This window comes from Stenotrophomonas sp. YJH_SMC_48-3 (assembly GCF_059369375.1).
Genome location: NZ_JCAFSQ010000007.1, coordinates 1 through 57,466 on the forward strand (window position 1 = coordinate 1; position 57,466 = coordinate 57,466).

Below are 57,466 nucleotides of genomic sequence, written 5' to 3' on the forward strand. Positions count from 1 at the left end.
ATGGGCTCGGCTCTACAACCGACCGCCCCGCCCGTGTAGAGCCGAGCCTACGCTCGGCTCACGCGCGCAGCGCGGCTTTATCGCAACCCGACCGAAGAGCAGCCGAGCATGGGCTCGGCTCTACAACCGACCGCCCCGCCCTTGTAGAGCCGAGCCTACGCTCGGCTCTACTCTTCCTCTTCCGGCACATCCTGCGGGTTCAGTGTCTTGCTCTCCCGCTTCGGCGCGGTGAACGGCGTCGGCGTCGGCACGCCTTGGCCGGCGTTGCCAAACACCATCTTGGCGCCGGCATTCAGACCACCACCAGCAATTTCCAACTCGAAACGCTCGGCATCGCGGCGGCGGATCTGCTCGGCAATCTCCACCGCGTCATCCTCATCCGCACCCAGTTCCACCAGCGCGGCCTGGCCGAACAGCACCGCCGATTCAAACGTCTCGCGGATCTGGAAATCGACACCGGCATGGATCAGCCGCAGCGAATGCTCGCGGTCGAACGAGCGCACCATCAGCTTGGCCTGCGGGAACTCGTGCGACACCAGCTCAACAATGCGATCAGCCGCCTCGGCCTTGTCCACGCACACCGCAATCGCACGTGCGGTGGCCGCGCCGGAAGCATGCAGCACATCCAACCGCGTGCCGTCGCCGTAGTAGATCTTGAAACCGAACCGCGCCGCGCTCTGGATCATCTCCACATCGTTGTCGATGATGGTCACGTCCACGTCGCGCGCCAGCAGCGACTGGCTGGCGACCTGGCCGAAGCGGCCGAAGCCGATCAGCAGCACACTGCCGGACAGGCCCTCGGCCTCGTCCACGCCGTCCATGTTCACCGTCGGCTTCGGTGCGATGCGCTTGTAGAGCAGCACCACCAGCGGGGTCAGCGCCATCGACAGCACCACCACGGCGGTGAAGTTGGCATTGATCTCCAGGTTGATCACACCGGCCGATGCCGCGGCGGAGAACAGCACGAAGGCGAACTCGCCGCCCTGTGCCATCAGCACGCCACGGTCCAGCGCCTGCGCGTGGTCGCTGCCCATGATGCGTGCGACCACGTAGATGCACAGCGCCTTGGCCGCCATCAACGCCAGCACCAGGCCAAGGATCAGCTGCCAGTTGCCGGCCACCACGCCCAGGTCCAGCGCCATGCCCACGCTGAGGAAGAACAGGCCGAGCAGGATGCCGCGGAACGGTTCGATGTCCGCTTCGATCTGATGGCGGAAGGTCGACTCGCTCAGGAGCACGCCGGCCAGGAACGCGCCCATCGCCATCGACAGGCCGGACAACTGCATCAGCAGCGCCGCACCCAGCACCACCAGCAGCGCGGCGGCGGTCATCACCTCGCGCGCCTTCGACTCGGCCAGCACGCGGAACAACGGGTTGAGCAGGAAGCGGCCGACCAGCACCAGGCCGACGATGGCACCCACACCGATCGCCACCGACAACCAGCGCGAACCCTCGCCGTCGGCACTGCCCGCACTGGGGCCCATCCAGGCTACCAGCGCCAGCAACGGCACGATCAGCAGGTCTTCGAACAACAGGATGGAGACGATCTTCTGCCCCGACGGCAGCGCGATGTCACCGCGCTCGGCCAGCAGCTGCATCACCACTGCGGTGGAGGTGAGCACGAAGCCGGTGGCACCGATGAAGGCCACCTGCCACGGCAGGCCGAACAGCTTGGCGATGCTGGTCAGCACCAGCGCACAGGTGACGATCTGCAGCGTGCCCAGCCCGAAGATCTCCTTGCGCAGGCTCCACAGGTGCGAGGGCCGCATTTCCAGGCCGATCACGAACAGGAACATCACCACGCCGAGTTCGGCGGTATGCAGGATCGCCTGCGGGTCGGAGAACCAGCCCAGCCCGAACGGTCCGATCGCCAGGCCGGCAGCGAAGTAGCCCAGCACCGAGCCCAAGCCGGCCCGGCGGAACAAAGGCACCATCACCACCGCCGCGCCCAACAGGGCCACGACCTTGACCAGCTCGCTGGTCGCTGCTTCTACCGCCATGCGGTGTGTTCCCCGAGATCCAGAATCGAGTTCAACAATAGAGCAATGCCGATGACGGCAATAGCACGCATGTTGCGCCGGATTGTCTTGGAGGTGGAACGATGATGGGCGCCCGCCCCGGCATCATCCCGAAACCGTTGCAAGTCGCTGTAGAGCCGAGCCCACGCTCGGCTGCTCTTCGTGCCGAGGCCAGAAGCAGCCGAGCATGGGCTTGGCTCTACAGTAGATCCACGCCATGCGTGGATGACGCACAGCCGCCGCGCCCCGGTAGATCCACGCCATGCGTGGATGAATCCCCGGCCAGCCTCACCCACCCCGGCAGAACGCGGCGTAATCGATATACCCCGGGAACGGCACGCCCGGCGCGCACACCGGGCAGTGCGGGTCCGGCCGGATGCCGGTCTCGCGGAAGCGCATGCCCAGCGCATCGAAGCGCAGCAGCCGACCCACCAGCGGTTCGCCGATGCCCAGCAGCAGCTTCAACACCTCGGTGGCCTGCAGGACGCCGGCCAACCCGGGCAGCACGCCCAGCACCCCGGCCTCGGAACAGTTCGGCGCGAACTCCGGCGGCGGCGGTTCCGGGAACAGGCAGCGGTAGCACGGCGCCACGCCACGCTGGCGACCGGCGTCAAACACGCTGACCTGGCCGTCGAAGCGCTCGATGGCGGCATACACCAGCGGCTTGGCGTGCTTGATGCAGGCGTCGTTGAGCAGGTAGCGCAGCGGGAAGTTGTCCGACCCATCCAGCACCACGTCCACGCCCTCCAGCAGCGCATCCACGTTCTCGGACGTGACCCGCTCGGGAACGGCCTCGACGTCGATCGACGGGTTCAACGCCAGCAGCCGCTCGCGCGCCGAATCGACCTTGAGCTGGCCCACGCTGGCTTCGGTATGCACGATCTGCCGGTGCAGGTTGCTGCGTTCCACCCGGTCATGGTCGGCGAAACGCAGGTGCCCTACCCCAGCTGCGGCCAGGTAGAACCCAGCCGGTGCGCCCAGCCCACCCGCGCCCAGCACCAGCACGCGCGACTGCTGCAGCCGGCGCTGGCCGGCCTCGCCCACCTGTGGCAGCAGCAGGTGGCGCGAATAGCGATCAAAGAAGTCGCGGTCGGCGGCGCTGGCCAGCGGCTGCACCAGCGGCAGCGACTGCTCGCGCCAGGCCACGGTACCGCCGGTCACGGAAGCGACGTGGGTGTAGCCGGCCTGCAGCAGGAACTGCGCAGCATCGGCCGAGCGCTTGCCGCTCTGGCAGATCAGCAGGATCTCCTGGTCGCGCTGCGGCAGATGCGCGGCCGGGTCGGCCTGCAGTTCGCCCTTGGCCACGCCACGCGCGCCCACGGCCATGCCGCCGGCCCGTTCGTGCGCCTCGCGCACATCGATCAGCACCGCGCCATGGGCCAGGCGCTCGCGTGCCTGTGCGGGGGAAAACTCTTGGATGCTCATGGCCGCATTATCGCGCACGTGGCGGCAGGCCGCGTTGACCAGAATCTGTAGAGGCGAGCCCATGCTCGGCTGGCGCGCGTAGCGCGCCTGCGGCAATGCGCGAAAAGCAGCCGAGCGCAGGCTCGGCTCTACAGGTCCACCGCAAGCCTACGGTAGCGCCAGCCCCGCGCCCGGGATCAGATCCCATTTCCCAACAACGAAAAAGGCGGCCCTGCGGCCGCCTTTCTCTGAATCACTTGCCCTTGACGTGCTTCATCAAGCGCCGCTTGGACTTGATCTGCCGCTCGGTGAGGACGTTCTTCTTGCCCTCGTACGGGTTGGTACCCTCGCGGAAGATGAAGCTCACTGGCGTGCCGATCAGCTTGAAGCGCTTGCGGAAGAAGTTCTCCAGGTAGCGCTTGTACGACTCCTGCAGCTCCTTCAGGCGGGTGCCGTGCACAATGAAGGTCGGCGGGTTGGAACCGGCCGGGTGCACGTAGCGCAGCTTGGAGACGTGGCCGCGGATGGTCGGCGGCGGGTTGGTCTCGTAGGCCACTTCCAAGGCCTTGTTCACTTCGCTGGTGGTGAAAGTCTTGTTGGCCGACTCGTGCGCACGGTGCACCGCACGGAACAGCTCGCGCAGGCCCGAGCCGTGCTTGGCCGAAATGCGCACCGATTCGGCCCACGGCACGAAGCCCAGCTTCAGCGACAGCATGGTCTCGGCCTGCTCGCGCTGGTACTCGGTCAGGCCATCCCACTTGTTGATGGCGATCACCAACGCGCGGCCGGCGTCGAGCACGGCACCGAGCACGGTGGCGTCCTGGTCGGTCACGCCTTCGGTGGCGTCGAGCATCAGCACGGCCACCTGGCACTGCTCGATCGACTGCATGGTCTTGACCACCGAGAACTTCTCGACGACCTCGTCCACGCGCGAGCGACGGCGCAGGCCGGCGGTATCGATCAGGCGGTACTCGCGACCGTCGCGCTCCAAGTCCACTGCGATCGAGTCGCGGGTGGTGCCCGGCACGTCGGAGGCGATCATGCGCTCCTCGCCGAGGATGCGGTTGACCAGGGTCGACTTGCCCACGTTCGGGCGGCCGACGAAGGCGATGCGGATGCGGTTCGGATCGTTGTCCAGCTCTTCGCCGCTACCTTCTTCCGGCAGGCGCTGGATCACTTCGTCCAGCAGGTCGTCCAGGCCCTGGCGATGCGCGGCCGAGACGGTCAGCATTTCGCCGAAACCGTAGCGGGCGAACTCGGAGCGGACGCTGTCCTCGTCGGTGCCGTCGATCTTGTTGATCAGCAGCAACGTCGGGCGCGACAGCTTGCGCAGCCACGCCAGGATCTCGTCGTCCAGCGCCGAGGTGCCCTCGCGGGCATCGACGACGAACAGGATCAGGTCCGCTTCGGCAGCCGCCGCACGCGCCTGGCGGGTGGTGGCACCGGCCAGGCCTTCGTCCTCACCGGCAATACCGCCGGTATCCACGACGAGGAAATGATTGTCCTCGTCGAGGCGGCAGACGCCGTAGTTGCGATCACGGGTGACGCCGGGCTGGTCATGGACCAGGGCGTCACGGGTGCGGGTCAACGCATTGAAAATGGTCGACTTGCCGACATTCGGCCGTCCAACCAGGGCGACCAAAGGCAGCATCGCGAGTACTCCGTATTAATTTGCCAACCGGAAGGCGGTCAGCTTGCCATCCACGTTCTGCACCAGCAGCACCCCGTCTGCGACGACCGGCTGGGCCAGCAGGGCGTCACCGCCACTCTTTGCCCGTGCCGCCATCGCACCATCGGAGGCCTGCAACCAGTGCACGTATCCCTTGTAGTCGCCGACCACGACGTAGTCGCCATGCAGCGCCGGGCCGGTCAGCGAGCGACGGGCCAGTGCCGTCTGCGACCACATGGCTGCGCCGCTGGCCTTGTCCAGGCCGAACACGCCGCCCTTGTTGTCGGTCACGAACACATTGCCCGACGACACCGCCACGCCACCCGCACCGCCGTGGTCGCGCGCCCACAGCGGGCGACCGGTCGGGCCTTCGATGGCCATGGTCTGGTTCTTGAAGCTGCTCACGAACAGGGTGTTGCCATCCAGCACCGGCGCGCCGTCCACATCGGCCATGCGCTCCAGCTCGGTACGGCCTTCACCGTTGCCCACGTTCTGTTCCCACAGGGTGCGGCCATCCTGCTGGGCCAGGGCGGCAACCGCGCCCTCGTCCTTGCCGATGAACAGCACGCCCGGGCCGGTCACCACCGGTGCGTTGCCACGCACGGTCAGCGCCGGCAGCTCGCTCGGGTTGAACCACTTCTGGGTGCCGTTGCCGGCATCGAACGCAGTGATACGGCCGTCGTTGCTGCGCACGTAGACCGCGCCCTGGGCGATGGCCGGCGCGGCGATGACTTCACCCGGAACACGGGCGCGCCACTTTTCGCTGCCGTCGTTGATGTCCAGCGCGATGACCTGGCCATCGAGCGTGCCGATCACGACCAGGTTCTCACCGACACCCGGGCCACCGGACAGGCGCAGCTTGGCCTTCTTCTTTTCCTTCTGCGGCTCCCAGGTCCAGACCTTCTTGCCGGTCTGCAGGTCGATGGCGTGCACGCCACCGGTGATCGCCGCAGCGAACACGTGGCCGTTGGCCACGGCCGGGCCCTGGCGCACGCCGATGCGGCGCTCGCCCTTGCCGAGGTTGACCGACCAGGCCTTGTTGACCTTCAGGGTCGGCTCGAACTTGACCAGCTCAGCCGGTTCCTGTGCCTTCTTCGCGGCCGCGTCCTTGCCGGCGAACCAGCCCTTCATGGTGCTGCAGCCGGTCAGGGCCATGCCCATCAGGAGCACGGTGGCGACGCGGGTGATCATGACCTTCTGACTCATCAAACCGACTCCGCAGGGGCGGCGACGGTGCCGCCGGCGTCCATAACCTTGGTTTCCAGCAGGCGCCGCTGCGGCGCTGCCACGTCCAGCGTCTTCAGCGCCTTCTCGTACTGTGCGCGGGCCTCATCGCGCTTGCCCTGCGCCATCAGCGCATCGCCATGGATTTCCAGGCTGCTGCTGTCGGTGGCGCTGCCCAGCAGCTTGATCGCCTCGTCGCTCTTGCCGGTGGCCACCAGCAGGCGGGCCACGCGCTGGTCGACCACGCGCTGCAGGTCACCTTCAACCTTCACGCCGCGCAGGGTAGCCAGGGCTTCTTCGTTCTTGCCGGCGTCGACCTGGGCCTTGGCCAGCTGCAGCGCCGCCAGGTCGCCGTAGATGCTGGACGGGCCGGCTTCGAGCGCCTTGACCGCCTTGGCGGCGTCGTCGAGCTTGTTCTGCTGCAGGCCAACGAGCGCCTTCTGGTACTCGACATTGGCCGAGGCCAGCTTGCCGCCCTGATCCTTCTGGTACCACTGCCAGCCGGCAATGGCACCGATGGCGATGACCACGCCACCGAGGATGCTGGCGCCATTCTTCCGCAGCCAGCTGCGGACGCGTTCACTTTGTTCGTGCTCGTCGAGCAGATCGTCGATCGCCATGCGTACTCTCGCCCCGCCCATCGGGAGGGACCATTGGAATTAATCGAAGGTGGTGAAACCGCGCCTCAGTGCGAAACCGGGACTACGGAGCCTTCAGAGGATACCTGAAAGCGTGCCACGTTGGCTCGCTGGTAGGGGGTCAGATCGACGATAGCGCCGTTCTGCTGAACCTGGACCGCCGAGGCGTTGCCCAGGGTCACCCGGGTCACCTGGCCCGGCGTGAAGCTGCGGCTCTCGCCGGATTTGATCAGCGCCTTCTCGACAGTGCTGCCGTCCGGGCCGCCGATATCGACCCAGCTGTCGCCGCTGAACTGCATGTCCAGCGTGTTGGCGGCAGCCGCTGGCGCGGGGGCTGGACGCGGCACCGGGGCCAGCGAGGCCACGTACGGGGTGGCGGCCGGCTTGCTGGCCGGGGCGCTCGCCACTTCAGCCGGCGCCGAGGGCTCGACACCCGCAGCGGACGGGGTTACCGGCACGGCGGCCGGGATGGCGTCCAGCGAGGCGGTATTCGGCGACGGGGTGGCACTGCCATCGAAATGGCCACGGGTGGCAAACCACACCGGCACCGCCAGCACCGCGGTGATGCCGACATACAGCACGCGACGGCCGAGATTCTCGGCAATGCGGCGCGCACGCGGGGTATGGGTATGGCTGACCAGGGTAGGCGGCACCACCGGGCCGACCTGGGCCTGCTCCAGCAGCTCTCCCACGTCCACGTCCAGAAGCCGCGCGTAGCTGCGCAGCTGGCCGCGCACGAACACCGGCGCGCCAAGCTTCTGCCATTGTTCTTCTTCCAGCGACCTGACCACCTGGACCGGCATGCGCAGGCGCGAGCCGACATCTTCGAGGGTCAGTCCGGCCGCCTCGCGGGCCTGGCGCAGGCGGGTGCCGCAGCCGGCCGCAGTCTCGAGAGCGCTCACAGTCTGGTCATCAATCACAATGCATCAACCCTGGAGTTAGGAGCCCGCTTCCTGCGGAAATTCCTGTCGAATCCGCTGAAGATAGCGATCAGATGCCGCCCGATCACCCAGCCGCGCTTCGATTTGAGACGCAAGTTGTAACACGGAACGCGTTGCGGGTGCAGCCGCAATCCTACGTTCGGCGAAGGCCCGCGCCTCCATGAAGCGGCCCTGGCGGAAGCTGAGCTGGGCCATCGCCTCCAGCGCGACCGGGTTTCCCGGCAGCACCGACAGCGCCGCGCGCAGGTCGCCTTCGGCACGTTCAAGTTGGCCAGCGTCCAGTGCACAGCTGCCGGCATTGGCCTGGGATTCGGCCGGTGTGGCGTAGCCCGGCGCCTGCAGCGCTCGATCGAACCACGCCAGCGACTCGGCCGGCCGCCCCTGCTGGCACAGCCACGCCCCGTAATTGTTGAGGATGTCACCGCGCTGCGGCGCCTGTTCGGCCGCCCTGCGGAAGCTCTCGCCCGCTTGCTGGCTCCGGCCACGGCGCTCATCGATGCCGGCCAGCAGCACCAGCGCATCCGGCGAGTCGGGCGCCAGCTTCAGCGCCTCGCGCGCCTTGCGTTCGGCCGCATCCAGGTTGCCGACCTGCATGTCACGGGCAGCCAGCGCCAACAGATCCTGCAGGCGCACCTGGCGCCGCACGCTGTCCGGATCGCGCACCGAATAGACCGGCGCTTCGCTGGGGCCCAGCTTGGCCTTGGGTTGGGATTTGCAGCCGCCGACCGCAACGGCCAGCACGCCTGTGAGAAGCGCCAGCCAGAGGCGGTCAGGCCGCGGCATCGCTCCCCTTCCCCGCCTGCAGCGTCTTGTTGAACTCCGCCTGGCGGCGGGTGCGGTCCATCACCTGGCCCTTGAGCTGGCCACAGGCGGCGTCGATGTCGTCGCCACGGGTGCGGCGGACCATCGTCAGCACGTTGCTGTCGAGCAGGATCTTCTGGAAGGCGCGGATGTTGGCCTCCTCGGAACGCTCGTAGCGGGTGCCCGGGAACGGATTGAACGGGATCAGGTTGACCTTGCCCGAATCCTTGGCCTGCACCGCGTTGTCGAACTGGCGCATCAGGCGGGCCAGCTCGCGGGCATGCTCGGGCTTGTCGTTGACGCCCTTCATCAGGGTGTATTCAAAGGTGACCGATTCGCGGCGCTTGTTGGCGCGCAGGTAGCGTGCGCACGAGGCCATCAGCTCGGCGATCGGGTACTTCTTGTTGAGCGGCACCAGCGTCTCGCGCAGTGCGTCGTTCGGCGCATGCAGCGACACCGCCAGCGACACGTCGCTTTCGGCAGACAGGCGGTCGATCTGCGGCACCAGGCCGGAGGTCGACAGGGTCACTCGCTTGTTGGCCAGACCGTAGCCCAGGTCGTCGCGCATCACGCTCATGGCGCGCACGACGTTGTCGAAATTCATCAGCGGCTCGCCCATGCCCATCATCACCACGTTGGTGAGGCGGCGCATCTGGTGCGGCACGTTGCCCAGGTGGCGTGCGGCAACCCACACCTGGCCGATGATCTCGGCGGTGGTCAGGTTACGGTTGAAGCCCTGGGTGGCGGTGGAGCAGAACGTGCAGTTCAGGCCGCAACCGACCTGCGAGGACACGCACAACGTGCCGCGGGTCTTGTCCGGGATGTACACGGTCTCGATGGCGTTCTTGCCATCCACGCCCATCGCCAGCAGCCACTTGTGGGTGCCGTCAGCGGAGGGCTTGTCGAACACGATGTTCGGAACCAGCACCTCGGCATGGGCCTGCAGCTTGGCGCGCAGGACCTTGCCGAGGTCGGTCATTTCATCGAAATCGGTGACGTAGCGATGGTGGATCCACTTCATCACCTGATGGGCACGGAACTTCTTCTCGCCGAGAACCTCGACGAAAAACTTCTCCAGGCCCGCGCGATCGAGGTCGAGCAGGTTCTGCTTGCCAGCCGTGGGTGCCGACTTCGGCAGCGGCTGGATGGCGGGGGACTGTACGACCTCGTTCACGGCATTACTCTCAGCGCGAGACGACTTCGGTGGCGGCGAAGAAGTAGGCGATCTCAATCGCGGCATTCTCGACCGAGTCCGAGCCGTGTGCGGCGTTGGCATCGATGGATTCGGCGAAGTCGGCGCGGATGGTGCCCGGCGCGGCTTCCTTCGGGTTGGTGGCGCCCAGCAGGTCGCGGTGGGCCAGGACGGCGTTCTCGCCTTCCAGGGCCTGGATCATCACCGGGCCGGAGATCATGAACTCGACCAGCGCGTTGAAGAACGGACGCTCGCGGTGCACGGCATAGAAGCCTTCGGCTTCACGGCGCGACAGCTGCTTGTACTTGGCGGCCACGACCTTCAGGCCGGCCTTCTCGAAGCGGGCGTAGATTTCGCCGATGACGTTCTTGGCAACGGCGTCCGGCTTGATGATCGAAAGGGTGCGCTCCAGCGCCATGGGATGTCTCCAATGGAATCGGGCCGCTGATGGCCCGAAGGGTAACATGAAAAAAACCCGCGTCGGGACGCGGGCTTAGCCTGATAAACGTAGGCGAATTGTAAAAGATAACGTGGCCGGGTGGTAGAGGGCCATGTGGCCCTGTTGTAGCGCCGAGCCCATGCTCGGCTGGCCTTTGGGCCGAAGAGCAGCCGAGCGCGGGCTCGGCTCTACAGGTTCAGGTCCACCCATTCACCCACCTGAGTGAAATCTGACCGGAGCGGCCGATTCTGCTGCACTGCAAAATGCCATACGGTACCGTCTGGTCCTAGTATCAAACAATCGTTTGATTAAGGTCTGCCCGCCGATGGCCAAACCCGCCCACTTCTCGACCAAGGACCGGATCCTCGGCGCGGCCGAGGAGCTGTTCGCCCAGCACGGCTTCGCCGGCACCTCGCTGCGCCAGGTGACCAGCCAGGCCGACGTCAACATCGCCGCGGTCAACTACCACTTCGGCTCCAAGGAAAACCTGGTCAACGAGGTGTTCCGCCGCCGCATGGACGAGATGACCGGTGCGCGCCTGGCGCAGCTGGAGCGGGCCCGCAGCGAACACCCCGGCGAACTGCGCCCGGTGCTGGCCGCCTTCGTCGAGCCGGCCCTGGCGCTGGCCCAGGACCGCCAGAACGGCGGCGCCTTCGTGCGCGTGATTGCCCGCGCCTACGCCGAGAAGAACGACAACCTGCGCAAGTTCCTGTCCGACCACTACGGCCACGTGCTGCGTGCGTTCGGCAAGGCCATCGGCGAGTGCGTGCCCGGCCTGAGCAAGGAAGAGTTGTACTGGCGCCTGGACTTCCTGGCCGGCTCGCTCACCTATGCCATGGCCGACTTCGGGCTGATCAAGCGTCCCGCCGGTGTCACCGAAGCGGCGCATCGTGCCCATGCCGCCCACGAACTGATCCATTTCGCCGAAGCCGGGTTCCGCGCCGCCGCACGTGCCAGCGCCCTGCCCGCTTCCCTTTGATTCCACCCAGTAACTGCTGACCAACAAAGGCCCTACACCATGTCCAATTCCCTGCTAGTCCGCCGCGCCGCCGTGCTGGGTGCCGGCGTCATGGGTGCCCAGATCGCCGCCCACCTCACCAACGCCGGCGTCGACACCGTGCTGTTCGACCTGCCTGCGAAGGAAGGTCCGGCCGATGGCATCGTGCTGAAGGCGATCGCCAACCTGGGCAAGCTGAGCCCGGCGCCGCTGGCCAGCAAGTCGCTGGCCGAAGCCATCACCCCGGCCAATTACGACTCCGGCCTGGAGCAGCTGAAGGACTGCGACCTGATCATCGAGGCCATCGCCGAGCGCATGGACTGGAAGCAGGACCTGTACAAGAAGATTGCGCCGTTCGTGGCCGACCACGCGGTGCTGGCCTCCAACACCTCGGGCCTGGGCATCAACAAGCTGGCCGACGTGCTGCCCGAACAGCTGCGCCACCGCTTCTGCGGCGTGCACTTCTTCAACCCGCCGCGCTACATGCACCTGGCCGAGCTGATCCCGGCCACCACCACCGACGCCGCCGTGCTGGAAGGCCTGGAAGAGTTCCTGGTCACCACCCTGGGCAAGGGCGTGGTGTACGCCAAGGACACCCCGAACTTCATCGGCAACCGCATCGGCGTGTTCTCGATCCTGTCCACCATCCACCACACCCAGCAGTTCGGCCTGGGCTTCGATGAAGTGGACGGCCTGACTGGCCCGCTGGTCGGCCGCCCGAAGTCGGCCACCTACCGCACCTCCGACGTGGTCGGCCTGGACACCATGGCCCACGTCATCAAGACCATGGGCGACACCCTGCCGAATGACCCGTGGCATGAATTCTTCAAGTCGCCGAAGTGGCTGGACGCGCTGATTTCCAAGGGCGCGCTGGGCCAGAAGACCGGCGCCGGCATCTTCCGCAAGGTCGGCAAGGACATCGTGGTACTGGATCTGGAGAAGCAGGACTACCGTCCCGCCGACCGCACCGCCGCACCGGAAGTGGTCGAGATCCTGAAGATCAAGAACCCGGCCGAGAAGTTCGCCAAGCTGCGCGAGAGCCAGCACCCGCAGGCGCAGTTCCTGTGGGCGACCTTCCGCGACCTGTTCCACTACAGCGCCTACCACCTGGCCGACATCGCCGAGACCGCGCGCGACGTCGATCTGGCCATCCGCTGGGGTTACGGCTGGTCGCTGGGCCCGTTCGAGACCTGGCAGGCTGCCGGCTGGAAGCAGGTGGCACAGTGGATCGCCGATGACATCGTGGCCGGCAAGAGCATGAGCAGCGCCCCGCTGCCGGATTGGGTGTTCGATGGCCGCGACGGCGTGCACGCCGCCGAAGGCAGCTACAGCCCGTCGCGCAACGCCAAGCTGCCGCGTTCGTCGCTGCCGGTGTACCAGCGCCAGCGCTTCCCGGATCCGCTGCTGGGCGAGCAGTTCGCTCCGGGCGAAACCGTGTTCGAGAACGACGGCCTGCGCATGTGGCACGACGGCGATGGCATCGCGGTGGTCAGTTTCAAGACCAAGATGAACACCGTCTCCGACCAGGTGCTGGACGGCCTGCAGGAATGCGTCAGCCGCGCCGAGAAGGACTTCCAGGGCCTGGTGATCTGGCAGCAGAAGGAACCCTTCTCCGCCGGCGCCGACCTGGCCGGTGCGCTCGGCCTGCTGCAGGCAGGCAAGGTCGACCAGTTCGAAGAAATGGTCGCCAACTTCCAGCGCACCAGCCAGCGCATCAAGTACTCCCTGGTGCCGGTGGTGGCCGCCGTGCGTGGCCTGGCCCTGGGCGGCGGCTGCGAGTTCCAGATGCACAGCGCCAAGACCGTTGCCTTCCTGGAAAGCTACATCGGCCTGGTCGAAGCCGGCGTCGGCCTGCTGCCGGCCGGTGGCGGCCTGAAGGAACTGGCCGTGCGTGCCTCGCAGACCGCGGGCCCGGGCGGCGACGTGTTCGCCGAACTGAAGAAGACCTTCGAGACCGTGGCGATGGCCAAGGTGTCCAACTCGGCGGTCAACGCCAAGGAGCTGGGCCTGCTGCGCAGCACCGACAAGGTGGTGTTCAACAGCTACGAGGCCCTGCATATCGCCAAGGCCGAAGCACGCGCCCTGGCAGAAGCGGGCTACCGCCCGCCGCTGCCGGCACGCCGCATCCAGGTCGCCGGTGACGTGGGTATCGCCACCTTCAAGATGATGCTGGTCAACATGCTGGAAGGCCGCTTCATCAGCCCGTACGACTACGAGATCGCCGAGCGCATCGCCACCGTGCTGTGCGGCGGCAAGGTCGACCGCGGCACCCTGGTCGACGAAGAGTGGCTGCTGACCCTGGAGCGCAAGCACTTCGTCGAACTGGCCCAGCAGGAAAAGACCCAGGCCCGCATCGCGCACATGCTGAAGACCGGCAAGCCGCTGCGTAACTGATCGCCCATCCCTGCTTCCGGTGGGTGCCGACCGTTGGTCGGCACTCCGGCTAAAAAATTCAAGAGATCACTGCAATGACCAAGCAAATCCAGGACGCCTACATCGTCGCCGCCACCCGCACCCCGGTTGGCAAGGCGCCCAAGGGCATGTTCCGCAACACCCGCCCCGACGACATGCTTGCGCACGTGCTGCGCAGCGTCGTCGCGCAGGCCCCGGGCGTGGACGTCAACCGCATCGATGACGCGATCATCGGCTGCGCCATGCCCGAAGCCGAGCAGGGCATGAACGTGGCGCGCATCGGCGTGCTGCTGGCTGGCCTGCCAAACACCATCGCCGCGCAGACCGTGAACCGCTTCTGCTCCTCCGGCCTGCAGGCCGTGGCGCAGGCCGCCGACGCGATCCGCCTGGGCAACGCCGACCTGATGCTGGCCGGTGGCACCGAGTCGATGTCGATGGTGCCGATGATGGGCAACAAGATCGCCATGGCGCCGAGCGTGTTCGACAACGACCACGTGGCCATCGCCTACGGCATGGGCATCACTGCCGAGAAGGTCGCCGAAGAGTGGAAGGTCTCGCGTGAAGACCAGGACGCCTTCGCCCTCGCCTCGCACCAGAAGGCCATGGCCGCGATCCAGAACGGCGAGTTCAAGGACGAGATCAGCCCGTACGAGATCGTCTCGCACCTGCCGGACCTGGCCGACGGCCAACGCATCATCACCCGCAACAAGATCGCCGACACCGACGAAGGCCCGCGCCCGGATTCCTCGGCTGATGGCCTGGCCAAGCTGCGCCCGGTGTTCCGCAACGGCCAGTTCGGCGGCACCGTCACTGCTGGCAACTCGTCGCAGATGAGCGATGGCGCCGGTGCCGTGCTGCTGGCCTCGGAACAGGCGATCAAGGACTACGGCCTGACCCCGCTGGCCCGTTTCGTCAGCTTCTCGGTGGCCGGCGTGCGCCCGGAAGTGATGGGCATCGGCCCGATCGCCGCGATCCCGAAGGCACTGAAGCAGGCCGGCCTGACCCAGGACCAGCTGGATTGGATCGAGCTCAACGAAGCCTTCGCCGCGCAGTCGCTGGCGGTGATCCGCGATTGCGGCCTGGACCCGGCCAAGGTCAACCCGCTGGGCGGCGCGATTGCCTTGGGCCACCCGCTGGGTGCAACCGGCGCGATCCGTACCGCAACCCTGCTGCACGGCCTGCGTCGTCGCCAGCAGAAGTACGGCATGGTGACGATGTGCATCGGCACCGGCATGGGCGCGGCGGGTATTTTCGAGGCGCTGTAAGGTTCAAAGCGTTGCCGGCGGACGTTTCGGTTTGCTGGGGGGCCCGGGTGGGTGAGGCTGCCCGGGACACGCCGTAAACCCGTCCCTGGGGGCTCGATGGCGCCATCCATGGCGCCAACGGTCCCGGTCAGCCTCACCCACCCACGCCATCCATCATTCCGCGCGGCGGAGGGGTGAGCAAAGGCAGGGCAAGAGCTGGGGTCAGAGCCCTTTGCTACGCAAAGGGATCCGACCCCGACTCGACGCTCGCGGAAACAAAAAAGGCAGCCATCGGCTGCCTTTTTGCTTTTGCTCTTGCCCTTGATTCCGCCCTTCCCGTCCGCGCCCGCAGGAAACCTGACAGGCGGGGCGGGTGGGCCTTTGGCAGGACCGTTCGCCGCATGAATGCGGCGACCGAGCCCCCATGGACGGGTTTACGGCGTGTCCTGCAAAGGCCCACCCGTCCCGCCCATCACGTATCGATCAAGGCGCTGCACGGAGCGCTTGATAGAACCCTTATTCCGCCAGCATCGCCGCCAGCTTCTCCCGCGCCGGGCCGGCCAGCTTCGGGTTGTCCAGCGCGAAGCGGATCGTCGCCTCCACCAGCCCCAGGTGCGTGCCACAGTCGAAGCGGGTGCCCTCGAAACGATAGGCATCGACTTCTTCGGTCTTCAGCAGCTGCGCGATCGCATCGGTCAGCTGGATCTCACCACCGGCACCGCTGCCGGTCTGCTCCAGCAGCTCGAAGATCTTCGGGCTCAGCACATAGCGGCCGACCACAGCCAGGTCGCTGGGCGCGTCCTCCGGCTTCGGCTTCTCCACGATCTGCGAAATGCGGCCCTTGCGGCCATCGAACGCCTCGGTGGCAACGATGCCGTAGCTGGCGGTCTTGTCGTGCGGCACATCTTCAACGGCGATGACGCTGGCGCCACTGGCTTCGTTCAGATCGGCCATCTGCTTCAGCGCGCCGTCGCCGCGGTTCCAGATCAGGTCGTCCGGCAGCAGCACTGCAAACGGCTCGTCACCGATCACGGCCTTTGCACACAGCACCGCATGGCCCAGGCCCAAGGCCTCGGCCTGGGTCACAAAGATCGCACGCACGCCGTTGGGAAGCACGTGGCGGATCATCTCCAGCTGTTCCTGCTTGCCGGCTCGCTCGAGCTTCTGCTCCAGCTCGTAAGCCTTGTCGAAGTAGTCGGCCACGGCATGCTTGTAGCGGTTGGTGATGAACACCAGCGTGTCGCAACCAGCTTCGATTGCCTCATCGACCGCGTACTGGATCAGCGGACGATCAATGATCGGCAACATTTCCTTCGGAACCGTCTTGGTTGCCGGCAAGAAGCGCGTCCCGAGCCCTGCCACTGGAAAAACTGCCTTGCGAATTCGCTTGCTCATTGGTGCCTGTTGGCCTCACGTGCCGGAAAGGGCACGACTTTAGCGGATGAAATGTAAGCATCCTGTTCGATTGGCGAGAACTCCGGCATTGTCGCGAACAGGATCTCCTGGATGCTGGTGGTGTCGTAACCAGCCACGGCATCGCGCAGGCGCGGAACATTGCCCAGCACTAGGTCACGTGAGAACGCGCGCACACCGGCCTCGAGAATCTTCGGGTGCGCGGTGGAACGATAGTCCTCGTCCGAATAGAACAGCGTCTCGTGCAGCTTCTCGCCCGGACGCAGCCCGGTGTAGATGATCGGAATGTCCTTGTACGGCTGCTTGCCGGCCAGGCGGATCATCTGCTCGGCCAGTACGCGGATCGGCACCGGCTCGCCCATGTCGAGGGTATAGATCGCACCGTGCGACGCCGAGGCGGCGGCCTGCAGGATCAGCTGGCAGGCCTCCGGGATGGTCATGAAGTAGCGGCTGACTTCCGGGTCGGTGACGGTCACCGGCCCACCCCGCAGGATCTGTTCGCGGAACAGTGGCACCACGCTGCCGGCCGAGGCCAGCACGTTGCCGAAGCGCACCGTGACGAAACGGGTATGCGTGGACTTCTGGTCCAGGCTCTGGCAGATCATTTCCGCATAGCGCTTGCTGGCGCCCAGCGCATTGACCGGGTCGACGGCCTTGTCGGTGGAAATGAACACGAAGTGCTCGACGCGCGCTTCCAGGCAGGCGCGGGCCACGTTCTCTGTGGCCAGGATGTTGTTGCGCACCGCCTCGCGCAGCTGCCGCTCCAGCACCGGTACATGCTTGTAGGCGGCGGCATGGAAGGCGGTGTCGACGGGATGCAGCGACAGCGCATGGCGGATCACCGCCGGGTCGCCGCAATCGCCCAGCACTGCTTCAACCTCGACGTCCGGGAAGCTGCGTCGCAGCTCACCCTCGATGGTCAGCAACAGCAGCTCGCTGATCTCGAGCAGGATGATGCGACCGGCACCGTGACGCGCGCACTGGCGGCACAGCTCGGAGCCGATCGAGCCGCCAGCGCCGGTGACCATCACCGTACGCCCGCCCAACCAGCCACGGATCAGGTTCCAGTCCGGCATGATCGGCTTGCGGCCGAGCAGATCCTCGATCGCCACTTCCTTCAACTGCCCCGGCAGCGACTGGCCCTGCAGGATGTCGCTGAGCTTGGGCACGGTGCGGAACGGCACGCCGGTGCTTTCGCAGATGGCCACGATCCGCTGCATGCCTGCGGCGTCCAGCGAGGGGATGGCGATCACCAGCAGCTTGGCCGCCGTCTCACGGACCACGGTCGGCGCATCGTCCAGGGTGCCGAGGATCGGCAGGCCCTGCAGCTTGGCACCGCGCAGGTGCGGCGCATCGTCCAGCAGGCCGACCGGCTCGAAATTGCCTGAACGGCGCAGGTCACGGACCAGGGTCTCGGCGGCCTGGCCGGCACCCAGGATCAGCACGCGACGCGCGGATGAGTCCGACTGCAGCGCCTGGTAGTCCTTCCAGGCCCGGTACAGCAGGCGCGGCGCGCCCAGCAGCGCCGACAGCGCGAACGGATAGATCACCAGCACCGACATCGGCACGCCATCGAAGCGCTTCCACATCAGCACCAGCACGATGGCCACCATGCCGATGAAGCTGGCCTTGAAGATGTTCAGCAGGTCGCTGACGCTGGCGAACCGCCACAGCCCCCGATAGAGGCCCACGCGCCAGAACACCAGGCCCTGCAGCAGCAGCACCAGCGTGGTGTCGACGTTCCAGAGAGGGAGCTCGGGGGCGTTGGCCAGGATCGAGTACCGCCCTGCATGCAGCAGCTGCCAGCATGCCCAGACCATGAACAGGTCGTGGCAGACGATGGCCGAACGCGGCATCAGGCCGAGGATTCTGTCCCGCCAGGGTGAAGCCATAAGTCAGGTATTTCCTTTTCGGTGGCGCAATCCATTGCGCAGGAGGAGCCAGAGGACGCTCAGCGCAATGAACCACGCGATCGCCACGGCAGCCTCCCACCTCGGCTGCAAGTTGGAGCAGACATTAAGCACTGTAATACTGAACAGGCCCAAAGCAAAGTACATCCCTGTTACCCGGGCGTGACTGGCTCCTGCCTGCACCGCGCGCTGGTAGACATGCTGGGTATGGGGTTCCATCCAGCGTTGTCCTGAAATGATGCGCGCCAGCAGTGTGAAGCCCGCGTCCACAAGGAACGGCGATGCCGACACAAGCAGCAGTATCCAGTTGATGTCGGTCTTGACACTGGCCAGTGCCAGCACCGCCGCAACCGCATAACCCAGCGCGCCACTTCCGACATCGCCCATGAAGATCCGGGCCCGTGGGAAGTTGAACGGCAGGAAGCCCAGGCACGCCAGGCCCAACGCGATGGCCGCCAGCGAGTACGGCCAGGGCAGCAACGGCGCCAGCCCCAGGGCCACCACAACGGCCTGGCTGGCCGCGATGCCGTTGATCCCATCCATGAAATTCCAGATGTTGATCAAAGAGGCAGTGAACAGCAGGACCAACACGGCCAGCAGCCAGCTGCCACCATGCACCCTGACCAGCGCGGCCAGCAGCGCGGCGGCGATGAAATGCACCATCAGGCGGCGCATGGCCGGAAGCGGCCGATGGTCATCCCACCAGCCGATACCCGCCACCAGCGCCAGGCCAAGGGCGGCCACGAGCAGGCTCGGAAGCGCTGCGGGCCAGGCCCACATGGCAACACCGGCGGTCACCAGCAGGCTGATGACGATGGCGATGCCGCCACCTCGAGGGGTCGCTACGCTGTGACTGCGGCGCTCGCCCGGCTGGTCAAACAGTTGCCGGCGCAGCGCATAGCCCCGCGCCGCCCAGGTCAGCGCCGCACTCAGCAGGGCCAGGCCCAGCAGCGCGCCCATCACGAGCCACGGCATGGATCAGAGCACCGCGTAATTCAACAGCGGCTTGACCGTACCCCACTCCTTGCAGCTCGGGCACTGCCAGTGATGGGTGCGCGCCCCGAAACCACAGCGGGTGCAGCGATAGGCCGGGTTGCGTACCAGCAACTGGTCGGTGATGTGCTTGAGGTCGTGCAGGGTCGCCGTGGAATCAGCGCCTTCAGCAAGGGTCAGGTCGATCAGCGCGGACTCGCCACGCACCGACGGGCGGTCCTTGAGCTGGCGGCCCAGGTAGGCACGGGCCGGGGCCACGCCCTCCTGCTCTTCCATCAGGCGGGTCAGCGCCAGCACCGGGGCAATGCCACGGTAATGCTCGGTCATCTCCGACAGGAAAGCGCGCGCGCCTGCCAGATCACCCACCTTGCGGTAGTTCTGCATCAGCGCCGGCAGCAGCTCCGGCAGGTACTCCGGATCATTGCGCGCAGCACGCTCGAACGCGCGTACGGCCGCTTCCGGATTGCCCGCGTCGGTTTCCAGGCGCCCTTCGATGATGCCGGCACGCACCGACATCGCATCGGCCTGGTAGGCCCGGGCGATCGCCGCCCTCGCCTCTTCCAGCTTGCCGGCACCGCGGAAGCGTTCGGCCAGTTCGCACTCGAACTGCCCGATCAGCTTGCCCATCGGCTCGCCGGTAACGTCCTCGAAACGGGTCGCGTTGTCGATCGCCTTTTCCCAGTCACGCTCGGCCTGGTAGATGCCGATCAGGTGCTTGAGTGCCTGCGGGGCACGCTGGTCCAGCTGCGCCAGTTCGGTGAACACGGTCTCGGCACGGTCCAGCAGGCCGGACTTCATGTAGTCCTCGCCCAGCGCCAGCAGCGCCTGCACGCGTTGCGCATCGCTGAGGTCGTGCCGGTTGACCAGGCCCTGGTGCAGGCGGATGGCGCGATCGACTTCGCCGCGGCGGCGGAACAGGTGGCCCAGCGCGACCTGGGTCTCGAAGGTTTCCTTGTCCAGCTCGGCGATGTGCAGGAACAGCTCGATGGCCTTGTCCGGCTGCTCGTTGAGCAGGTAGTTCAGGCCACGGAAGTAGGTGCTGGACAGGCGGCTGACCTGGTTGTCACCGTGGCGTTGACCACCACGCCGTCCGATCACCCACCCGGCCAGTGCGGCCAGCGGAACGAACAGGAAGAACCAGAACCACTCGGTGACGAAATCCATCTTCGATCAGCGTCCATCAAAAGATTGAGGGGAGGCAACCGGTGCCGGCGTGGCGGCAGCGGACTTGTTGGCGCGGCGCAGCTGGCTGTAGAGCGGAATGACCACGCTCACCAGCACCAGGCCAGCACCAACGATGACGCCGATCAGCAACGCGGCAATGATGGCCACGCCGACCGAGGTCTTGAGCTGGGTGAACAGCAGGTTGATGGTCATCTCGTCCATGTTCATGGCACCGATGATCAACCCAACAATGAGTACCGCCAGCAGGACCAGCAGACGAAAAACCTTCATGCGACAGCTCCAGTGGCAGGAGTCCGTAGCTTATCCGACTCGCGGCTGGATTCGCACGCGGTGGCGCGACGGGAGGCTCAGGCCGGATCGGCGTCCAGCGGCAGCACACTGCTGACACGCTCGCGCAGTTCCTTGCCCGGCTTGAAATGTGGGACGTGCTTGCCCGGCAGGGCAACCGACTCGCCGGTCTTCGGGTTGCGACCCAGGCGCGGCGGCCGATAGTGCAGCGAGAAGCTGCCAAAACCACGAATTTCGATGCGATCCCCGGCGGACAGCGATCCGCCCATCATTTCCAGCAACGACTTCACCGCCAGATCGACATCATCGGCCTTCAGGTGCGCCTGGCGGCGCGCAAGGATTTCGATCAGTTCGGATTTGGTCATTACCGGCTCACATCAGGGGTATCTCAGCCTGAAACGGCCCGGGCAAGGCCCGGGCCGTCCAGGAAACAACGAACAGCCTAAGGCCGATTACTCGGACTTGTTGCCGTTCAGCTGTGCACGCAGCAGTGCGCCCAGCTGGGTGGTGCCGCTGGAAGCCGAAGAGGACTGGTATTCCTCCAGCACTTCGCGCATTTCCGCGTCGTCCTTGGCCTTGATCGACAGCTGCAGGGTACGGCCCTTGCGGTCCATGCCCACGAACTTGGCTTCGACCTTGTCGCCGACCTTCAGGTGCTGGGTGGCGTCGTCAACGCGCTCGTTGGCGATGTCGCGGGCCGAGACGTAACCTTCGATGCCGTCAGCCAGCTCGATGATCGCGCCCTTGGCGTCGACTTCCTTCACCACGCCTTCGACCTTGGAGCCCTTCGGATTGGCAGCCATGTACTGGCCGAACGGATCCTGCTCCAGCTGCTTCACGCCCAGGGAGATGCGCTCGCGCTCCGGATCGACAGCCAGGACGACGGCGTCCAGGGTATCGCCCTTCTTGAAGTTGCGAACGACGTCTTCACCGGTGGTGTTCCAGCTGATGTCGGACAGGTGGACCAGGCCGTCGATGCCGCCGTCCAGGCCGATGAAGATGCCGAAGTCGGTGATCGACTTGATCTGGCCCGACACCTTGTCACCCTTCTTGTGGGTGGCAGCGAAGGTTTCCCACGGGTTGGCGGCAACCTGCTTCATGCCCAGCGAGATGCGGCGACGCTCTTCATCGACGTCCAGCACCATCACTTCGACTTCATCACCAACCTGCACAACCTTGGACGGGTTGACGTTCTTGTTGGTCCAATCCATCTCCGAGACGTGCACCAGGCCTTCGACGCCCGGCTCGATCTCAACGAACGCACCGTAATCGGTGACGTTGGAGACCTTGCCGAAGACGCGGCTGTTGGCCGGGTAACGACGGCCGATGTTGTCCCACGGATCCTCGCCCAACTGCTTCAGGCCCAGCGAAACGCGGTTGCGCTCGCGGTCGAACTTCAGCACGCGGACGTCCAGCTCGTCGCCGACGTTCACGACTTCCGACGGGTGACGCACGCGCTTCCACGCCATGTCGGTGATGTGCAGCAGGCCGTCGATACCGCCCAGGTCCACGAACGCGCCGTAATCGGTCAGGTTCTTGACGACACCCTTCAGGATCGCGCCTTCCTGCAGCTTGTCCATCAGCTGCTCGCGCTCTTCCGAGTGCTCGCTTTCGACGACAGCGCGGCGCGAGACCACGACGTTGTTACGCTTGCGGTCCAGCTTGATGAGCTTGAACTCGAGCTCCTTGCCTTCCAGGTAGGCCGGATCGCGCACCGGGCGCACATCGACCAGGGAACCCGGCAGGAAGGCGCGGACATCCTTGATGTCCACGGTGAAACCACCCTTGACCTTGCCGCTGATGCGGCCGGTGATGGTTTCGTTCTTTTCCAACGCTTCTTCCAGCTCGTCCCACACCATCGCGCGCTTGGCCTTCTCGCGCGACAGGACGGTTTCGCCGAAGCCGTTCTCGATCGAGTCGAGGGCGACCTTGACGATGTCGCCTTCGGCGACGTCGATTTCGCCAGCGTCGTTACGGAACTGTTCGATCGGCACGATGCCTTCGGACTTCAGGCCAGCGTTGATCACCACGACGTCGCCGCGGACTTCAACAACGGTACCGCTGACGATGGCGCCCGGCTTCAGCTTGGCCAGGTTGGCCTGGCTGGCTTCAAACAGTTCGGCAAATGATTCGGTCATTAGATTTACTCTGTTGGACACATGGGTCGGTGGCGTCCCCTTCAGGGGAATGGCGACCGCCCGCCTGTTGGTCGACCCCGGAAACGCAGGTCGTGTGTAGTAGGAAAACCGCCACGCATCATTGCGCGACGGAGCGGGTACAGCACTGCTTTGCGCGACCACTGCCGATGCGGCTGGCAGTGCTCCCGCGCGAACGGATCAGGCAGCCGGAACCGGAAGCAGATCCATCACTCGGGCAACGACATCATCGATGCCGATGCCTGTGGTGTCGATGAGGACAGCATCGTCTGCCGGCTTCAGGGGCGCCACGGTACGCTGGGCATCACGGGCGTCGCGGGCCATGATCTCGCGCAGGAGGTCATCAAAGTTAACAGAAACCCCCTTGTCTTTCAACTGCTTATGCCGGCGCTCGGCGCGCTCCTCGGCGCTGGCGGTCAGGAAGACCTTGTGGGGGGCATCCGGGAAGATCACCGTGCCCATGTCGCGGCCGTCGGCGACCAGGCCCGGCAGCTCCCTGAATGCGCGCTGCCGCTCCTTCAGGGCGGCCCGGACCTCGGGGATGGCGGCGATGGCAGAGGCCAGGGCGCCGGTGGTCTCCAGGCGCAGCTCGTCGGTGGCATCGGTGCCGTTGACCATGACCCGCATGGCATCGCCCTGCTCGACAAACTGAACATGGGTATCGAAGGTGCAGCGCACCAGCGCCGAGGCGTCGGAGGTGTCGATGTCGGCCCAGCTTGCGGCCACGCCCACCGCCCGGTACAGCGCACCCGAATCCAGGTAATGCCAGCCCATGCGGCGCGCGATGATGCGGCTGATGGTACCCTTGCCGGCCCCGGATGGGCCGTCGATGGTCAGGACGGGAGCGAGTGGATTCATGGGGGTCCCAGAGCGTGTGAAGGGGTCATTCTAGCCCCTGCCAGACGCCCCCAGCGGGGTCTTTTGTGCAACCACTTGAAACCACGAGGAAAAGCCCGGTAGAATGGCGGGCTTGAACGAGCGTCAACTGCCGATTGTCTTTCGCATATCGCGGCCACGCTCCACCCGAACAACTACTGTTTACGCCGAGGTATGCCATGAAAGTCCTGTCCTCCCTGAAGTCGGCGAAGGCCCGTCACCGCGACTGCAAGGTCGTCCGTCGTCGCGGCAAGATCTTCGTCATCTGCAAGTCGAACCCGCGTTTCAAGGCGCGTCAGCGCTAAGCCTCACAGCCTTCCGGCTGCGGCTGGCCCTACGCGGGGCAGACCCGATGCAAGAAACCGCCTTCGGGCGGTTTTTTGTTTATGCGGCTTTTTCCTGCCGTTTTTGCTGTAATCGCCTTTCTTGACCACTGGGGAGTAGATCGAGATGAAGCGTTACCTGTCCGCCCTGGCCGTGATGGCCACCCTGGCCGCCGCCACGCCGGCGCTGGCCGATACCCTGCTTGTCGACCGCGCCCGCGAGAAGCCGGCCGGTGCCCTGCCCGTGCGCGGCCAGAGCATGCAGCAGGTGCAGGCGCAGTTCGGCGCGCCGAGCGAGCAGCTGCAGCCGCGTGGCGGGCAGAAGCGGCAATGGCCGACCATCAACCGCTGGGTGTACCCGCAGTTCACCGTCTACTTCGAGAAGCAGAAGGTGATCGACGTGGTGGCCAACCAGGCGGACCCGAACGAAATCGGCCCGAAACCGCCGATCCGCTGATCCCCTTACCCGCCGTGGGCGGGCCTGTGTAGCGAGACCATGAACCAGACCCTTCGTTTTCCTGCCGAGTGGGAAGCCCAGAGCGGCGTCCTGATTGCCTGGCCCACCGCCGATACCGACTGGGCTGACCGCCTGGGCCAGGTGGAAGAGACCTACATCGCCCTGGTCGCGGCCATCACCCGCTTCCAGCCGGTGCTGATCTGCGTGGCCGACGACGATGTGGAGACCTACGCCGAGATGCGGCTGCGCTCCAACCGCATCGACATGGACAAGGTCCACTTCACCACGGCGGCCTACGACGATACCTGGCTGCGTGACTCCGGCCCGATCACCCTGCGCCGTGCCGATGGCGGTTTCCAGCTGCTGGATTTCCGCTTCACCGGCTGGGGCGGCAAGTTCGACGCCACCCTGGATGACCAGCTGGTGGGCGTGCTGGACCAGGCCGGCGTGTTCAACGACGCGCCGGTGCGCAGCATCCCGTTCGCGCTGGAAGGCGGCGGCATCGAGACCGATGGCGAAGGCACCCTGTTGACCACCTGGAAGTGCCTGCACGAGCGCCACCCGGACCGCGACCGTGCACGCCTGAGCGCCGACCTGGCCAACTGGCTGCAGCAGGACCGCGTGCTGTGGCTGGACCACGGCTACCTGGAAGGCGACGACACCGACGCCCACATCGACACCCTGGCCCGTTTCGCCTCGCCTGACAGCATCGTCTACCAGGCCTGCGACGACGCGAGCGACTCGCACTACGCCGAACTGCAGGCGATGGGCAACGAACTGGCCGCGCTGCGCACCAAGGATGGGAAGCCGTACCGCCTGTTCCCGCTGCCGTGGGCACAGCCGGTGATCGACGAAGGCCGCCGCCTGGCGGCGTCGTACGCCAATTACCTGATCATCAACGGCGCGGTGCTGATGCCGGCCTACGGCGATCCGGCTGATGACCTGGCCCGCGACGTGCTGGCCCAGGCCCATCCGGGCCGCGAGATCGTGCAGGTGCCCTGCCGATCGCTGATCTGGCAGAACGGCAGCCTGCACTGCATCACCATGCAGCTGCCGGAAGGGCTGTTGAAGGCGTAACGGTAGTGCCGGCCGCTGGCCGGCAACCAGGTAGCGCCTGATGGATTCGCGGATTGCCGGCCAGCGGCCGGCACTACCGATCGCACCCATTCAGCGCGCGACACGCCGTCGCCGCCCATCCGCGCTAACATGCTGGTTTTCTCCCGCAGGAACGCCCCGCATGAACTCGCGCAGCCCCCTTACCGTCGCCCTGGTCCAGGAGCGCAACCACGGTGACGCCGCCGCCAACCTGGCGGTGATCGAAGCACGCGTGGCCGAGGCGGCTGCGCAGGGTGCCAAGCTGGTGCTGCTGCAGGAACTGCACAACGGTCCGTACTTCTGCCAGCACGAGTCGGTGGACGAGTTCGACCTGGCCGAGCCGATTCCCGGACCGAGCACCGAGCGCCTGGGCGCGCTGGCGAAGCAGCATGGCGTGGTGCTGGTCGGCTCGCTGTTCGAGCGCCGCGCCGCCGGCCTGTACCACAACACCGCCGTGGTGTTCGAGAAGGACGGTACGCTGCTGGGCAAGTACCGCAAGATGCACATCCCGGACGACCCGGGCTTCTACGAGAAGTTCTACTTCACCCCGGGCGACATCGGCTTCAAGCCGATCGACACTTCGGTGGGCCGCCTGGGCGTGCTGGTGTGCTGGGACCAGTGGTACCCGGAAGCGGCACGCCTGATGGCGCTGGCCGGTGCCGAACTGCTGCTCTACCCGACCGCGATCGGCTGGGACCCGGACGACGTGCAGGACGAGAAGACCCGCCAGCGTGACGCTTGGGTGCTGAGCCACCGCGGCCATGCCGTGGCCAACGGCCTGCCGGTGCTGAGCTGCAACCGCGTCGGCCACGAAGCCTCGCCGCTGGGTGCCTCGGGCATCCAGTTCTGGGGCAACAGCCACGTGCTCGGCCCGCAGGGCGAGTTCCTGGCCGAGGCCGGCACGGACGCCACCGTGCTGCTGTGCGATGTCGACCTGCAGCGCAGCGAGCACGTGCGCCGCATCTGGCCGTTCCTGCGCGACCGTCGCATCGACGCGTACGGTGACCTGCTCAAGCGCTACATCGACTGAGCCGGAGCCGCGCATGGCCGTCCTCATCCGTGATGCCGGCCCGGCCGACATCGACGCGATCACCGCGATCTATGCGGTGGAAGTGACCGACTTCGTCAACACCTACGAGTACGACATTCCGGACGCGACCGAGATGCTGCGCCGCATGCGCGACATTGTTGATCGCGGCTTTCCCTACCTGGTCGCCGAAATCGACGGCCAGGTGGCCGGCTACGCCTACGCCAACACCTACCGCACCCGCATTGCCTACCAGTGGACCGTGGAGAACTCGGTCTACGTCGATGCCGCGTTCCAGGGCAAGGGCGTCGGCACCAGCCTGCTGCAGGCCCTGATCGATGCCTGCGTGGCGCGTGGCTACCGGCAGATGGTGGCCGTGATCGGCGAACCGACCAACACCGCCTCGATCAAGCTGCACGAACGCTTCGGCTTCGAGCTGGTGGGCGTGTTCCGTGGCCTCGGCCGCAAGCATGGCCGCTGGCTGGACACCGTGCAGATGCAGCGCGCGCTCGGCGATGGCGCCGAAACCGCACCTTTCAATGAATGAAACCATGACCGAAACCCTTCCCGAGACCGGCGATGATCTGTTCGCCGGCCAGCCGGTGCGCGTCGTCGAACGCGACGGCGTGCGCTACACCCTGCTGGGCACCGCCCACGTTTCGCGCGCCAGCGTCGAAGCAGTGGAGAAAGCCATCGACAGCGGCCGCTTCGATGCCGTTGCCGTTGAACTGGACCCGCAGCGCCTGCAGGCGCTGAGCGACCCGGATACGCTGGCCAAGCTCGACCTGGTCGAGGTGATCCGCAAGGGCCGCGTCGCCCTGTTCGCCGCCAACCTGGCCCTGTCCGCCTACCAGCGCCGCCTGGCCGAACAGCTCGACATCGAGCCCGGTGCCGAGCTGAAGCGTGCGGTGGAGCTGGCCCGCGAGCGCAACCTGCCGGTGCACCTGATCGACCGCGAGGTCGGCCTGACCTTCCGTCGTGCGTCGCAACGGCTGGGCTTCTTCGGCAAGCTGAAGCTGGTTGCCGGGCTGGGCGCGGGCCTGTTCTCGTCCGAGGAAGTGGGCGAAAACGAGATCGAGAAGCTCAAGCAGGGCGACATGCTGGAATCGAGCTTCGGCGAGTTCGCCAGCGAGAGCCCGGCACTGTACGAGACCATCATCGGCGAGCGCGACCGCTACATGGCCACGCGCCTGCGCGAGGAACACGACCCGCAGCAGCGTGAAGTGCTGGCGGTTGTCGGTGCGGGTCATCTGGCAGGCCTGGCGCGTTACCTGGAAACCGACACCGAGGCACCGGCACCGCTGCGCGCCGAGCTGGAGGCGGTACCGAAGAAGCGCAACATTCCGTGGTTCACGCTGGGCATCCTGGCCATCGTGGCGACCGGCATCGGCGTGGGCTTCTACCGCGGCGGGCTGGGCGTGGGTACCGAACTGCTGGCGACCTGGGCGATGTTTACCGGCGGCCTGGCGGGCCTGGGCTGCCTGCTGGCAGGCGGTCACCCGCTGAGCATCCTCACTGCCATCGCGGTGGCCCCGTTCAAGCCGTTCCGCCTGAGCATCCCGACCGGCGCATTCTCGGCGCTGGTGGAAGCGCGCCTGCGCAAGCCGGCGTACGAAGACTTCCTCAAGCTGCGCGACGACGCGCAGAGCCTGAAGGGCTGGTACCGCAATCGGGTCACGCGCGTGGTGCTGACGTTCATGCTGACCAACATCGGCAGCATGCTCGGCCTGTGGCTGACCACGTTCAAGGTGTGGGGCAAGGTGGCGGGGTAAACCCCTCAACCGGCCACAGAATCTGTAGCGCACGAGCCCACGCTCGGGCGACGCGGTGACTCGGCGACGCGGCAACGCGGCGAACAGCAGCCGAGCATGGGCTCGGCTCTACAGAGACAAACAGACGCGGCGAGCAGAAAAAAAGGGGGAGGCCGCCCCACTACGACCGGCCTCCCCCACACCACAACACGTTGTCGCGCATTACAGCCGGGCAGCGCCCGGCTCTACCCTCTCCACACCTCGGGCACGGCGGATCAGCCGCGTCACGGCATTGCGCAGGTCATCGAGCACCGCGTAGATGGTCGGCAGGAAGAGCAGGCTGACCACGGTGGAGAACGCAAGCCCGCCGGCAATCGCGCGCGCCATCGGCGCGTACTCCGGACCATTGCCGAACATCTGCGTGTTGGTCAGCGAGATCGGCACCATCGCCAGGATCGCCGTGCCCATCGTCATCATGATCGGGCGCAATCGCTCGCGTGAGCCCTCAACCAGCGCCTGCGTGCGTCCCATGCCGCCGCGCCGCAGGTTGTTGATGTGCTCGATCATCACGATGCCGTTGTTCACCACCACGCCCATCAGCACCAGGATGCCGATGAAGGACATGATCCCGAACGAGGTACCGGTGATCCAGAACAGCCAGAACACACCGAAGATCGAGAACAGCACGCCACTCATGATCGCCGCCGGGAAAAGCAGCGACTCGAACACCGCCGCCATCACCACGTAGATCATCACCAGCGCGATCAGCAGGTTGAACACCATCTGCTGCATCGCTTCGTCGTCGTTGCCGTAGTCGCCGCCATCGAAGGTGAAGCCATAGCCGGCCGGGAAGTTCATCGGCTTGAGCACCGATTCCATCGCCTTGCGGCCATCCGGTGCGGTGACCTTCTCGGCCAGGTTGGCCTTGATGGTCAGCGTCGTCTGGCGGTTGGTGCGACCGATCTGGGTCGCCGATGAACCGACGTCAACGGTGACCAGGCTCAGCAGTGGCACGCTGCGACCGTCGCCGGTGCGCACGCTGAAGCCGGCCAGGTCTTCCGGGCTGCTCTGCTCGGCGCCAGCGAAACGCACCCATACCGGTACTTCATTGTCGCCGCGGCGGAACTCGCGCATCGGCGCACCGCGCAGGGCCAGGCCGACGAAGCTGGCGACCTGCTCGGCATTGAAGCCGAATGCGGCGGCACGCTCGCGGTCGACGCGCACCTTCAGCTCGCCGCCCTTCTCGCCGTTGTCGATGCGCACGTCGCGCAGCTCGGCACGCTGGGCCAGCAGCGGCACCACTTCCTGGCCGATCTCCTGCAGCATCGAACTGGAGTCGCCCACCAGCTGCACCTGCACGCCCTGGTTGCCGCCACCGCCGCCATCACCGCCCTGGTTGCCGACGAAGTAGTCGGTGCGGGCCGACTTCGGCAGGCCCTTGCGCAGCTCTTCCTGCAGCGCCTTGATGTCCTTGGCGTACTTCTCGTCCAGGGTGACCACGGTCGAGCTGCCTTCCTGCTCGCTGTACCAGGAGTACACCTGCTTGACGTGCAGGCGCTCGCGGTTGGCGTCGATCCAGTTCTCCACGCGCGCCACCTCCTCGGACATCTGCCGATAGGTATAGGCGCCCTTCCACATGTAGCCGATGAAGATGTCCTTGCCGCCATCACCGCCGAACATGTCGACCTTGGTCAGCTTCATCGGCACCAGGCTGACCAGCACCACCAGCACGATGCCGAGCAGGCTCCAGCCGCGATGGTGCAGCGACCAGTCCAGCAGCCTGGCGTAGCGGCGCTGCAGCCGCGCGATCAGGCCGGTCTGCGAGTGCACCAGCTTGGGCGTGGCCATGCGCGCGGACAGCATTGGGATCAGGCTGACCGCGACCAGCCACGAGGCCAGCAGCGAGACCGAGATGGTGATCGCGATCTGCGCCATGAAGATGCTGATGTTGTTGGTCTCGCCGAACAGGTTCGGCACGAACACGATGCAGTGGCACAAGGTGCCAGCGCTGAGCGCGATGGCCACGTTGCGGGTGCCGATGATCGAGGCCAGGCGCGGCTGTCCCGGCATGCGCTCGCGCTCCTGGTAGATGCTCTCCACCACCACCACGGCGTTGTCGACCAGCATGCCCACCGCCAACAGCAGGCCCATCATGGTCAGGATGTTCAGCGTCACCCCGACGAAGTACATGAAACCCAGGGTGATGGTGAAGCAGATCGGAATGGCCAGGGTCACCATCAGCGTGGACGGCCAATGGCGCAGGAAGAAGAACAGCACCGTGATCGACAGGATCAGGCCGACCGCACCGGCCTCGGCCAGTTCCAGCAGCGAGGAGGTCACCGCCCTGCCCTGGTTGTCGATCACCTTGATCTGCACGTCGCGCATCGATGCTTCGGCACGGATCGACTCGACTTCAGCCAGCGCCGCGCGCGACACCTCCACCAGGTTGGCGCTGCGCTCCTTGAAGATGTCCAGGCCGACGGCCGGGTTGCCGTCCAGGCGGCGCCCGTAGTTCATCCGCGCCGGCTTCAGGCGCACGTCGGCGATGTCGCCCAGGCGCAGGCCCTTGGCGTTGATCACCAGGTCGCGCATTTCCTGCAGGTCGGTGATCTCGCCCACCGGCTGCACGCGCACGCGCTGGCCGTTGTCGTCGATCTGCCCGGCCGAGATCGAGAAGTTCAGCGTGCGCAGGCGCTCGCTCAGCTCGTTGATGCTCAACCCATGCGCGTTGAGCCGGTTCGGATCGATGGCGATCTCCACCTCGTTCGGCGGCGCGCCGGTGATGTCGACGCGGGCCACGCCGGGGATGCGCTCGATGCGCCGCTTGAACTCGCGGTCGAGCATGTCGTAAGCGGTGGTCAGGTCGGTGGTGCTGGCCAGGCGCACCTTCAGCACCGGCTGGTCGCTGCTGGACCACTTGAACACGTTGTAGCGCTGCAGGTCATCGGGCAGGTCGCTGCGGATCGCATCGATGCGCTCGCGTGCATCGGACGCGGCGATGGCGATGTCCCGGTCCCAGTCGCTGAACTCGATGAAGATCAGCGCCGCCTCGGAGGTCGCCGACGAGCGCATCCGCTTGATGCCGGTCATCGTCGCCAGCGATTCCTCCACCGGGCGGATGATGGTCCGCTCCACTTCCTCCGGGGTTGAACCGGTGTACGGGATCTGCACGAACAGGAACGGCGCGGAGATGTCCGGCAGCGCTTCCAGCGGCAGCCGGAACGAGGCGATCAGGCCGATCACCACCAGTGACACGAAACACATGATGGTGGTGACCGGACGGCGGATGGAGAACTCGGCAACACTCATGCCGGCTCCTCCACACCCGCCGCGCTGCCTGCTGCACCCGGCTCGATCTCACCGGCGTGCTTGCGCCCACGCTCGCGGTAGTAGGCATCACCGCGGCGATCCATCAGGTCGTACACCACCGGGATCACCAGCAGGGTGAGCAGGGTCGACACCAGCAGGCCACCGATCACGGTGATCGCCATCGGCGCGCGCACTTCGGCACCCTCGCCCATCGCCACCGCCAGCGGCAGGAAGCCGAACAGCGTGCACAGGGTGGTCATGATGATCGGCCGCAGGCGCGAGCGTGCCCCTTCCACCAGGGCCTCGTGCTTGGCCACGCCGGCCTCGCGCAGCTGGTTGACCTTGTCGATCAGGATGATCGCGTTCTTGGTGACCAGCCCGACCAGCAGGATCAGGCCGATGAACACCACCACCGAGATGGGCTTGCCGGTCAGTGCCAGCGCCAGGATGGCACCGACCAGCGCCAGCGGAATGGTGAACAGGATCACGAACGGGTGCAGGAGCGATTCGAACTGCGAGGCCATCACCAGGTAGACCAGGAAGATGGCCAGGCCGAAGGCGAAGATCAGCGACTTCGCCGCCTGCGCCAGCTCCTCACCCTGGCCACCGATGTGCAGGCCGACACCCGCGCCCAGCGGCTGCTCGGCCACCATCTGCTGCACTTCGCGCATGGCCGCGCCCAGATCGATATCGCGCAGGTTGGCCGACACGACGGCCACCCGGGTCTGGTCAGCGCGATGGATCTCGCTGGGACCAGTGGTGGCGACCACGTCGGCCACCGCGTCCAGCGTCACCGGACGGGTACTGCCCGGATTGACGATCAGCCGGCGGATGCTCTCCACGCTGGCACGGTCGCCTTCCTGGGCACGCACCAGCACGTCGATCTTGCGGTCGCGGAAGCTGTAGCGGGTCGCCACGTCGCCGCGCACCTTCTTCACCACCACGTCGGCGATCTGGCGGGTGGTCAGGCCCAGCGCACCGGCACGTTCCTGGTCGAAGCGGATCTGGATTTCCGGGAAGCCCTCTTCAACCGTGGACTTCACGTCGGCGTAGTGCGCGTTGCCGCGCAGCATTGCCGCCAGGCGCTGGCCGGCCACTTCCAGCGTCGCCATGTCCTGCCCACGCAGCTCGATTTCCAGCGGCGTGGAGAAGCTGAACAACGCCGGGCGCGCGAAGTCGACCTGTGCACCCGGATGCTGGCCCATGGTGTCACGCAGGCGCTCGGTGATCTCCGCCTCGGTACGCGCGTTGCCGCCGCCTTCCATCACCACGGTCAGCTTGCCGATGTTCTCGCCGCTCTCGGTTGGGCTGGCATCCAGGCGGGTGCCGCTGCCGCTGACGCCATACAGCGAGGCCACGCCCTCGCCGTTGCCGTGGGCCAGCTGCAGCTCGCGCACCAGCGCATCGGTCTGCTTCAGCGGCGTACCGGCCGGCAGCTTCACCGTCATTTCGAAACGGTCCTGCGCCAGCTGCGGGATCAGGTCGGCACCGAGCATCGGCACCAGTGCCATGGTCGCCACGAAGATGATCGTGGCCACGCCCAGCACCTTGCCGGGATGCGCCAGCGCGCTCGGCAGCAGGCGCAGGTAGCCGCGCTCGGCACCGGCATAGGGCTTCATCGCCAGATCGCTGGCCTTGCGCATCACCGGGCCAACCACCGCCACCACGCCACGCCACGCCCGCACGACCAGCCAGGCCAGTGCATAGAAGCTCCAGCGCGCGGTCGCCACGGCACCACGGCGCCCCAGCGCCACCGGCTTCTGCCAACGGTTCTGCGGCTGCCACGGTTCGTTCGGTGCCTCTTCCGGGAACGCCAGCGGCGGCCGTCCCTTCAGCGAGCTCAGCATCGGGATCAGGGTCATCGACACCAGCAGCGAGATCGCAATGGCGATCGCCACGGTCATTGCCTGGTCGCGGAACAGCTGGCCGGCGATGCCATCGACGAACACCAGCGGCAGGAACACCGCGATGGTGGTCAGGGTCGAGGCGACCACGGCCATGCTCACTTCGCGGGTACCGACGATCGCCGCCTGCAGGATGCCCAGGCCGCGTTCGCGCGCCTTGGCAATGCTCTCCAGCACCACGATCGAGTCGTCCACCACCAGGCCGGTGGCCAGCGCCAGGCCGCCCAGCGACATCACGTTCAAGCTGAGGCCGAGCTGGCCCATGAAGAAGAACGTGGCGATGATCGAGACCGGCAACGACAGGCTGATCACGAAGGTGCTCCAGCCATCGCGCAGGAACAGGAAGATGATCAGGATCGCCAGCAGGCCACCGATCACCGCATCCTTCTTGACGTCGGCGATGGCGTGCTCGATGAAGCGCGACTGGTCCTCGATGGTGGTCATTTCGACATCGGACGGGAACGTGCCCTTGATCTGCTCCAGGCGCTTGCGCAGCGCTTCGGCGGTGGACACGGTATTGGCGTCGCCTTCCTTGTAGATCGCCAGTTCCACCGATTCCTTGCCGCCCAGGCGGATAACCGCTTCACGCTCCTTGTAGCCCTGGCGCACGGTGGCCACGTCCTTCAGGCGCACCGGCACGCCGTTGGCGACCACGCTGGAGCCACTACCGGACGATGCGCTCTGTGCCGCCGAGGCCGCCGCGATGGCGGCCGCCGACCCGGTCGACGCGGCGATGTTGAACATCTGCTGCAACGCCGAGTCGGCCGCGCTGCCGTTCGAGCCCTGAGTGGTGACCAGCAGGTTGCGGATTTCCTCCAGGTCGGCGAACTGGTTGACGGTGCGCACCAGGAAGCGCTGCGAACCCTCCTCCAGGCGACCGCCGGAGATGTTGATGTTCTCGTCCTTCAGGCGCTTGATGACGGTGTCGATCGGCAGGTTCAGCTGCGCCAGCTTCTGCTGGTCGATGTCGACCTGGATCTCGTCTTCCAGGCCACCGCCGACCTTGACCGCTGCGACGCCGGTGACCGGCTCCAGCTTCTTCTTCAGGTCTTCATCGGCATAGCGGCGCAGGCCGGTCAGCTCGCGGATCGCATCGGCATCGGTGGCTGGCGCGTCCTTGCTCGACAGCACCAGACGCATGATCGGTTCGGTGGACGGATTGAAGCGCAGCAGCACCGGGGCCTTGGCCTCCAGTGGCAGGTTCAGCGCTTCCATCTTGTCGCGCACCTCCAGGCTGGCCTGGTCCATGTTGGTGCCCCAGGCGAACTCCAGCACCACGTCGCTCTGGCCAGTGCGCGAGACCGACTTCAGCTTGCGCAGGTTCTTGACCACGCCCACCGCTTCTTCGACCGGCTGGGTGATCAGGGTTTCGATTTCGGTCGGCGCCGCACCGGTGTACTCGGTGCGTACGGTCAGCGTCGGGTAGCTCAGGTCGGGCAGCAGGTTGACCTTGAGGTTGCCCAGCGCGATCAGGCCGAACAGCAGCAGGGTGACCGTGCACATGGCGATGGTCACGCGGCGGCGGGTGGCGAATTCCACCAGGCCGCCGCGCATGCCGGCGGCGGCGCCGTCGCTCGCCGGCGAGGCACCGTGGTCGTGGCCCGGGGCGGTCATTGCTTGCTCCCGGCCTTGTCTGCCGGCTTGGCGGCCGCTGCGACCGTCTTCGCCTTTGCCTTCGGATCAGCGATCACCTGCACTGCGGTGCCATCGCGCAGCGCGACCTTGCCGGCGGTGACCACCTGATCACCGGCCGCCAGGCCATCACGGATCTCCACCCACGGGCCCTCGGCGTAACCCAGCTTGACCGGAACGCGTGCGACCTTGCCTTCGCGCACCCGGAACACCGCCGGCTCACCGTCGTCGAGCAGCGCCAGGCGCGGTACCACCAGCGCATCGGCACGCTGGTCGTAATCGATGCGGATGCGCCCGAACATGCCGGGCTGCAGCGCGTGCGCGGCGCCATCGAAGGCACTGACCACGCGAAACGTGCCGCTGCCCGAATCCACCACCGGCGCGATGCGGTCGACGGTGCCGGTGAAGCTCTGGCCCGGCAACGCGTCGGCGGCCAGGGTTACCGGCTGACCGGCGCGCAACGTGGCCAGCTCGCGCTCGGGCACGTTGAGGGTGGCTTCCAGGCGCGAGTTGTCGACGATGCGGAAGATCGGCGTGTTGATCTGGACGAAGTTGCCGGTCTTGATCGAGCGCGAGGCGATCACGCCGGAGATCGGCGCCACCACCGTGGTATAGGACAGTTCCAGCGTGGCCAGGCGGTACTGCGCGCGGACGTTCTCCAGGTCGAAACGCAGCTGGTCGACATCGGCCGCACTGACCATCTGCTGGCCGACCAGCTTCTGCGCGCGCTGGTAGTTGTTCTCCAGCTTGCGCATCTGCGCTTCACTCTGGGCAACGGCCAGGCGCGCGCGGTCAGGGTCCAGTCGCACCAGCGGCTGGCCGGCGGTGACCCGCTGGCCCTCCTCCACAAGCACCGCCAGCGCCACGCCGGAGGTCTTGGCGACCACCTGCGACTCGGCGCGTGGTTCCAGCGCGGCGGTGCCTGTGTAACTGGCCGCGACCGCGCGATGGCTGGCCACGGCCACTTCGACCGGGACCGCATCGACCTTCTTCTCCTCCTTGGTGTCGGCGGCCTTGGCTTCGGAATTGGGCCCTGCGGCGCAACCGCCCAGCAGCAGGGAGGTGGAGATCAGCAGTGCGGCAGCGCAGATTCCGCTGCGACGGCCGGACGGGAAGGTTGGGTGCGACATCGTCAGGTCCCTGGAGGATGCGTGGACAGGTGTGGTAGCAAAGTAATGCACCACTTCACGGCCACACCATATCCCAAAGGTCATGGTGCCTTCACGCCACCGGTCGGACCGACCCCATTTCAGCTAGATGAAACCTGAGGCTATACTCGGGGCGTTCCGTACCCCACGCCGGAACGACCAGACCCGAATCCCCGGAAACGACACCATGCGCCCGCAGCCGCTCGCCGCTTGTCTCGCTCTGGCCGTCCTCCTGCCCCTTGGGGCCGCCGCACAGCCCGCTCCTGCTTCTGCTCCCGCCACACCTGCCCCGGCCCCGGCTCCTGCCGCCGCGCCGGCGCCTGCCGCGCCCACCGGCAACTTCGACAATGGCCGCGTGCTGGCCTACACCTGCCAGGGGTGCCACGGCATCACCGGCTACAAGAACGCCTACCCCAGCTACCGGGTGCCGAAGATCGGCGGCCAGACCCAGCAGTACCTGGCCCAGGCCCTGGCCGAGTACCGCCAGGGCAAGCGCCGGCATCCGACGATGCAGGCGCAGTCGATGAGCTTCAGCGAACAGGAGATCGCCGATCTCTCTGTTTACCTGTCCACCGTCAAGTAAGGCCCGCCCATGTCGAAAGCCGCGCATCCGATGCGTCACGCCATCGCCCTGTCCGTTGCCCTGCTGCTGGCGGCCTGTTCGCAGTCGCAGGTGGAAAACAGCGAGAAATCCGCCGCCGACCCGGGCCACGCCAGCGGCGAACACGGCTCTTCGTCTTCGGCCGGCCTGCCCGCCGGCCGCGAGGCCGCCGGTGAAGCCCGCGCCAAGGTGAAGGGCAAGGCCACCAACCAGAGCTGCATCGACTGCCACGGGGCCGACGGCAATGCGCCGATCGATCCGACCTACCCGAAGCTGGGTGGGCAGTACGGTGACTACCTGGCGCACGCGCTGCAGGCCTACCGCGCCGGTGACCGCCAGCATGCGCTGATGACGCCGCAGGCGAAGGACCTGAGCGATCAGGACATCGCCGATCTGGCCGCGTATTTCGGTAGCCGGCCGAGCCAGCTGCGGGATCTGCACGGGGTCAAATGACGGCCGGCCCCCCGGTCGGTGCGGACCGTCGGTTGGTAGGTGCGGACCGTTGGTCCGCACAGATTCCGGATATCCACGCATGGCGTGGATCTGCTGAGCCGAGCGTGGGCTCGGCTCTACATCAATCGGCGCGATCGCTGGCGCCGGTCAACGCTCAGCCTTCCAGCTCTTCCCAGCGCGCGTAAGCGGCATCCAGTTCGGCCTGCACCTTGGCCAGCTGCTGGGTGTGCGCCGTCACTTCAGCACTGCTGCGGGTGTAGAACGACGGGTCGTTCATCGCCGAGGTCAGGCCTTCGACATCGCCTTCCAGCTTCTCGATGGTCTTCGGCAGCTGCTCCAGTTCGCGCGCTTCCTTGTAGGCCAGCTTGCGCTTGGGTGCGGCCGGAGCTGCGGTAGCCGGGGTGGCCGGCGCAGCGGCCGCCGGCTTGGCCGCAGGGGCCGCGGCAGGCGCTGCGATGCTGGCCGCATAACGCTGCCAGTCGCTGTAACCGCCCACGTACTCGCCGATCACGCCGTCGCCTTCCATCACCAGCGTGGAGGTGACCACGTTGTCGATGAAGTCACGGTCGTGGCTGACCAGCAGCAGGGTGCCGGTGTATTCGCCCAGCAGCTCTTCCAGCAGCTCCAGGGTTTCCACGTCCAGGTCGTTGGTCGGTTCGTCCATCACCAGCAGGTTGGACGGCTGCGCGAACAGCTTGGCCAGCAGCAGGCGGTTGCGCTCGCCACCGGACAGGCGGGTAATCGGCGCACGCGCACGTTCCGGGGTGAACATGAAGTCCTGCAGGTAGGCATGCACGTGCTTGCGCTTGCCGTTGAACTCGAGGAAATCGCGGCCTTCGGCGACGTTCTCGATCGCGCTCCAGTCTTCGCGGAGCACCGCGCGGTACTGGTCGAAATACGCGATCTGCAGGTTGGTGCCGGCATTGACTTCGCCCTTGGCCGGCTGCAGCTCGCCCAGCAGGAGCTTCAACAGCGTGGTCTTGCCGCTGCCGTTGGGGCCGATCAGGCCGATGCGGTCGCCGCGCAGAATGGTCGTGGTGAAATCGCGGACCATGGTGCGCTCGCCGAAGGCGAACGAAATGTCCTTGACGTCGATGACCTTCTTGCCGGAGCTGATGCCCTGCGCGGCTTCCATCTTGACGTTGCCGCTGAGATCACGGCGCTGCGAACGCTCCACGCGCATCGCCTTCAGGCGGCGCACGCGGCCTTCGTCGCGGGTGCGACGGGCCTTGATGCCCTGCCGGATCCAGACTTCTTCCTGCGCCAGCAGCTTGTCGAAGCGGGCGTTTTCCTGCGCCTGCGCGTTGAGGCGTTCCTCGCGGCGGCGCTCGTAGTTGGCCCAGTCGCCTGGCCAGCTGGTGACCTGGCCGCGGTCGATCTCGACGATGCGGGTGGCCAGGGCACGCAGGAATCGACGGTCATGGGTGACAAACACCACGCTGTCGCTCCAGCCCTTCAGGAACGCTTCGAGCCAGTCGATGGCCTCGATGTCCAGGTGGTTGGTCGGTTCGTCCAGCAGCAGCACATCGGGGCTGGACACCAGCGCGCGGGCGAGCAGCACGCGGCGCTTCATGCCGCCGGACAGGCGGCCGAACTCGGCCTCGCCATCCAGGTCGAGCTTGGTCAGGGTTTCGCTGACGCGCTGGTCCAGGCCCCAGCCGTTGGCGGCATCGATCTTGGCCTGCACGTCGCCGAGGGCTTCGCCATCGAAGACTTCGGCATGGCTGAGGTGGTGGAATTCGGCCAGCCACTGGCCCAGCTCGCCGAGGCCATCGGCGACGACGTCGAACACCGAGCCGGCGGCGCCGTGCGGCACTTCCTGCTCCAGGCGGGTGACGCGCACGCCCTGCTGCACGCGGACTTCGCCGTCATCGGGCTTGTGGTCGCCGGACAGCAGCTTGAGCAGGGTGGATTTGCCGGCGCCGTTGCGGCCGATCAGGGCGATGCGTTCGCCCGGCTCGATCGACAGTTCGGCTTTTTCCAGCAACAACGGGCCGCCGACGCTGAAGTCGACGTTCTGCAGAGTAATCAGAGGCATCCGGATATTGTACGGGTTGGGGGCGTCGGCCGGGTTGCACCCGGCACCCGCGGTAGTGCCGGCCGCTGGCCGGCAACTTCAACGGCAACGTCAAAAGCTGGTTTCCTGTGGGATGCCGGGGCGGTGCGGGTCTGCAGGACACGCCGTAAACCCCTCCTTGGGGGCTCGATGGCGCCATCCATGGCGCCAACGGTCCTGCAGACCCACACCGCCCCGCCTCTGACAGTTTCCCGCGATCTGTCGGAACGGCATTCTGCGCGGGTGGGTGTCGACCTTGGTCGACACGGCAGATCCAGGCCACGCGTGGATGAGCGCTGCAAGGCCTGTCGATCTGTCGGGGTCGGATCCCGTTGCTGCGCAACGGGCTCTGACCCCTTCGTGGAATTCGCGCAGTGCAAGACCGATCCCTGCTACTCCACCTCCCCCAGCAACGCCTGCAACCCCGGCAACCATTGCTTGCCCGGGTGGCGTACCAACCACAGGGTGCGCTGCAGGGCCGGCAGCGGAGTCTCGAGCACGCGCAGGCGACCCAGGGCCAGCGGCTCTTCCAGCGCGTGGCGCGATAGGCAGGCCAGGCCGAGGCCGGCGATGGCGGCCTGCTTGATCGCTTCGGTATTGCCCAGCTGCAGGGTCTGGGCGAAGCCGCGCAAGTGCGGCAACAACGCCTGCTCCACCGCTTCGCGGGTACCCGAGCCGGGCTCGCGCAACAGCCAGCGTGTACGGCGCAGTTCGTCCAGCGACCAGCGTGCGGGGGCATTGGCGGCAGCCACGATCACCAGCGGGTCCTCCTGCCAGGCCGTGACCTGGAGGCCGCGCTCGTGGCACGGGCCTTCGATCAGGCCGGCGTCGACGTCCAGGCGCTGCACGGCGGCGACCACGCCGGCGCTGTTGTCGATGCGCAGGTCGACCTCGGCCTGTGGTGCCTGCCGCAACAGCTCGGCGATGCGCGGTGGAAGCAGGTAGTTGCCGATGGTGGTACTGGCGGCCAGCACCAGCCGCAGCGGCGCGCCCTGCCCCGGATCGCCGCCGGCGGCCAGCTGCCGCTCCAGGTCGGCGGCGTTGACCAGCAGCGTGCGGGCCGGCTCCAGCAGCGCGCGGCCGTGGCCGTTCAGGGCCAAGCGGCGGCCGATGCGGTCGAACAACGGGGTACCGAAGTGTGCCTCCAGTTCCTGCAACGCAGCACTGCTGGCCGACTGCGATAGCGCGATGGCTTGGCCAGCGGCGGTGGTGCTGCCGTGATCGGCGATGGCGACGAAGACCTGAAGCTGGCGCAAGGTCAGGCGCATGTCATTTACCCGCTTAATAGGTAGATTTCACCCATATTATTCGTTTTACAGGTCAGCCATGCAGGCGCACGCTTGCCTGGCCATTCCAGACCTGCCGTTGCCATGAACGCCCCCGCTCTCTCCCCCTGGTCCCTGCCCGCTCTGCGCCAACGCTGGCAGCCACGCCTGCCCGGCCTCTTGCTGGTGGGCCTGATCGCGGCGGCATCCCTGTACCTGGCCGAGCTTCCCTGGTTGCAGGCGCATGGTCTGAGTGCACTGACCGTCGCCATCGTCGCCGGCATCGTGGTCGGCAACACCTTCTACCCGCGGCTGGCGCCGAGCAGCGCGGCCGGTGTCGGCTTCTCCAAGCACTGGCTGCTGCGCGCCGGCATCGTGCTGTACGGCCTGCGCCTGACCTTCCAGGACATCGGCCACGTCGGCGTCAGCGGCGTGCTGATGGACGTACTGGTGGTCGCCAGCACCTTCGGCCTGGCCTGCTGGCTGGGCGTGCGCGTGTTCAAGATGGAACGCGAGGCAGCAATGCTGATCGGTGCCGGCAGCGCGATCTGCGGTGCGGCAGCGGTGATGGCCGCCGAACCGGTGGTGCGCGGCCGCGCGGCGCAGGTCACGGTCGCGGTCTCTACGGTGGTGGTGTTCGGCACGCTGGCGATGTTCCTGTACCCGGCGCTCTATGCACTGGCGCAGTCGCACGGCTGGCTGGCAATGGACGCACGGCAGTATGGCCTGTTCACCGGTGCGACGGTGCATGAAGTGGCGCAGGTGGTAGCCGCCGGCCGCGCGGTCAGCGAAGCCGCCGCCGATACCGCGGTGATCACCAAGATGGTGCGGGTGATGCTGCTGGCGCCGTTTCTGGTCGTGTTGTCGTTGTGGCTGGCGCGTGGCGGCAAGGCCAGCGCCGGCGGCAGCAAGGCCCGCATCGTGGTGCCGTGGTTTGCGTTCGGTTTCGTGGCGGTGGCCGGTTTCAACTCGCTGCACCTGCTACCGGCCGGCCTGCAGGCCGGGCTGGTGCAGCTGGATACCGTGCTGCTGGCGATGGCGATGGCCGCACTGGGCCTGACCACCCACGTCTCGGCGCTGCGCCAGGCGGGCCTGAAGCCGCTGCTGCTGGCGCTGATCCTGTTCGCCTGGCTGCTCTTCGGTGGCCTGGCGATCCACCAGGGCGTGCTGGCGGTGCTGGGCTGAGCAAGAGCGTGCCGACCGGCGGTCGGCACCCACCCGTAGATCCACGCCATGCGTGGATGACCCTACCCCATCAGGCGGGACCGGCCTCGCGGACGGGTACAATGCGCCATGACTGACTTCTCGACCCTGCCGCTGAGCCCGGCCCTGCAGCCCGGCCTGGATGCCCTCGGCTACACCACTCTTACCCCTGTGCAGGCGCAGAGCCTGCCGGCCATCCTCGATGGCCGCGATGTGATCGCACAGGCGCCGACCGGCAGCGGCAAGACCGCCGCCTTCGGCCTGGGCCTGCTGCAGGCCATCGACCCCAGCCTGATCCGCGTGCAGGCGCTGGTGCTGTGCCCGACCCGCGAACTGGCTGACCAGGTCGGCAAGCAGATCCGCAAGCTGGCTACCGGCATCCCCAACCTGAAGCTGTTGCTGCTGGTGGGCGGCGTGCCGCTGGGCCCGCAGCTGGCGTCGCTGGAAGGCCACGACCCGCACGTGGTGGTCGGCACGCCCGGCCGCGTGCAGGAGCTGGCGCGCAAGCGCGCGCTGAATCTTGGCGCGGTGCGCACGCTGGTGCTGGACGAAGCCGACCGCATGCTCGACATGGGCTTCGAGGAACCGATCCGCGAGATCGCCGGCCGTACCCACAAGGATCGACAGAGCCTGCTGTTCTCGGCCACCTTCCCCGACAGCATCCGTGCCATGGCACGCGACCTGCTGCGCGACGCGGTGGAAGTGACCGTCGAAGGCGCTGACCAGGCCCCGGCCATCCGCCATATGTTCTGCGAAGTGGAACCGGCGCACCGGCAGAAGGCGCTGGCCGGCCTGCTGCTGAAGTACACGCCGGAATCGGCGGTGGTGTTCTGCAACACCCGCAAGGACGTGGACGAAGTGGCGAACTCGCTGCAGCAGTTCGGCTTCTCGGCACTGGCCCTGCACGGCGACATGGAGCAGCGCGACCGCGAGGAAGTGCTGCTGCTGCTGGCCAACCGCAGCTGCAACGTGCTGGTCGCCAGCGACGTGGCCGCACGTGGCCTGGACGTGGAAGAGCTGGCCGCGGTGATCAACTACGAGCTGCCGACCGACGTGGAGAGCTACCAGCACCGCGTGGGCCGTACCGGCCGTGCCGGTGCCAGTGGCCTGGCGATCAGCCTGGTGGCCGGCCGCGAGAAGACCCGCGCCGAAGCGATCGAAGCACAGATGGGGCAAGCGCTGGATTGGCAGAAGACGCCGCTGGCGACGGCGCGCCCGGCCGAGCTGCCGCAGGCGGCGATGCGTACGCTGCGCATCGATGGTGGCAAGACCGACAAGCTGCGCCCGGGTGACATCCTCGGCGCACTGACCGGCGACGCCGGCCTGTCAGCCAAGTTCATCGGCAAGATCGCGATCTTCCCGACCCGCTCCTACGTGGCGATCGCCCGTGAGCAGGCCAACAAGGCCGTGGCCAGGCTGGAAGCCGGCAAGATCAAGGGCCGTCGTTTCCGCGTGCGGATGATGTAAGGAACAGGGTGGTCGCCGGGCGTGGCCCGGCGCTACCGGCATGCCGTGTGTAGCGCCGGGCCACGCCCGGCGACACGCTCAGAACACCAGTTCGGTGTGCAGTGGCAGGTCCGCTTCCCAGCGTGCGCGGCCGCCGAGTCCGTCCAGTTCGACCAACACGCCGGCACCCACCACCTCGACACCCAGGCGGCGCACCAGCGACAAGGCAGCGACCAGCGTACCGCCGGTGGCCAGCACGTCATCGATGATTGCTACGCGGGCACCGGCCGGCAGCGCATCGGCGTGCACTTCGATGCAGTCGCTGCGGTATTCGAGCGTGTATTCCTCGCGCAGCACCTGGCCCGGCAGCTTGCCCGGCTTGCGCACCGGCACGAAGCCCACGCCCAGTTCCAGCGCCATGGCGGCACCGAGGATGAAACCACGCGATTCGATACCGATCACCGCGTCCAGCTTCTGGTCGCGCCAACGGTCGGCCATCGCGGTGATGGCACCGCGGAAGTCCTCGCCATGGGCGAGCAGCGGCATGATGTCCTTGAAGAGGATGCCGGGCTTGGGGAAGTCGGCGATGTCGCGCAGGCGGGAGGCCCACTGCGGAGCGACGAGGGCGTCGGTCATGTCACGTTGGCTATCTGATGGCGGCATAGGGTACCTGTTCCGGGCGCCGGCTGCCTGTTGGGGTGTTCGGCCGGGCTGCGCCCGGCACCTGCAGAGGCCACCGCGCAAGCAAAAGCGAAAACAAAAGCCGCATTCCGAGGGATGGCGGGGTGGGTCCGGTTGCGGGGGGCGCTGCAAGTACGTCCGTCTAGGCTTGGCAGCCGCTTGCTCGTGTGCGCTTTCCTGCGCACACGGCAAGACCGGGGTTGGGCGTCCTGCCCAACCCGCCCGAGGCATGCCTCGGGCCCATGCGGCTCACGCCCCCGCAACCGGGCCCACCCCGCCTTCGACAGATTCCTGCGATCTGTCGTAGATCCACGCCATGCGTGGATGAACTTTCATCGAAATCGAATATTTCGAGAATTGAACGAAAAGCATCCACGCATGGCGTGGATCGACCGTGTCGACCAAGGTCGACACCTACCCACAGCAGCGGGAATCTGTCGGAGGTGGGGCGGTGTGGGGCTGCAGGACCGTTGGCGCCATGGATGGCGCCATCGAGCCCCCAAGGATGGGTTTACGGCGTGTCCTGCAGCCCCACACCGCCCCGCCAGACCATCGACAATCCAGAGCCGCTTTGGCTCTGGCTTTGGCTCTGGCTTTGGCTTTGGATTCGGCCCTTGCCTCTGCAGGTGCAGGGCGCAGCCCTGCCGAAACCCACCCTCAGGAACTGCAGGACAGCATCGAGCAGCCGGCGCGGTTGTCGGCCCACGCCGGGCGCTTGCCGGCAAAGTGCTCCAGCCCGGCGCGTTCGGTATACGGGTCACGCAGTACGTCCTGCAATGCGTGAACACCGCCCAGGTCGCCCTGCTCGGCGCGATCGATGGCCTCCTGGGCCAGCCAGTTGCGTAGCACGTACAGCGGATTGGCCGCGGCCATTTTCGCCGTGCGCTCGCTGGCCGACAGCGGATCCACGCGCAGTCGCGCCGCGTAGTCCTGCAACCACTGCTGCAGCGGTGCCTGCACCGACTGCTGGCGCGCCTCGTCGTAGTACACCGCGTCAAGCACGCCCACATCGGGCGACGTTGGATCAACGCGCATCAGCGCGCGCCAGGCCAGCGTCATGTCCATGCTGCCGTCCTGCATCAGCTGCTGCCAGCGCAGGTAGAGCTGCAGGTCCTCATCATCCGCCGCTGCCAGGCCGAGCTTGGCCGCTGCATCGCGACGGGTGCAGGCAACGAACGTGGACTGGTACGCCGCCAGTCCCGCTTGCAACGGTTCGACATCGGCAAACAATGGCGACAACGCCTGCGCCAGTCGGCTCAGGTTCCAGTACGCCACCTGCGGTTGGGTGCCGAAACGATAGCGCCGGCCTTGGGCATCGGTGGTGTTCGGCGTCCAGTCCGGATCGAAGTCCTCGACCCATCCATAGGGACCGTAATCCAGCGTCAGGCCTAGCACGGACAGGTTGTCGGTGTTCATCACGCCATGCACGAAGCCGACGCGCATCCAGTGCGCGATCATCTCGGCAGTGCGCACCGCGCTCTGCGCGAACCAGTCACCGTACAGCGCCTCGCCCTGCCCTTCGAGCTCCGGAAAGTCGCGGGCGATGCACGCGTCGACCAGCTGCCGCAACAAGCCAGTTTCACCACGCGAGGCCGGCAGTTCGAATGAGCCGAAGCGCAGGAACGACGGCGATACACGGCACACGATGGCGCCGGGTTCGGCGCGGGGATGACCGTCGTAGAACATGTCACGCACCACGTCTTCGCCGGTGCCGACCAGCGACAACGCGCGCGTGGTCGGCACGCCCAGGTGGTGCATGGCCTCGCTGCACAGGAATTCGCGGATGGACGAGCGCAGCACCGCGCGGCCATCGGCGCCCCGCGAATACGGGGTGGGGCCGGCACCCTTCAGCTGCAGCTCCCAATGACACCCATCGGGTGCGACCAGTTCGCCCAGCGAGATCGCGCGGCCATCACCCAGCTGCCCCGCCCAGTGGCCGAACTGATGCCCGCCATAATTGGCCGCCCACGGCTGCATGCCGGGGTACAGCGCATTGCCACCGAACACATCGGCGAAGCCATCGCTCTCCACTTCATCGGCATCGAAGCCGAGCATCGCGGCCACCTCCGGCGACCAGGCCAACAGCGTGGGCGCCGCCACGGGCGTCGGCATCACCGGCGACCAGGCGGCGCCCAGCACTTCACGCCTGCGCGGGCCGGACTCTGGGTCACCCGGCAGGGCATTCAGCAGGCGATTGTCGAAACGGGGGCTGTCGTTATCCATGGTGTTGAAGATGGGGGCGACGGCCGACGGCCTCAATTGCCGCTCAGCGCCTGCAGATGTCCACCGTGGGCCTCGGCGCGCTGGTAGGCCGGGCGCTCGCCAATGCGCTTGAGGAAGCCGCGCAGCGCCGGCTTGTCGTCGAGGCCACCGCCGCGCGCGGCCGCAGCCTGGATCGGAAAGCTCATCTGGATGTCGGCTGCGCTGAACCGATCACCCGCGAACCAGGGGCTTTCGGCCAGGCGACGCTCCATCCAGTCCAGGTGCAGGCGCCGCTGCGGACCAATGAAGCCGCGCTCGGCCTTGTCGGCGATGCTGCGCGCGATCGGGCGGGCGAAGAACGGCATCGGCGCGTTGCGGATGCGGCCCATCACCAGGGTCAACAGCAGCGGCGGCATCGCCGAACCTTCGGCGTAGTGCAGCCAGTAGCGATAAGCGATCCGTTCGGCACCATCGGCCGGCATCGGTGACGGCGACAGCTGGCGCTGCGTGTCGTAGCGGTCAGCGAGGTAGTCGAGGATCGCGCCGGACTCGGCCAGTACCAGCTCACCGTCCTGCAGCACGGGGGACTTGCCGAGCGGATGCACGTTGCGCAGCTCGGGCGGTGCCAGCAGCGTCTTCGGATCACGGGGATAACGGCGCAGTTCGTAGTCCAGCCCCAGCTCCTCCAGCATCCACAACACGCGCAGGGAACGGGAGTTTTCCAAGTGATGGACAATGCGCATGGGGATGATCCTTGGGGAGGCCCACATCGTACCGCGCGCAGTGCATGCCCTTTGTAGAGTCGAGCCATGCTCGACTGGCTTTGAGAGCAGTCGAGCGTGGCTCGACTCTACAAAAAAACAACGGGCAATAAAAAACGCCGGAAGCTCTCGCTTCCGGCGTTCTGGCTACCAAACGGCAGCAGACGGATTAGACCGCCTGCACCTGGTCAGCCTGCATACCCTTCTGACCCTGGACGGCGATGAAGGTAACCTTCTGGCCTTCCTGCAGGGTCTTGAAGCCGGTGCCCTGGATGGCACGGAAGTGCACGAACAGGTCCGGGCCGCTTTCCGGGGTGATGAAGCCGAAGCCCTTGGCGTCGTTGAACCACTTGACGGTGCCGGTCTGACGATCAGACATTTGACTAACTCCTGAAACACATGTTGAAAAAATCGCAGCCACCGGGTATCGGGGCCGAGACTGAGTTGCAGGCGTTGGTAAAGCGGATCGATGAGCGGATCGTGAGATCAACTGCACCAGGCCACGATTCACGGTGACCCTAGCAAACACAGTGGGGCCAACGATACGCGTGTTTTCTGCAAAAAGCGATAGCCGGGGCGTTCATGGGCTGGCCCCGCCCCCTAGACGTGGCAAGGGCTGGCAGCCGGTCGAGGCTAACCCTGAGCCCCCATTCAGGATTTTCCTACCCTACACTGGGTAAATGACTGAAGCTGAAACCCAAGCTGAACTGGCCCTCCCCCGTATCTGGGTGGACGCGGACGCCTGCCCCGCCGTCATTCGCGACATCCTGTTCCGGGCCGCTGAACGGGTCGGGATCGAACTGACCCTGGTTGCCAACCAGTGGATCCGCACCCCGCCGTCGCGCTGGTTGCGCTCGATCCAGGTCCCCCAAGGCCTGGACGTGGCCGACAGCGCCATCGTCGAACGGGTCGCCGCTGGAGACCTGGTCGTCACCCAGGACATTCCGCTGGCCGCGCTGGTGCTGGAGAAGAAGGCCGTGGCGCTGAACCCGCGCGGTCAGCTGTACACCCCGAACAACATGGCCGAGCGGCTGTCGATGCGCAATTTTATGGAAGAACTGCGCGGCGCCGGGGTCCAGACCGGCGGCCCGCCACCACTGGGCCAGCGCGACCGGCAGCTGTTCGCCGCCGAGCTGGACCGCTGGCTGGCGCGGCGCCCGGCCCGCTGAACGGGCCTAGTCGCCCTGACCCGGCAGCACCAAGCGGTGCTGGCTGCGGAAGCGCCGTCGCTCCCCGCTCAACGGATCATTGAAGGCCAAGCCCTGCGCCAGCAGCTGCAGGGGCGGCTCGTCCGCCCCCTCCGGGCGCACTCTGAGCTGCGGATACAGGTCGTCGCCCACGATGGGCGCACCCAGCATCGCCATGTGCACCCGCAGCTGGTGCTTGCGGCCGGTTTCCGGCAGCAGCCGGTAGCGCCAGATCGCCCCCTCGGCTTCGACCAGTTCGACCCGGCTGCGCGCATTGGGCTCGCCCGGCACTTCAGCCATGCGGAAGAACGGCTCGTCTGGCGCCAGCCGGCTGTGCCGCAGCAGCGGGAACGCCAGCCCAGGCAGCGCCGGTGCCAGCGCCTCGTAGGTCTTTTCAATGCGGCGCTCGCGGAACAAGCGCTGATAGGCATCGCGTGTCGCCGGCTGGGTCGAAAACAACACCAGCCCCGCCGTGAGCCGGTCCAGGCGGTGCAGTGGTACCAGATCCGTGTTGCCGGTGCGGGCGACCAGGCGCGACAGCAGGGTTTCGCGCACATACCCACCGGCCGGCGTTACCGGCAGGAAGTGCGGCTTGTCGGCCACCAGCAGGTGCTCATCCAGATGCAGGAGGGTCTCGGCGAAGGGAATCACCGGCTCGTCGGCAACCTCGCGGAAGTACTGGATTTCCAGCCCCACCTGCCAGGGCATGTCCGGCGCCAGTGCCCTGCCCTGCGCATCCTGCACACGGCCTCGGGCGAAGCGGTCCTGCCATTGCGCGCGACCGATGCGCGGGAAACGCGCGCACAGGCCATCGAGCAGGCTGGGCCAGTGGCCGGGGGGCAGCTGCAGGTGGCTGGGCAGGGTCATGGCGTCCATTCCGGCCACGGGAAAGAGCGCCAAGAGTGCCACCGTTGACGCTGCGCAGACAGCCCGGCAACGGACACCCTTCGAGCAAACCTCTATCATTGACGTCTTTAGTCCACGGATCCCCCATGGCTCTTACCGCCACCATCCGCAAGGCCGAACTGCAGATCAGCGACATGGATCGCGGCTACTACGCGACCCACAACCTGACCCTGGCCCAGCACCCGTCCGAGACCGACGAACGATTGATGGTGCGCCTGCTCGCCTTCGCTCTCAATGCCAGCGATCGCCTGGAGTTCGGCCGCGGCCTGAGCACCGACGATGAGCCGGACCTGTGGGAACACGACTACACCGGCGACATCCTGCAGTGGATCGACCTGGGCCATCCGGACGAATCGCGCATCCGCAAGGCCAGCAACCGCAGCCGCCAAGTGCAGGTGATCAATTACGGCGGCAACGCCTCGGAGATCTGGTGGGGCAAGCAGGGCAAGGGTCTGGCGCGCTTCGACAACCTGTCGGTGGTCGACCTCGACGGTGCCTTCGTAGAACTGTGGGGCCAGCAGATCCAGCGCGCGATGCGCTGGAGCGTGCTGATCCAGGACGGTGAAGTGCAGCTGCTCAACGATCAGATGCAGCTTGACGTGATCCCGGACTGGCGCAAGCGCGCCAAGGCATGAGCACGATCCGCTGCGACGTGGTGGTCATCGGCGCCGGCGCGGCCGGGCTGATGACCGCGATCACGGCTGGCCAGCGCGGTCGCCAGGTGCAGGTGATCGACCATGCCAACAAGGTCGGCAAGAAGATCCTGATGTCCGGCGGCGGCCGCTGCAATTTCACCAACACCGGCACCACCCCGGCCAACTTCCTGTCGGCCAACCCGCACTTCTGCAAGTCCGCGCTGGCGCGCTACACGCCCTGGCACTTCATCGAGCTGGTCAGCAAGCACGGCATCGCCTATCACGAAAAGGAACTGGGCCAGCTGTTCTGCGACATCTCGTCCAAGCAGATCGTGAAGATGCTGGTGGACGAATGCCAGGCGGCCGGTGCCCAGATCCGCACCGAATGCAGCGTGCAGCGCATCGAGCACGGCAGCGATGGTTTCCGCGTGCACACCACGCAGGGCCTGTTCCATTGCGCCTCGCTGGTGGTTGCCACCGGCGGCCTGTCGATTCCGAGCATGGGCGCCACCGGCTTCGGCTACGAAATTGCCCGCCAGTTCGGCCACCAGGTGCTGCCGACCCGCGCCGGGCTGGTCCCGCTGACGCTGAGCGGCAAGCACCAGGAGCGGCTGGCCGACCTCAGCGGCGTCGCACTGCCGGTCGAGGCGCGCTGCAACGGAAAGAGTTTCCAGAACTTCATGCTGCTGACCCACCGCGGCGTGAGCGGCCCGGCCATCCTGCAGATTTCGTCGTTCTGGCAGCCCGGCGATGCGCTGGAGCTGGACTTGTTGCCCGGCCAGGATGCGGGCGAGTGGCTGCGCCAGATGAAGCGCGAGCGGCCCGCCGCCGAGCTGCGCACCGTGCTGGGCGACGTGATGCCCAAGCGGCTGGCGCAGCGCCTGTGCGAGCACTGGCTGCCGGACCGCCCGGTGCGTCAGCTGGACGAGCCGGTGCTGCGCCAGGCCGCGCAGCTGCTGGGCGCGTTCCCGCTGGTGGCCAGCGGCACCGAGGGCTACCGCACCGCCGAAGTCACCCTGGGCGGCGTGGATACCGCCGAGGTGTCGTCCTCGACAATGGAATCCAAGCGCGTACCCGGCCTGCATTTCGTCGGCGAGGTGCTGGATGTGACCGGCTGGCTGGGCGGCTACAACTTCCAGTGGGCCTGGGCCAGCGGCCACGCCGCCGGTGGCGTGGTGTGAACCACATCGCCGTTCGTTGCGCGCAAGGGGTGCGCGCATGGACGGTTCGGCGCGCATCGTGTATCTAGATTTGCAGATTGGGGAGCAGTGCATGCAGAACGCGAACGACATCACCATCCGCCTGCTGATCGTCGATGACAGCGGCGAGAATGCCGAAGCCATCGTCAGCACCCTGCGCAACAGCGGCATCGCGGTGCGTCCGTGGCGCCCGCAGGATGCTGCCGAGCTGGCCCAGGTGCTGGCCAGCCAGGCCATCGACCTGGTGCTGGCCTCGCCTTCGCAGGGCATTCCGCTGCCGCTGGTGGCCCAGCATATTGCCGCCAGCGGCAAGGATATTCCGCTGGTACTGCTGGCCGAGCGCATCGACGAAGACGAACTGGTACAGGCCAGCAGCCATGGCATCCGTGCCCTCGCCCTGCGCCAGCGTTCCGAGCACCTGCTGGCCGTGGTCCGTGACCAGTGGGTGGACCTGCAGGCACGGCGTGGCCTGCGCCGCATCGAGGCGCAGATGCGTGAGACCGAGCGCCGCTGCGATGCGCTGATTGCCTCCTCGCGCGATCCCATCGCCTACGTGCATGAAGGCATGCACATCCGTGCCAACGACGCTTACCTGGAGATGTTCGGTTACGAGCATTTCGACGATATCGAAGGCATCTCGCTGCTGGACATGGTTGCCGCGCAGCACGTGGAAGGCTTCAAGCAGCTGCTGAAGGGCCTCAGCCGCGGCGAAGCGCCGCCGCCGCAGTACCAGCTCGACGCGCGCCACCAGGATGGCAGTGCGTTCCCGGCGACGATGGAATTCACCGCCGCTACCTACGAGGGCGAATCCTGCCTGCAGGTGGTGCTCCGCCGCCGCATGGAGTTCGATCCCGAGTTGGCACGCGAGGTCGAGGACCTGCGCCAGCGTGACCAGGTGACCGGCCTGCTCAACCGACCGACCTTCATGCTGCAGTTGGAAAGCGCAGTGGCCCAGGCCGGGCGCAGCGAGGGCCAGTTCGGACTGCTGCTGATCGAGCCGGACCACTATGCGCGCCTGCTGCCGGACATCGGCCTGGCCTCGGCCGATACGCTGATCGGCGCCCTCGCCGGCCTCCTGGCCGAAGTAGTTGGCGCGGACGCGCAACTGGCCCGCTTCGGCGAACACAATTTTGCCGTGTTGCAGGCCGGGCCCTACGCGCAGACCGTGGCGCTGGCCGAGCGCATCCGCGAAGCCTACGCCGCACACGTCTTCAGCATCGGCGCGCGTTCGGCCACGGTAACGGTCAGCATCGGTGGCGTGCAGGTGGGCGAGAAGATCGCCAGCATCGGCCAGGTGCTGGCACGCGCGAGCGAATGCACGCAGGCCGCCGCCGAACTGGGCAACACCTGCCGCATCTTCGACCCGGCCGCCGCCGACCGGGTCGAGGAAGAGCGCGTGCTGCGCTGGGTCGCCCGCATCCGCGAGGCGCTGGCTGGCGACGGCTTCCAGCTGCACTACCAGCCGGTGCTGAACCTGCAGGGCGAGCCACTGGAGCTTTACGAGGCCTACCTGCGCCTGGAACACAATGGCGAACTGCTGAGCCCGACCGCGTTCCTGGGCATCGCCGAAGAACACGGGCTGCTGGCCGACATCAACCGCTGGGTGGTCTCGCAGGCGATCGCGGTGCTGGGTGAACGCGCGCGTGCGGGTCATGCCACCCAGGTGCTGGTGAAGGTCACGCCGGAATCGTTCGATGACCCGCAGATGATCGCCACCCTGCGCCGCGAGCTGCAGGCGCAGGGTTTACCCGGCGAACGGCTGTGGCTGCATGCGCCGGAAGCCAAGGTGTTCACCCACCTGCGCAGTGCGCAGCAGTTCCTTGCTGAAGTGGCGCCCCTGGGCTGCCGCATCGGCCTGGAACAGTTCGGTTCCGGACTGGATTCGTTCCAGCTGCTGGCCCACTTCCAGCCACAGTTCCTCAAGCTCGACCGCGGTTTCACCAACGATCTGGCGGCCACCCGCGAGAACATCGATCGCATCAGCCAGATCACCGCACGCGCGCAGGAGGCCGGTATCCGCACCATCGCCGAGTTCGTCAGCGACGCCAATTCGATGACCCTGCTGTTCAGTGCCGGCGTGGATTACGTGCAGGGCGATTTCGTCGGCCCGGCGTTGCCGGAGATGGGGTTCGAGTTTGGGTGATGCCTCTCTGTAGAGCCGAGCCATGCTCGGCTGCGGGACTCAAGCGAAGAGCAGCCGAGCATGGCCCGGCTCTACACAAAGAGAAGGCCGGCTTTCGCCGGCCTTTTCGTTGATCAGGTCATGTCGACCAGGTTGTCGATCTTCACGTCCGGATTGACGTCGGCCTCGTAGTCGACGCCCTCCACGCCAAAACCGAACAGGCGCAGGAAGTCGGCCTTGTAACCGGCCAGGTCGCTGATTTCGTACAGGTTCTCGTTGGTCACCTGCGGCCACAGCGCGACCACCTTGCCCTGCACGTCCGCCGCCATTTCCTTGTAGTCGGCACGCAGGCGGCCTTCCTCGTCAACCAGCGCAACGGTGTGGCCATCGCCATCGACCAGATCGTGGCGCAGGCGCTCGACCGCCGTGCCATCGGCCCTGCCGCCGTAAAGGATGTCGTACAGCACGTCGAGCTGCTCGATGCAGCCTTCGTGAGTACCCTTTTCCTTCATCACCTTGAACAGCAGCGACAGGTACAGCGGCATGGTCGGAATGGCCGAGCTTGCCTGGGTCACCACGGCCTTCAGCACCGACACGCGCGCGTCGCCGCCGATTTTCGCCAGCTTCTCGCGCAGGCCCAGCACCTTGGTGTCCAGGTCCTTCTTGGCGGCGCCGATCGAGCCGTTCCAGTAAATCGCCTGGGTGATCTCTTCGCCCACGTAGGTGAAGGCCGTGGTGGTGCAGCCGTTGGCCAGCACGCCGGCATCGGCCAGCGCGTCGATCCACATCTGCCAGTCCTCGCCACCCATCACCGCAACGGTGCCGGCGATCTCTTCCGGCGTGGCAGGCTGCAGAGTGGTCTCGGTGATCACTTCCTTGTCGGTATCCAGGCCACGCAGGGTGATCGGCTCGCCGATCGGCTTCAGCGTGGAGCTGATGATCTCGCCGGTCTTGGGGTGCTTGCGGCGCGGTGCAGCCAGGCTGTACACGACCTGGTCGACCTGGCCGAGATCGGCCTTGATCATCTCGATGGTTTTCGCCTTCACCTCATCGGAGAAGGCATCGCCGTTGATGCTCTTGGCATACAGGCCGGCTTCGTCGGCGTACTTGTGGAACGCGGCCGAGTTGTACCAGCCGGCGGTACCCGGCTTGGATTCACTGCCCGGGCGTTCGAAGAAGATGCCCAGCGTTGCCGCGCCACTGCCGAACGCGGCGGTAATGCGTGCGGCCAGGCCGTAGCCGGTGGAGGCACCGATGACCAGCACGCGCCTGGGACCATTCTGGATGGGCGGACGCGCGCGGATGTAGTCGATCTGCTGCTTGACCGCGGCTTCGCAGCCAGTCGGGTGGGTAGTGACGCAGATGAAGCCGCGGACACGCGGTTTGATGACCATGGATACCTCGGGTTGGCAGATGCGGCGCACGGGGCGCTCAGCAGGAATACGGGCGCGCGCCTGTGCGCGCGAACCGCAGGATCGTAGTGTGCGGGGGCCGAATGCACAACCGACGCTGGCGTAGGGTGGGGTTTCTTTGCAGGGTTGCACCCTGCACCTGCGGTAGTGCCGGCCGCTGGCCGGCAACCTCAACAGCAAGGTCAAAAGCCGGGCTACTGAGGGATGCCGGGGTGGGTCCGGTTGCGGGGGACGCCGTTAACCCGTCCATGGGGGCTTGGCCGCGGCATCCATGCCGCGGACACCCCCGCAACCGGACCCACCCCGCCTTTGACAGTCTTCCGCGATCTGTCGGAACAGCTCTTGGGGTCAGATCCGTTTTTCGAAGGAAAACGGATCTGACCCCAGAATTGTTTCGATATCTGACAAATGTGTCGACCAAGGTCGACACCTACCCACAGCCGTGGGGATCTGTCAGAGGCGGGGCGGTGTCGGAGTGCGGGGTGTCAGCCGCATGGGCCCGAGGCATGCCTCGGGCGGGTTGGGCAGGACGCCCAACCCCGGTCTTGCCGTGCGCGCAGGACTGCGCGCACGAGCAAGCGGCTGCCAAGCCTACAGGGACGTACTTGCGGCGCCGCTGTTGCTGTTGCTGTTGCTGTTGCTGTTGCTGTTGCTGTTGCTGTTGCTGTTGCTGTTGCCTCTGCAGGTGCAGGGCTGCAAGCCCTGCCAACAAAAAACCCCGCTTGCGCGGGGTTCTCTGCGTGTTGCGTGCAGCGAGACGCTTACGGGCGACGGGCCAGGGCCTCGACGTCCTTCGCCTTCGGCAGCAGGTCCTGCTTGCTGACGCGCAGGAAACCGATCGTCAGCATCGGCACCGCCACCAGGATCGAGGACAGCACCACGATCACCGCACCGATCATGTGCGTCTCGGCCAGGCCTTCCATCGAGCTGCCACCGTACAGGTACAGGGCCAGCGCGGACAGGAAGAACATCACCGCGGTGATCACCGTACGCGACAGCGTCTGGTTGATCGAGCGGTTCAGCACTTCCATCGAGTCCACGCGCAGGCTGCGGAAGTTCTCGCGGACGCGGTCGAAGACCACGATGATGTCGTTGATCGCAAAGCCCATCACCGAGAGCAGGCCGGCCAGCACGGTCAGGTCGAACTCACGGCCCAGCAGGGACACGTAAGCCACCGTCACGATCAGGTCGAACATCGCCACGATGCTGGCGGTGACCGCGAACTTCCATTCGAAGCGCACCGCGATGTAGATCAGGAAGCCGGCCAGCATGAAGATGGTGGCGTACAGGCCATTCATCGCCAGGTCCTTGCCGATCTGCGGGCCGACGAACTCGTTGCGCAGCACGGTGGCCTGGTTGTCAGCCGTGGACAGTGCCTTCACCACGGCAGCGGCAGTGGCCTTGTCCTCGGCAGCGGCATCACCGGTGCCCGGCGCATGCTCGCCGTGCGGCGCCAGGCGGATGAGCAGATCGGTGTTGCCACCGACGCTCTGCACCTGCGCGCCTTCGAAGCCGTTCTGCTCGAGCTTGGTGCGGACCTGCTCGACGTCCACCGCCTTGTCGAAGCGGGCTTCGATCAGGGTGCCGCCGGTGAAGTCCAGTGCGTAGTTGAAGCCCTTGATGCCGATGATGGCGACCGAGGCCAGGAACACCACGATGGTGACTGCCATGGCGACATGGCGCCAGCGCATGAAGTCGATCTTGGTGTCGTTCGGGAGGATGTGCAGCGGAAACAGTTTCATGTGCGTGTCGTCCCGTCAGATGGCCACGTTCTGGAGCTTCTTGCGGCGGCCGTAGATCAGCGTCGCCAGCGCACGCGACACGGTGATCGCGGTGAACATGGAGGCGAAAATACCGATGATCATGGTCAGCGCGAAGCCCTTCAGCGGACCGGTACCGAATGCAAACAGCGCCACACCGACGATCAGGCCGGTCAGGTTGGCGTCGAGGATGGTGCCCGAAGCACGCTCGTAACCGGTCACGATCGCGGTCTTGCCCGGCACGCCGGCACGCAGCTCTTCTCGGATACGCTCGTTGATCAGCACGTTGGCGTCCACCGACAGGCCGACCGACAACGCCAGGCCGGCGAAGCCCGGCAGGGTCATGGTCGCGCCGAACAGCGACATCACCGCCACCACGATCAGCAGGTTGAACAGCATCGCCGCCGAGGTGATCACACCGAACATGCGGTAGTAGATGCTGAAGAACACCAGGGTGAACAGGAATGCGAACACGACCGCGCGCATGCCGTTCTTGACGTTCTCGGCGCCCAGGCTCGGGCCGACCACGCGCTCTTCGACGAAGTCCATCGGCGCAGCCAGCGAACCCGACTTCAGCAGCTTGGCCAGGTCCTCGGCTTCCTTCTTCTGCAGGCCGGTGGTCTGGAAGTTCTTGCCGAACACACCATTGATGTTGGCCACCGAGATCACTTCCTCGTTGACCTTGAAGCCACGCACTTCCTGGCCGTCGACGACGGTCACGGTCGGCACGCGCTCGGTGTAGACCACCGCCATCGGCTTGTTCACGTTGGCGCTGGTGAAGTCGAACATGCGCTGGCCGCCGACATTGTTCAGCGTCACGCTGACGGCCGGAGAGCCACTGTTCGGATCGGTCACCGCCTGCGCGCCGACCATCTGGTCACCGGTGACGATCACGCGCTTGTTCAGCAGCACCGGGCCCAGGCCGTCACGACGCTGGTACACCTTCGCCTCCGGCGGGATGCGGCCGGAATTGATGGCGTCCTGCGCATTGCCCTCGACCACCGCGCGGTACTCCAGGGTGGCGGTGGCGCCGATCATGCGCTTGGCTTCGGCGGTGTCCTGCACACCCGGCAGCTGCACGACCACGCGGTCCGCACCCTGCCGCTGGATGATCGGTTCGGCCACGCCCAA

Annotated in this window: 47 protein-coding genes (1 of these 47 cut by a window edge); 17 read left to right on the top strand and 30 right to left on the bottom strand. The window is 66.5% G+C overall.

Translation table 11 applies throughout. The features are described 5' to 3' along the window. Positions 1–167: 167 nt before the first annotated feature. From AC5P65_RS12160 to ndk, 9 genes are all read right to left on the bottom strand, one after another. A complete protein-coding gene (locus AC5P65_RS12160) occupies positions 168–2,000 on the bottom strand; it encodes a monovalent cation:proton antiporter-2 (CPA2) family protein (RefSeq protein WP_495215592.1) in 1,833 nt (610 codons plus the stop codon). Between the two features lie 306 nt (positions 2,001–2,306). After that, a complete protein-coding gene (gene moeB / locus AC5P65_RS12165; RefSeq protein WP_495215593.1) occupies positions 2,307–3,443 on the bottom strand; it encodes a molybdopterin-synthase adenylyltransferase MoeB in 1,137 nt (378 codons plus the stop codon). Between the two features lie 232 nt (positions 3,444–3,675). Next, positions 3,676–5,073, bottom strand: a complete 1,398-nt coding sequence (gene der / locus AC5P65_RS12170; protein ID WP_019661312.1) for a ribosome biogenesis GTPase Der — start codon at positions 5,071–5,073, stop codon at positions 3,676–3,678. Positions 5,074–5,088: 15 nt separating this feature from the next. Then, positions 5,089–6,297: an outer membrane protein assembly factor BamB gene (bamB, locus tag AC5P65_RS12175; protein ID WP_019661311.1), complete on the bottom strand. Its 1,209-nt coding sequence runs from the start codon at positions 6,295–6,297 to the stop codon at positions 5,089–5,091. Then, positions 6,297–6,935 (bottom strand): YfgM family protein, encoded by a 639-nt coding sequence (locus AC5P65_RS12180; RefSeq protein ID WP_019661310.1) that lies wholly within the window; start codon positions 6,933–6,935, stop codon positions 6,297–6,299. The genes bamB and AC5P65_RS12180 overlap by 1 nt, the downstream gene beginning before the upstream one ends. Before the next feature lie 65 nt (positions 6,936–7,000). Continuing rightward, the gene (locus tag AC5P65_RS12185; protein ID WP_019661309.1) at positions 7,001–7,873 is read right to left on the bottom strand and encodes a RodZ domain-containing protein; all 873 of its coding nucleotides are present in this window, start codon (positions 7,871–7,873) and stop codon (positions 7,001–7,003) included. Between the two features lie 18 nt (positions 7,874–7,891). Continuing rightward, entirely contained in the window at positions 7,892–8,677 is a 786-nt protein-coding gene (gene pilW, locus AC5P65_RS12190) for a type IV pilus biogenesis/stability protein PilW (protein WP_111103163.1), read from the bottom strand. After that, positions 8,664–9,869: a dual-specificity RNA methyltransferase RlmN gene (gene rlmN / locus AC5P65_RS12195; protein ID WP_111103165.1), complete on the bottom strand. Its 1,206-nt coding sequence runs from the start codon at positions 9,867–9,869 to the stop codon at positions 8,664–8,666. Before rlmN ends, pilW begins: the two co-directional genes overlap by 14 nt. A gap of 10 nt (positions 9,870–9,879) precedes the next feature. After that, positions 9,880–10,305 carry a nucleoside-diphosphate kinase gene (gene ndk / locus AC5P65_RS12200; protein ID WP_005409295.1) on the bottom strand — a complete coding sequence of 142 codons (426 nt, stop codon included), beginning with the start codon at positions 10,303–10,305 and terminating at the stop codon, positions 9,880–9,882. A 346-nt stretch (positions 10,306–10,651) separates the two neighbouring features. Here ndk and AC5P65_RS12205 point away from each other — a divergent pair, with 346 nt between their 5' ends. The 3 genes from AC5P65_RS12205 (at position 10,652) to AC5P65_RS12215 (ending at position 15,000) form a co-directional block, all read left to right on the top strand. Beyond that, the gene (locus AC5P65_RS12205; protein WP_049453251.1) at positions 10,652–11,305 is read left to right on the top strand and encodes a TetR/AcrR family transcriptional regulator; all 654 of its coding nucleotides are present in this window, start codon (positions 10,652–10,654) and stop codon (positions 11,303–11,305) included. 39 nt (positions 11,306–11,344) lie between these two features. Beyond that, complete coding sequence (locus AC5P65_RS12210; RefSeq protein ID WP_495215595.1) at positions 11,345–13,717, top strand: 3-hydroxyacyl-CoA dehydrogenase/enoyl-CoA hydratase family protein; 2,373 nt, start codon at positions 11,345–11,347, stop codon at positions 13,715–13,717. Positions 13,718–13,791: 74 nt separating this feature from the next. Then, positions 13,792–15,000, top strand: coding sequence for an acetyl-CoA C-acyltransferase (locus tag AC5P65_RS12215; protein WP_021202920.1), 1,209 nt, complete (start codon positions 13,792–13,794; stop codon positions 14,998–15,000). 495 nt (positions 15,001–15,495) lie between these two features. On the opposite strand, the gene galU is transcribed toward AC5P65_RS12215, so the two are convergent. From galU to cmk, 8 genes are all read right to left on the bottom strand, one after another. Then, positions 15,496–16,374, bottom strand: a complete 879-nt coding sequence (galU, locus tag AC5P65_RS12220; protein ID WP_057498118.1) for a UTP--glucose-1-phosphate uridylyltransferase GalU — start codon at positions 16,372–16,374, stop codon at positions 15,496–15,498. After that, the gene (locus AC5P65_RS12225; RefSeq protein ID WP_019661302.1) at positions 16,371–18,284 is read right to left on the bottom strand and encodes a polysaccharide biosynthesis protein; all 1,914 of its coding nucleotides are present in this window, start codon (positions 18,282–18,284) and stop codon (positions 16,371–16,373) included. The genes galU and AC5P65_RS12225 overlap by 4 nt, the downstream gene beginning before the upstream one ends. 3 nt (positions 18,285–18,287) lie before the next feature. Beyond that, complete coding sequence (locus tag AC5P65_RS12230; RefSeq protein WP_021204149.1) at positions 18,288–19,277, bottom strand: MraY family glycosyltransferase; 990 nt, start codon at positions 19,275–19,277, stop codon at positions 18,288–18,290. A gap of 3 nt (positions 19,278–19,280) precedes the next feature. Beyond that, complete coding sequence (gene lapB / locus AC5P65_RS12235; RefSeq protein WP_019661300.1) at positions 19,281–20,459, bottom strand: lipopolysaccharide assembly protein LapB; 1,179 nt, start codon at positions 20,457–20,459, stop codon at positions 19,281–19,283. Between the two features lie 6 nt (positions 20,460–20,465). After that, positions 20,466–20,750, bottom strand: a complete 285-nt coding sequence (locus AC5P65_RS12240) for a LapA family protein (protein WP_019661299.1) — start codon at positions 20,748–20,750, stop codon at positions 20,466–20,468. Between the two features lie 77 nt (positions 20,751–20,827). Further along, positions 20,828–21,133 (bottom strand): integration host factor subunit beta, encoded by a 306-nt coding sequence (locus AC5P65_RS12245; protein WP_005409286.1) that lies wholly within the window; start codon positions 21,131–21,133, stop codon positions 20,828–20,830. An 87-nt stretch (positions 21,134–21,220) separates the two neighbouring features. Continuing rightward, the gene (rpsA, locus tag AC5P65_RS12250) at positions 21,221–22,906 is read right to left on the bottom strand and encodes a 30S ribosomal protein S1 (RefSeq protein ID WP_005416230.1); all 1,686 of its coding nucleotides are present in this window, start codon (positions 22,904–22,906) and stop codon (positions 21,221–21,223) included. 198 nt (positions 22,907–23,104) lie between these two features. Continuing rightward, the gene (gene cmk, locus AC5P65_RS12255; RefSeq protein WP_019661298.1) at positions 23,105–23,782 is read right to left on the bottom strand and encodes a (d)CMP kinase; all 678 of its coding nucleotides are present in this window, start codon (positions 23,780–23,782) and stop codon (positions 23,105–23,107) included. Between the two features lie 197 nt (positions 23,783–23,979). Here cmk and ykgO point away from each other — a divergent pair, with 197 nt between their 5' ends. The 6 genes from ykgO (at position 23,980) to AC5P65_RS12285 (ending at position 28,474) form a co-directional block, all read left to right on the top strand. Next, positions 23,980–24,105: a type B 50S ribosomal protein L36 gene (gene ykgO / locus AC5P65_RS12260; protein ID WP_005409283.1), complete on the top strand. Its 126-nt coding sequence runs from the start codon at positions 23,980–23,982 to the stop codon at positions 24,103–24,105. Between the two features lie 175 nt (positions 24,106–24,280). After that, on the top strand, positions 24,281–24,580 hold the full coding sequence (locus tag AC5P65_RS12265) for a hypothetical protein (protein WP_227837998.1): 300 nt from the start codon (positions 24,281–24,283) through the stop codon (positions 24,578–24,580). Positions 24,581–24,619: 39 nt separating this feature from the next. After that, positions 24,620–25,657 carry an agmatine deiminase family protein gene (locus AC5P65_RS12270; protein ID WP_495215596.1) on the top strand — a complete coding sequence of 346 codons (1,038 nt, stop codon included), beginning with the start codon at positions 24,620–24,622 and terminating at the stop codon, positions 25,655–25,657. Between the two features lie 160 nt (positions 25,658–25,817). Beyond that, positions 25,818–26,705, top strand: a complete 888-nt coding sequence (locus tag AC5P65_RS12275) for a carbon-nitrogen hydrolase (RefSeq protein ID WP_021204151.1) — start codon at positions 25,818–25,820, stop codon at positions 26,703–26,705. A gap of 13 nt (positions 26,706–26,718) precedes the next feature. Next, complete coding sequence (locus AC5P65_RS12280; protein WP_021204152.1) at positions 26,719–27,249, top strand: GNAT family N-acetyltransferase; 531 nt, start codon at positions 26,719–26,721, stop codon at positions 27,247–27,249. A 4-nt stretch (positions 27,250–27,253) separates the two neighbouring features. Beyond that, positions 27,254–28,474: a TraB/GumN family protein gene (locus AC5P65_RS12285; protein ID WP_021204153.1), complete on the top strand. Its 1,221-nt coding sequence runs from the start codon at positions 27,254–27,256 to the stop codon at positions 28,472–28,474. Positions 28,475–28,675: 201 nt separating this feature from the next. Here AC5P65_RS12285 and AC5P65_RS12290 read toward each other — a convergent pair whose 3' ends face one another. From AC5P65_RS12290 to AC5P65_RS12300, 3 genes are read right to left on the bottom strand one after another with little or no spacing between them, the layout of a single operon-like run. Further along, entirely contained in the window at positions 28,676–31,762 is a 3,087-nt protein-coding gene (locus tag AC5P65_RS12290; protein ID WP_180832309.1) for an efflux RND transporter permease subunit, read from the bottom strand. After that, on the bottom strand, positions 31,759–35,280 hold the full coding sequence (locus tag AC5P65_RS12295; RefSeq protein WP_195763063.1) for an efflux RND transporter permease subunit: 3,522 nt from the start codon (positions 35,278–35,280) through the stop codon (positions 31,759–31,761). The genes AC5P65_RS12290 and AC5P65_RS12295 overlap by 4 nt, the downstream gene beginning before the upstream one ends. Beyond that, positions 35,277–36,428 (bottom strand): efflux RND transporter periplasmic adaptor subunit, encoded by a 1,152-nt coding sequence (locus tag AC5P65_RS12300; RefSeq protein WP_019661291.1) that lies wholly within the window; start codon positions 36,426–36,428, stop codon positions 35,277–35,279. Before AC5P65_RS12300 ends, AC5P65_RS12295 begins: the two co-directional genes overlap by 4 nt. Before the next feature lie 205 nt (positions 36,429–36,633). Between AC5P65_RS12300 and AC5P65_RS12305 the strand changes: the two genes are divergently transcribed. Together AC5P65_RS12305 and AC5P65_RS12310 are read left to right on the top strand one after the other, a co-directional pair. Next, entirely contained in the window at positions 36,634–37,029 is a 396-nt protein-coding gene (locus tag AC5P65_RS12305) for a c-type cytochrome (RefSeq protein ID WP_019661290.1), read from the top strand. Between the two features lie 9 nt (positions 37,030–37,038). Next, positions 37,039–37,500 carry a c-type cytochrome gene (locus tag AC5P65_RS12310; protein ID WP_005416218.1) on the top strand — a complete coding sequence of 154 codons (462 nt, stop codon included), beginning with the start codon at positions 37,039–37,041 and terminating at the stop codon, positions 37,498–37,500. Positions 37,501–37,654: 154 nt separating this feature from the next. Here the strand turns inward: AC5P65_RS12310 and AC5P65_RS12315 are convergent, their stop codons facing one another. Then, complete coding sequence (locus tag AC5P65_RS12315) at positions 37,655–39,538, bottom strand: ATP-binding cassette domain-containing protein (RefSeq protein WP_495215598.1); 1,884 nt, start codon at positions 39,536–39,538, stop codon at positions 37,655–37,657. A 410-nt stretch (positions 39,539–39,948) separates the two neighbouring features. Beyond that, positions 39,949–40,824, bottom strand: coding sequence for a LysR family transcriptional regulator (locus AC5P65_RS12320; protein ID WP_111099035.1), 876 nt, complete (start codon positions 40,822–40,824; stop codon positions 39,949–39,951). Between the two features lie 102 nt (positions 40,825–40,926). Between AC5P65_RS12320 and AC5P65_RS12325 the strand changes: the two genes are divergently transcribed. Together AC5P65_RS12325 and dbpA are read left to right on the top strand one after the other, a co-directional pair. Beyond that, entirely contained in the window at positions 40,927–42,006 is a 1,080-nt protein-coding gene (locus AC5P65_RS12325) for a YeiH family protein (RefSeq protein WP_111099034.1), read from the top strand. A gap of 108 nt (positions 42,007–42,114) precedes the next feature. Next, on the top strand, positions 42,115–43,491 hold the full coding sequence (gene dbpA, locus AC5P65_RS12330; protein ID WP_197575864.1) for an ATP-dependent RNA helicase DbpA: 1,377 nt from the start codon (positions 42,115–42,117) through the stop codon (positions 43,489–43,491). 78 nt (positions 43,492–43,569) lie between these two features. Here the strand turns inward: dbpA and AC5P65_RS12335 are convergent, their stop codons facing one another. The 4 genes from AC5P65_RS12335 to AC5P65_RS12350 form a co-directional block, all read right to left on the bottom strand. After that, positions 43,570–44,106, bottom strand: a complete 537-nt coding sequence (locus tag AC5P65_RS12335) for an adenine phosphoribosyltransferase (protein WP_019338396.1) — start codon at positions 44,104–44,106, stop codon at positions 43,570–43,572. 702 nt (positions 44,107–44,808) lie between these two features. After that, complete coding sequence (locus AC5P65_RS12340) at positions 44,809–46,374, bottom strand: protein adenylyltransferase SelO (RefSeq protein ID WP_197576117.1); 1,566 nt, start codon at positions 46,372–46,374, stop codon at positions 44,809–44,811. 32 nt (positions 46,375–46,406) lie between these two features. After that, positions 46,407–47,096 carry a glutathione S-transferase family protein gene (locus tag AC5P65_RS12345; protein ID WP_197576116.1) on the bottom strand — a complete coding sequence of 230 codons (690 nt, stop codon included), beginning with the start codon at positions 47,094–47,096 and terminating at the stop codon, positions 46,407–46,409. Between the two features lie 187 nt (positions 47,097–47,283). Continuing rightward, positions 47,284–47,493 (bottom strand): cold-shock protein, encoded by a 210-nt coding sequence (locus tag AC5P65_RS12350; RefSeq protein WP_004153307.1) that lies wholly within the window; start codon positions 47,491–47,493, stop codon positions 47,284–47,286. A gap of 301 nt (positions 47,494–47,794) precedes the next feature. Between AC5P65_RS12350 and AC5P65_RS12355 the strand changes: the two genes are divergently transcribed. Next, the gene (locus AC5P65_RS12355; protein ID WP_021204710.1) at positions 47,795–48,283 is read left to right on the top strand and encodes a YaiI/YqxD family protein; all 489 of its coding nucleotides are present in this window, start codon (positions 47,795–47,797) and stop codon (positions 48,281–48,283) included. 6 nt (positions 48,284–48,289) lie between these two features. Here the strand turns inward: AC5P65_RS12355 and AC5P65_RS12360 are convergent, their stop codons facing one another. Next, positions 48,290–49,168 carry a pseudouridine synthase gene (locus AC5P65_RS12360; protein ID WP_021204711.1) on the bottom strand — a complete coding sequence of 293 codons (879 nt, stop codon included), beginning with the start codon at positions 49,166–49,168 and terminating at the stop codon, positions 48,290–48,292. 125 nt (positions 49,169–49,293) lie between these two features. Between AC5P65_RS12360 and AC5P65_RS12365 the strand changes: the two genes are divergently transcribed. The 3 genes from AC5P65_RS12365 to AC5P65_RS12375 all read left to right on the top strand — a co-directional run bounded on the left by AC5P65_RS12365 (position 49,294) and on the right by AC5P65_RS12375 (position 53,184). Then, positions 49,294–49,842, top strand: a complete 549-nt coding sequence (locus AC5P65_RS12365; protein WP_111099176.1) for a YaeQ family protein — start codon at positions 49,294–49,296, stop codon at positions 49,840–49,842. Further along, positions 49,839–51,023 (top strand): BaiN/RdsA family NAD(P)/FAD-dependent oxidoreductase, encoded by a 1,185-nt coding sequence (locus tag AC5P65_RS12370; protein ID WP_019661264.1) that lies wholly within the window; start codon positions 49,839–49,841, stop codon positions 51,021–51,023. Before AC5P65_RS12365 ends, AC5P65_RS12370 begins: the two co-directional genes overlap by 4 nt. Positions 51,024–51,114: 91 nt before the next feature. Further along, complete coding sequence (locus tag AC5P65_RS12375; RefSeq protein WP_478419492.1) at positions 51,115–53,184, top strand: EAL domain-containing response regulator; 2,070 nt, start codon at positions 51,115–51,117, stop codon at positions 53,182–53,184. Between the two features lie 113 nt (positions 53,185–53,297). On the opposite strand, the gene fabV is transcribed toward AC5P65_RS12375, so the two are convergent. The 3 genes from fabV to secD all read right to left on the bottom strand — a co-directional run. Then, positions 53,298–54,557, bottom strand: a complete 1,260-nt coding sequence (fabV, locus tag AC5P65_RS12380) for an enoyl-ACP reductase FabV (protein ID WP_495215600.1) — start codon at positions 54,555–54,557, stop codon at positions 53,298–53,300. Between the two features lie 779 nt (positions 54,558–55,336). Beyond that, positions 55,337–56,317, bottom strand: a complete 981-nt coding sequence (secF, locus tag AC5P65_RS12385; protein WP_021202635.1) for a protein translocase subunit SecF — start codon at positions 56,315–56,317, stop codon at positions 55,337–55,339. A gap of 15 nt (positions 56,318–56,332) precedes the next feature. Next, a protein-coding gene (gene secD / locus AC5P65_RS12390; RefSeq protein ID WP_019661260.1) for a protein translocase subunit SecD crosses the window boundary here: on the bottom strand, positions 56,333–57,466 show its 3' portion. It continues 723 nt past the right edge of the window; 1,134 of the gene's 1,857 nt are visible here — the last part of the coding sequence; its start codon lies beyond the right edge, outside the window; its stop codon occupies positions 56,333–56,335.

Bases quoted from the DNA above. Each gene is read 5' to 3' on its own strand.
- AC5P65_RS12160 (WP_495215592.1), bottom strand. From the start codon at position 2,000: ATGGCGGTAGAAGCAGCGACCAGCGAGCTGGTCAAGGTCGTGGCCCTG.
- moeB (WP_495215593.1), bottom strand. From the start codon at position 3,443: ATGAGCATCCAAGAGTTTTCCCCCGCACAGGCACGCGAGCGCCTGGCC.
- der (WP_019661312.1), bottom strand. From the start codon at position 5,073: ATGCTGCCTTTGGTCGCCCTGGTTGGACGGCCGAATGTCGGCAAGTCG.
- bamB (WP_019661311.1), bottom strand. From the start codon at position 6,297: ATGAGTCAGAAGGTCATGATCACCCGCGTCGCCACCGTGCTCCTGATG.
- AC5P65_RS12180 (WP_019661310.1), bottom strand. From the start codon at position 6,935: ATGGCGATCGACGATCTGCTCGACGAGCACGAACAAAGTGAACGCGTC.
- pilW (WP_111103163.1), bottom strand. From the start codon at position 8,677: ATGCCGCGGCCTGACCGCCTCTGGCTGGCGCTTCTCACAGGCGTGCTG.
- ndk (WP_005409295.1), bottom strand. From the start codon at position 10,305: ATGGCGCTGGAGCGCACCCTTTCGATCATCAAGCCGGACGCCGTTGCC.
- AC5P65_RS12205 (WP_049453251.1), top strand. From the start codon at position 10,652: ATGGCCAAACCCGCCCACTTCTCGACCAAGGACCGGATCCTCGGCGCG.
- AC5P65_RS12210 (WP_495215595.1), top strand. From the start codon at position 11,345: ATGTCCAATTCCCTGCTAGTCCGCCGCGCCGCCGTGCTGGGTGCCGGC.
- AC5P65_RS12215 (WP_021202920.1), top strand. From the start codon at position 13,792: ATGACCAAGCAAATCCAGGACGCCTACATCGTCGCCGCCACCCGCACC.
- galU (WP_057498118.1), bottom strand. From the start codon at position 16,374: ATGAGCAAGCGAATTCGCAAGGCAGTTTTTCCAGTGGCAGGGCTCGGG.
- AC5P65_RS12225 (WP_019661302.1), bottom strand. From the start codon at position 18,284: ATGGCTTCACCCTGGCGGGACAGAATCCTCGGCCTGATGCCGCGTTCG.
- AC5P65_RS12230 (WP_021204149.1), bottom strand. From the start codon at position 19,277: ATGCCGTGGCTCGTGATGGGCGCGCTGCTGGGCCTGGCCCTGCTGAGT.
- lapB (WP_019661300.1), bottom strand. From the start codon at position 20,459: ATGGATTTCGTCACCGAGTGGTTCTGGTTCTTCCTGTTCGTTCCGCTG.
- AC5P65_RS12240 (WP_019661299.1), bottom strand. From the start codon at position 20,750: ATGAAGGTTTTTCGTCTGCTGGTCCTGCTGGCGGTACTCATTGTTGGG.
- AC5P65_RS12245 (WP_005409286.1), bottom strand. From the start codon at position 21,133: ATGACCAAATCCGAACTGATCGAAATCCTTGCGCGCCGCCAGGCGCAC.
- rpsA (WP_005416230.1), bottom strand. From the start codon at position 22,906: ATGACCGAATCATTTGCCGAACTGTTTGAAGCCAGCCAGGCCAACCTG.
- cmk (WP_019661298.1), bottom strand. From the start codon at position 23,782: ATGAATCCACTCGCTCCCGTCCTGACCATCGACGGCCCATCCGGGGCC.
- ykgO (WP_005409283.1), top strand. From the start codon at position 23,980: ATGAAAGTCCTGTCCTCCCTGAAGTCGGCGAAGGCCCGTCACCGCGAC.
- AC5P65_RS12265 (WP_227837998.1), top strand. From the start codon at position 24,281: ATGGCCACCCTGGCCGCCGCCACGCCGGCGCTGGCCGATACCCTGCTT.
- AC5P65_RS12270 (WP_495215596.1), top strand. From the start codon at position 24,620: ATGAACCAGACCCTTCGTTTTCCTGCCGAGTGGGAAGCCCAGAGCGGC.
- AC5P65_RS12275 (WP_021204151.1), top strand. From the start codon at position 25,818: ATGAACTCGCGCAGCCCCCTTACCGTCGCCCTGGTCCAGGAGCGCAAC.
- AC5P65_RS12280 (WP_021204152.1), top strand. From the start codon at position 26,719: ATGGCCGTCCTCATCCGTGATGCCGGCCCGGCCGACATCGACGCGATC.
- AC5P65_RS12285 (WP_021204153.1), top strand. From the start codon at position 27,254: ATGACCGAAACCCTTCCCGAGACCGGCGATGATCTGTTCGCCGGCCAG.
- AC5P65_RS12290 (WP_180832309.1), bottom strand. From the start codon at position 31,762: ATGAGTGTTGCCGAGTTCTCCATCCGCCGTCCGGTCACCACCATCATG.
- AC5P65_RS12295 (WP_195763063.1), bottom strand. From the start codon at position 35,280: ATGACCGCCCCGGGCCACGACCACGGTGCCTCGCCGGCGAGCGACGGC.
- AC5P65_RS12300 (WP_019661291.1), bottom strand. From the start codon at position 36,428: ATGTCGCACCCAACCTTCCCGTCCGGCCGTCGCAGCGGAATCTGCGCT.
- AC5P65_RS12305 (WP_019661290.1), top strand. From the start codon at position 36,634: ATGCGCCCGCAGCCGCTCGCCGCTTGTCTCGCTCTGGCCGTCCTCCTG.
- AC5P65_RS12310 (WP_005416218.1), top strand. From the start codon at position 37,039: ATGTCGAAAGCCGCGCATCCGATGCGTCACGCCATCGCCCTGTCCGTT.
- AC5P65_RS12315 (WP_495215598.1), bottom strand. From the start codon at position 39,538: ATGCCTCTGATTACTCTGCAGAACGTCGACTTCAGCGTCGGCGGCCCG.
- AC5P65_RS12320 (WP_111099035.1), bottom strand. From the start codon at position 40,824: ATGCGCCTGACCTTGCGCCAGCTTCAGGTCTTCGTCGCCATCGCCGAT.
- AC5P65_RS12325 (WP_111099034.1), top strand. From the start codon at position 40,927: ATGAACGCCCCCGCTCTCTCCCCCTGGTCCCTGCCCGCTCTGCGCCAA.
- dbpA (WP_197575864.1), top strand. From the start codon at position 42,115: ATGACTGACTTCTCGACCCTGCCGCTGAGCCCGGCCCTGCAGCCCGGC.
- AC5P65_RS12335 (WP_019338396.1), bottom strand. From the start codon at position 44,106: ATGACCGACGCCCTCGTCGCTCCGCAGTGGGCCTCCCGCCTGCGCGAC.
- AC5P65_RS12340 (WP_197576117.1), bottom strand. From the start codon at position 46,374: ATGGATAACGACAGCCCCCGTTTCGACAATCGCCTGCTGAATGCCCTG.
- AC5P65_RS12345 (WP_197576116.1), bottom strand. From the start codon at position 47,096: ATGCGCATTGTCCATCACTTGGAAAACTCCCGTTCCCTGCGCGTGTTG.
- AC5P65_RS12350 (WP_004153307.1), bottom strand. From the start codon at position 47,493: ATGTCTGATCGTCAGACCGGCACCGTCAAGTGGTTCAACGACGCCAAG.
- AC5P65_RS12355 (WP_021204710.1), top strand. From the start codon at position 47,795: ATGACTGAAGCTGAAACCCAAGCTGAACTGGCCCTCCCCCGTATCTGG.
- AC5P65_RS12360 (WP_021204711.1), bottom strand. From the start codon at position 49,168: ATGACCCTGCCCAGCCACCTGCAGCTGCCCCCCGGCCACTGGCCCAGC.
- AC5P65_RS12365 (WP_111099176.1), top strand. From the start codon at position 49,294: ATGGCTCTTACCGCCACCATCCGCAAGGCCGAACTGCAGATCAGCGAC.
- AC5P65_RS12370 (WP_019661264.1), top strand. From the start codon at position 49,839: ATGAGCACGATCCGCTGCGACGTGGTGGTCATCGGCGCCGGCGCGGCC.
- AC5P65_RS12375 (WP_478419492.1), top strand. From the start codon at position 51,115: ATGCAGAACGCGAACGACATCACCATCCGCCTGCTGATCGTCGATGAC.
- fabV (WP_495215600.1), bottom strand. From the start codon at position 54,557: ATGGTCATCAAACCGCGTGTCCGCGGCTTCATCTGCGTCACTACCCAC.
- secF (WP_021202635.1), bottom strand. From the start codon at position 56,317: ATGAAACTGTTTCCGCTGCACATCCTCCCGAACGACACCAAGATCGAC.